This is a genomic window from Mesorhizobium sp. B2-3-4, from assembly GCF_006442315.1.
Taxonomy (GTDB): Bacteria; Pseudomonadota; Alphaproteobacteria; order Rhizobiales; family Rhizobiaceae; genus Mesorhizobium.
The window spans coordinates 112686-168641 of the sequence record NZ_VFVY01000009.1 but is presented as its reverse complement, the minus strand read 5'-3'; the positions used below and the strand labels follow the sequence as shown (position 1 = coordinate 168641).

Annotated in this window: 57 protein-coding genes (1 of these 57 cut by a window edge); 25 read left to right on the top strand and 32 right to left on the bottom strand. The window is 63.5% G+C overall.

Annotated features, from left to right (window positions below):
- The 4 genes in view from betA to betI are tightly spaced (each overlapping or abutting the next) and all read right to left on the bottom strand, a layout consistent with a single transcriptional unit that may run on beyond the window.
- Window positions 1-1167: the 5' portion of a choline dehydrogenase gene (gene betA, locus FJ967_RS15970; RefSeq protein WP_140732779.1), read on the bottom strand. It extends 486 nt beyond the left edge of the window; only the first 1167 of its 1653 coding nucleotides appear in the window; it begins with the start codon at window positions 1165-1167; the stop codon falls past the left edge of the window.
- Window positions 1160-2164, bottom strand: a complete 1005-nt coding sequence (locus FJ967_RS15965; RefSeq protein WP_181175898.1) for a threonine/serine dehydratase — start codon at window positions 2162-2164, stop codon at window positions 1160-1162. Before FJ967_RS15965 ends, betA begins: the two co-directional genes overlap by 8 nt.
- Window positions 2161-3690, bottom strand: a complete 1530-nt coding sequence (betC, locus tag FJ967_RS15960) for a choline-sulfatase (RefSeq protein ID WP_140732777.1) — start codon at window positions 3688-3690, stop codon at window positions 2161-2163. The genes FJ967_RS15965 and betC overlap by 4 nt, the downstream gene beginning before the upstream one ends.
- Window positions 3687-4277 carry a transcriptional regulator BetI gene (gene betI, locus FJ967_RS15955; RefSeq protein ID WP_140732776.1) on the bottom strand — a complete coding sequence of 197 codons (591 nt, stop codon included), beginning with the start codon at window positions 4275-4277 and terminating at the stop codon, window positions 3687-3689. Before betI ends, betC begins: the two co-directional genes overlap by 4 nt.
- Window positions 4278-4477: 200 nt before the next feature.
- On the opposite strand from betI, the gene FJ967_RS15950 reads away from it, so the two are divergent.
- Window positions 4478-5644, top strand: coding sequence for an acetyl-CoA acetyltransferase (locus FJ967_RS15950; RefSeq protein WP_140732775.1), 1167 nt, complete (start codon window positions 4478-4480; stop codon window positions 5642-5644).
- A gap of 27 nt (window positions 5645-5671) precedes the next feature.
- The gene (locus tag FJ967_RS15945) at window positions 5672-6676 is read left to right on the top strand and encodes an asparaginase (RefSeq protein WP_140732774.1); all 1005 of its coding nucleotides are present in this window, start codon (window positions 5672-5674) and stop codon (window positions 6674-6676) included.
- Window positions 6677-6685: 9 nt separating this feature from the next.
- Here the strand turns inward: FJ967_RS15945 and FJ967_RS15940 are convergent, their stop codons facing one another.
- Complete coding sequence (locus FJ967_RS15940) at window positions 6686-8062, bottom strand: TIGR03808 family TAT-translocated repetitive protein (RefSeq protein ID WP_140732773.1); 1377 nt, start codon at window positions 8060-8062, stop codon at window positions 6686-6688.
- A 109-nt stretch (window positions 8063-8171) separates the two neighbouring features.
- Here FJ967_RS15940 and greA point away from each other — a divergent pair, with 109 nt between their 5' ends.
- Window positions 8172-8648 (top strand): transcription elongation factor GreA, encoded by a 477-nt coding sequence (gene greA / locus FJ967_RS15935; RefSeq protein ID WP_140732772.1) that lies wholly within the window; start codon window positions 8172-8174, stop codon window positions 8646-8648.
- 5 nt (window positions 8649-8653) lie between these two features.
- Here greA and FJ967_RS15930 read toward each other — a convergent pair whose 3' ends face one another.
- The 4 genes from FJ967_RS15930 to FJ967_RS15915 all read right to left on the bottom strand — a co-directional run bounded on the left by FJ967_RS15930 (window position 8654) and on the right by FJ967_RS15915 (window position 12888).
- Window positions 8654-9040 carry a type II toxin-antitoxin system death-on-curing family toxin gene (locus tag FJ967_RS15930; RefSeq protein WP_140732771.1) on the bottom strand — a complete coding sequence of 129 codons (387 nt, stop codon included), beginning with the start codon at window positions 9038-9040 and terminating at the stop codon, window positions 8654-8656.
- Window positions 9037-9258 carry an AbrB/MazE/SpoVT family DNA-binding domain-containing protein gene (locus FJ967_RS15925; RefSeq protein WP_140732770.1) on the bottom strand — a complete coding sequence of 74 codons (222 nt, stop codon included), beginning with the start codon at window positions 9256-9258 and terminating at the stop codon, window positions 9037-9039. Before FJ967_RS15925 ends, FJ967_RS15930 begins: the two co-directional genes overlap by 4 nt.
- Before the next feature lie 70 nt (window positions 9259-9328).
- Entirely contained in the window at window positions 9329-11449 is a 2121-nt protein-coding gene (gene scpA / locus FJ967_RS15920) for a methylmalonyl-CoA mutase (RefSeq protein ID WP_140732769.1), read from the bottom strand.
- Window positions 11446-12888, bottom strand: coding sequence for a methylmalonyl-CoA mutase subunit beta (locus tag FJ967_RS15915; RefSeq protein ID WP_140732862.1), 1443 nt, complete (start codon window positions 12886-12888; stop codon window positions 11446-11448). Before FJ967_RS15915 ends, scpA begins: the two co-directional genes overlap by 4 nt.
- A gap of 380 nt (window positions 12889-13268) precedes the next feature.
- Here FJ967_RS15915 and FJ967_RS15910 point away from each other — a divergent pair, with 380 nt between their 5' ends.
- Window positions 13269-14810, top strand: coding sequence for a helicase HerA-like C-terminal domain-containing protein (locus FJ967_RS15910; RefSeq protein WP_140732768.1), 1542 nt, complete (start codon window positions 13269-13271; stop codon window positions 14808-14810).
- Window positions 14811-14888: 78 nt separating this feature from the next.
- Window positions 14889-15728 carry a transglutaminase domain-containing protein gene (locus FJ967_RS15905; RefSeq protein WP_140732767.1) on the top strand — a complete coding sequence of 280 codons (840 nt, stop codon included), beginning with the start codon at window positions 14889-14891 and terminating at the stop codon, window positions 15726-15728.
- 43 nt (window positions 15729-15771) lie between these two features.
- Here the strand turns inward: FJ967_RS15905 and FJ967_RS15900 are convergent, their stop codons facing one another.
- Both FJ967_RS15900 and FJ967_RS15895 read right to left on the bottom strand, forming a co-directional pair.
- Window positions 15772-16602, bottom strand: a complete 831-nt coding sequence (locus FJ967_RS15900) for a L,D-transpeptidase (protein WP_140732766.1) — start codon at window positions 16600-16602, stop codon at window positions 15772-15774.
- A 171-nt stretch (window positions 16603-16773) separates the two neighbouring features.
- Window positions 16774-17436, bottom strand: a complete 663-nt coding sequence (locus tag FJ967_RS15895; protein ID WP_140732765.1) for a haloacid dehalogenase type II — start codon at window positions 17434-17436, stop codon at window positions 16774-16776.
- 157 nt (window positions 17437-17593) lie between these two features.
- On the opposite strand from FJ967_RS15895, the gene FJ967_RS15890 reads away from it, so the two are divergent.
- The 4 genes from FJ967_RS15890 (at window position 17594) to FJ967_RS15875 (ending at window position 20804) form a co-directional block, all read left to right on the top strand.
- Window positions 17594-18472, top strand: coding sequence for a branched-chain amino acid aminotransferase (locus tag FJ967_RS15890; protein ID WP_140732764.1), 879 nt, complete (start codon window positions 17594-17596; stop codon window positions 18470-18472).
- A 176-nt stretch (window positions 18473-18648) separates the two neighbouring features.
- Window positions 18649-19251, top strand: coding sequence for a superoxide dismutase (locus FJ967_RS15885; protein ID WP_140732763.1), 603 nt, complete (start codon window positions 18649-18651; stop codon window positions 19249-19251).
- A gap of 155 nt (window positions 19252-19406) precedes the next feature.
- Window positions 19407-19844 (top strand): cytochrome c, encoded by a 438-nt coding sequence (locus FJ967_RS15880; RefSeq protein WP_140732762.1) that lies wholly within the window; start codon window positions 19407-19409, stop codon window positions 19842-19844.
- Window positions 19845-19853: 9 nt separating this feature from the next.
- Entirely contained in the window at window positions 19854-20804 is a 951-nt protein-coding gene (locus tag FJ967_RS15875) for a cytochrome c (protein ID WP_140732761.1), read from the top strand.
- 8 nt (window positions 20805-20812) lie between these two features.
- Here FJ967_RS15875 and FJ967_RS15870 read toward each other — a convergent pair whose 3' ends face one another.
- The 3 genes from FJ967_RS15870 to FJ967_RS15860 form a co-directional block, all read right to left on the bottom strand.
- Complete coding sequence (locus FJ967_RS15870; RefSeq protein ID WP_140732760.1) at window positions 20813-21202, bottom strand: SET domain-containing protein-lysine N-methyltransferase; 390 nt, start codon at window positions 21200-21202, stop codon at window positions 20813-20815.
- 149 nt (window positions 21203-21351) lie between these two features.
- Window positions 21352-21978: a LysE family translocator gene (locus tag FJ967_RS15865; RefSeq protein WP_140732759.1), complete on the bottom strand. Its 627-nt coding sequence runs from the start codon at window positions 21976-21978 to the stop codon at window positions 21352-21354.
- A gap of 21 nt (window positions 21979-21999) precedes the next feature.
- A complete protein-coding gene (locus FJ967_RS15860) occupies window positions 22000-24099 on the bottom strand; it encodes a S9 family peptidase (RefSeq protein WP_140732758.1) in 2100 nt (699 codons plus the stop codon).
- A 113-nt stretch (window positions 24100-24212) separates the two neighbouring features.
- Between FJ967_RS15860 and FJ967_RS15855 the strand changes: the two genes are divergently transcribed.
- Together FJ967_RS15855 and FJ967_RS15850 are read left to right on the top strand one after the other, a co-directional pair.
- On the top strand, window positions 24213-24581 hold the full coding sequence (locus tag FJ967_RS15855) for an SH3 domain-containing protein (protein ID WP_140732757.1): 369 nt from the start codon (window positions 24213-24215) through the stop codon (window positions 24579-24581).
- Window positions 24582-24970: 389 nt separating this feature from the next.
- On the top strand, window positions 24971-25396 hold the full coding sequence (locus tag FJ967_RS15850) for a MucR family transcriptional regulator (RefSeq protein WP_027143963.1): 426 nt from the start codon (window positions 24971-24973) through the stop codon (window positions 25394-25396).
- An 86-nt stretch (window positions 25397-25482) separates the two neighbouring features.
- On the opposite strand, the gene FJ967_RS15845 is transcribed toward FJ967_RS15850, so the two are convergent.
- Both FJ967_RS15845 and FJ967_RS15840 read right to left on the bottom strand, forming a co-directional pair.
- Complete coding sequence (locus FJ967_RS15845; RefSeq protein ID WP_140732861.1) at window positions 25483-25911, bottom strand: SufE family protein; 429 nt, start codon at window positions 25909-25911, stop codon at window positions 25483-25485.
- 102 nt (window positions 25912-26013) lie between these two features.
- Complete coding sequence (locus FJ967_RS15840; RefSeq protein ID WP_140732756.1) at window positions 26014-26361, bottom strand: DUF5330 domain-containing protein; 348 nt, start codon at window positions 26359-26361, stop codon at window positions 26014-26016.
- A 533-nt stretch (window positions 26362-26894) separates the two neighbouring features.
- Here FJ967_RS15840 and FJ967_RS15835 point away from each other — a divergent pair.
- The 3 genes from FJ967_RS15835 to FJ967_RS15825 all read left to right on the top strand — a co-directional run bounded on the left by FJ967_RS15835 (window position 26895) and on the right by FJ967_RS15825 (window position 29814).
- Entirely contained in the window at window positions 26895-28640 is a 1746-nt protein-coding gene (locus FJ967_RS15835) for an ATP-binding protein (RefSeq protein ID WP_140732755.1), read from the top strand.
- On the top strand, window positions 28615-29397 hold the full coding sequence (locus FJ967_RS15830) for a peptidoglycan-binding protein (RefSeq protein WP_140732754.1): 783 nt from the start codon (window positions 28615-28617) through the stop codon (window positions 29395-29397). Before FJ967_RS15835 ends, FJ967_RS15830 begins: the two co-directional genes overlap by 26 nt.
- A 69-nt stretch (window positions 29398-29466) precedes the next feature.
- Window positions 29467-29814 carry a DUF1491 family protein gene (locus FJ967_RS15825; protein ID WP_140732753.1) on the top strand — a complete coding sequence of 116 codons (348 nt, stop codon included), beginning with the start codon at window positions 29467-29469 and terminating at the stop codon, window positions 29812-29814.
- On the opposite strand, the gene FJ967_RS15820 is transcribed toward FJ967_RS15825, so the two are convergent.
- Window positions 29792-30844 carry a hypothetical protein gene (locus FJ967_RS15820; protein ID WP_140732752.1) on the bottom strand — a complete coding sequence of 351 codons (1053 nt, stop codon included), beginning with the start codon at window positions 30842-30844 and terminating at the stop codon, window positions 29792-29794. The genes FJ967_RS15825 and FJ967_RS15820 overlap by 23 nt on opposite strands.
- 211 nt (window positions 30845-31055) lie before the next feature.
- Between FJ967_RS15820 and FJ967_RS15815 the strand changes: the two genes are divergently transcribed.
- Window positions 31056-31241: a hypothetical protein gene (locus FJ967_RS15815; RefSeq protein WP_140732751.1), complete on the top strand. Its 186-nt coding sequence runs from the start codon at window positions 31056-31058 to the stop codon at window positions 31239-31241.
- Between the two features lie 44 nt (window positions 31242-31285).
- On the opposite strand, the gene FJ967_RS15810 is transcribed toward FJ967_RS15815, so the two are convergent.
- From FJ967_RS15810 to FJ967_RS15745, 14 genes are all read right to left on the bottom strand, one after another.
- Entirely contained in the window at window positions 31286-31855 is a 570-nt protein-coding gene (locus tag FJ967_RS15810; RefSeq protein WP_140732750.1) for a DUF1254 domain-containing protein, read from the bottom strand.
- Complete coding sequence (locus FJ967_RS15805; RefSeq protein WP_140732749.1) at window positions 31848-32432, bottom strand: DUF1214 domain-containing protein; 585 nt, start codon at window positions 32430-32432, stop codon at window positions 31848-31850. The genes FJ967_RS15810 and FJ967_RS15805 overlap by 8 nt, the downstream gene beginning before the upstream one ends.
- A 110-nt stretch (window positions 32433-32542) precedes the next feature.
- The gene (locus FJ967_RS15800; protein ID WP_140732748.1) at window positions 32543-34696 is read right to left on the bottom strand and encodes a penicillin-binding protein 1A; all 2154 of its coding nucleotides are present in this window, start codon (window positions 34694-34696) and stop codon (window positions 32543-32545) included.
- A 203-nt stretch (window positions 34697-34899) separates the two neighbouring features.
- Entirely contained in the window at window positions 34900-36153 is a 1254-nt protein-coding gene (locus FJ967_RS15795) for a Zn-dependent hydrolase (protein ID WP_140732747.1), read from the bottom strand.
- Complete coding sequence (locus FJ967_RS15790) at window positions 36150-36998, bottom strand: BtpA/SgcQ family protein (RefSeq protein ID WP_140732746.1); 849 nt, start codon at window positions 36996-36998, stop codon at window positions 36150-36152. Before FJ967_RS15790 ends, FJ967_RS15795 begins: the two co-directional genes overlap by 4 nt.
- The gene (locus FJ967_RS15785) at window positions 36995-37906 is read right to left on the bottom strand and encodes a ribokinase (RefSeq protein WP_140732745.1); all 912 of its coding nucleotides are present in this window, start codon (window positions 37904-37906) and stop codon (window positions 36995-36997) included. The genes FJ967_RS15790 and FJ967_RS15785 overlap by 4 nt, the downstream gene beginning before the upstream one ends.
- Window positions 37907-37909: 3 nt before the next feature.
- Window positions 37910-38680 (bottom strand): glutamine amidotransferase, encoded by a 771-nt coding sequence (locus tag FJ967_RS15780; RefSeq protein ID WP_140732744.1) that lies wholly within the window; start codon window positions 38678-38680, stop codon window positions 37910-37912.
- 29 nt (window positions 38681-38709) lie between these two features.
- Window positions 38710-39798 carry a phosphotriesterase gene (locus FJ967_RS15775; protein ID WP_140732743.1) on the bottom strand — a complete coding sequence of 363 codons (1089 nt, stop codon included), beginning with the start codon at window positions 39796-39798 and terminating at the stop codon, window positions 38710-38712.
- A gap of 1 nt (window position 39799) precedes the next feature.
- Complete coding sequence (locus tag FJ967_RS15770) at window positions 39800-40792, bottom strand: ABC transporter permease (RefSeq protein ID WP_140732860.1); 993 nt, start codon at window positions 40790-40792, stop codon at window positions 39800-39802.
- A gap of 23 nt (window positions 40793-40815) precedes the next feature.
- Window positions 40816-41613, bottom strand: a complete 798-nt coding sequence (locus tag FJ967_RS15765) for an ATP-binding cassette domain-containing protein (RefSeq protein WP_140732742.1) — start codon at window positions 41611-41613, stop codon at window positions 40816-40818.
- 95 nt (window positions 41614-41708) lie between these two features.
- Entirely contained in the window at window positions 41709-42650 is a 942-nt protein-coding gene (locus FJ967_RS15760) for a substrate-binding domain-containing protein (protein WP_140732741.1), read from the bottom strand.
- Window positions 42651-42781: 131 nt separating this feature from the next.
- Window positions 42782-43399, bottom strand: coding sequence for a cupin domain-containing protein (locus FJ967_RS15755; protein WP_140732740.1), 618 nt, complete (start codon window positions 43397-43399; stop codon window positions 42782-42784).
- A gap of 159 nt (window positions 43400-43558) precedes the next feature.
- Window positions 43559-44491 (bottom strand): dimethylarginine dimethylaminohydrolase family protein, encoded by a 933-nt coding sequence (locus FJ967_RS15750; RefSeq protein WP_140732739.1) that lies wholly within the window; start codon window positions 44489-44491, stop codon window positions 43559-43561.
- Window positions 44492-44514: 23 nt separating this feature from the next.
- Window positions 44515-46116, bottom strand: a complete 1602-nt coding sequence (locus tag FJ967_RS15745) for an amidohydrolase (protein WP_181175897.1) — start codon at window positions 46114-46116, stop codon at window positions 44515-44517.
- Between the two features lie 76 nt (window positions 46117-46192).
- Between FJ967_RS15745 and FJ967_RS15740 the strand changes: the two genes are divergently transcribed.
- From FJ967_RS15740 to FJ967_RS15720, 5 genes are all read left to right on the top strand, one after another.
- Window positions 46193-47080, top strand: coding sequence for a LysR substrate-binding domain-containing protein (locus FJ967_RS15740; RefSeq protein ID WP_140732737.1), 888 nt, complete (start codon window positions 46193-46195; stop codon window positions 47078-47080).
- Window positions 47081-47229: 149 nt separating this feature from the next.
- Complete coding sequence (locus FJ967_RS15735) at window positions 47230-48324, top strand: ABC transporter ATP-binding protein (protein WP_140732736.1); 1095 nt, start codon at window positions 47230-47232, stop codon at window positions 48322-48324.
- A gap of 68 nt (window positions 48325-48392) precedes the next feature.
- Complete coding sequence (locus FJ967_RS15730; protein ID WP_140732735.1) at window positions 48393-49505, top strand: ABC transporter substrate-binding protein; 1113 nt, start codon at window positions 48393-48395, stop codon at window positions 49503-49505.
- Window positions 49506-49527: 22 nt separating this feature from the next.
- A complete protein-coding gene (locus FJ967_RS15725) occupies window positions 49528-50361 on the top strand; it encodes an ABC transporter permease (RefSeq protein WP_140732734.1) in 834 nt (277 codons plus the stop codon).
- A 4-nt stretch (window positions 50362-50365) separates the two neighbouring features.
- Entirely contained in the window at window positions 50366-51181 is an 816-nt protein-coding gene (locus FJ967_RS15720; RefSeq protein ID WP_140732733.1) for an ABC transporter permease, read from the top strand.
- Here the strand turns inward: FJ967_RS15720 and FJ967_RS15715 are convergent.
- Complete coding sequence (locus FJ967_RS15715) at window positions 51178-51966, bottom strand: fumarylacetoacetate hydrolase family protein (protein ID WP_140732859.1); 789 nt, start codon at window positions 51964-51966, stop codon at window positions 51178-51180. The genes FJ967_RS15720 and FJ967_RS15715 overlap by 4 nt on opposite strands.
- Window positions 51967-52220: 254 nt before the next feature.
- Between FJ967_RS15715 and FJ967_RS15710 the strand changes: the two genes are divergently transcribed.
- The 5 genes from FJ967_RS15710 to FJ967_RS15690 all read left to right on the top strand — a co-directional run bounded on the left by FJ967_RS15710 (window position 52221) and on the right by FJ967_RS15690 (window position 55880).
- The gene (locus tag FJ967_RS15710) at window positions 52221-52628 is read left to right on the top strand and encodes a DUF3168 domain-containing protein (protein WP_140732732.1); all 408 of its coding nucleotides are present in this window, start codon (window positions 52221-52223) and stop codon (window positions 52626-52628) included.
- A gap of 170 nt (window positions 52629-52798) precedes the next feature.
- Window positions 52799-53098: a hypothetical protein gene (locus FJ967_RS15705; protein WP_140732731.1), complete on the top strand. Its 300-nt coding sequence runs from the start codon at window positions 52799-52801 to the stop codon at window positions 53096-53098.
- 80 nt (window positions 53099-53178) lie between these two features.
- Window positions 53179-53844, top strand: a complete 666-nt coding sequence (locus FJ967_RS15700; protein ID WP_023800820.1) for a response regulator transcription factor — start codon at window positions 53179-53181, stop codon at window positions 53842-53844.
- A complete protein-coding gene (locus tag FJ967_RS15695) occupies window positions 53828-55261 on the top strand; it encodes an ATP-binding protein (RefSeq protein ID WP_140732730.1) in 1434 nt (477 codons plus the stop codon). The genes FJ967_RS15700 and FJ967_RS15695 overlap by 17 nt, the downstream gene beginning before the upstream one ends.
- Before the next feature lie 178 nt (window positions 55262-55439).
- Window positions 55440-55880: a hypothetical protein gene (locus FJ967_RS15690; protein WP_140732729.1), complete on the top strand. Its 441-nt coding sequence runs from the start codon at window positions 55440-55442 to the stop codon at window positions 55878-55880.
- Window positions 55881-55956: the final 76 nt, after the last annotated feature.

The following is a 55956-nucleotide window of genomic DNA, read 5'->3' as shown; positions in this document are numbered from 1 at the left end:
CGAGCCGCGCGACTTCGAGCGCATCGGCCCGACATGCGCCTGGAAACCATGCGACTTGGCAGCCGCCTTGCCGTCATAGCGCACCGCCGCCGGGATGAAATGGTACTGGATATCGGGATAGTCGACGCCTGCTTGCGAGCGCACGAAGGCGGCCGCCTCGAAATGATTGGTGGCGCCGAGACCCGATTTGAAGAACAGCCATTGCGCTCCGATCATCGCCTTGGAGAACGGATTGAGCACCGAATTCAGCGTGATCGGCTTGGTCGATTCCTGCTGGATGTAGAGCTCCAGATGGTCCTGCAGGTTGCCGCCGACACCGGGGCGGTCGGCCACGACGGCAATGCCGTTTTCGCGCAGATGTCCGGCCGGGCCGATGCCGGACAGCATCAGGATCTTGGGCGAATTGATCGACGATGCCGCGACGATCACTTCACGTCGCGCCTTAACGACCTGAATCTGTTTGTGAGCTTCGATTTCGACGCCGATGGCGCGTTGATTCTCGATGATCACCCGGCGCGCAAAGCCTTTGACCAGACTGACGTTTTTGCGCCTGAGCGCCGGCTTCAGATAGGCATTCGCCGCCGACCAGCGGCGGCCGCCCAGAATGGTCTGCTCCATCGGGCCGAAGCCTTCCTGCTTGGCGCCATTGTAGTCGTCGGTCAGTTCGAACCCGGCCTGGCGGCCAGCTTCGACGAAGGCGCCGTAAAGCGGATTGCGCCGCGAACCGCGCTGCACATGCAGAGGCCCGCCATGTCCGCGCCAGCCGTCCTCGCCGCCGTCGGAATCCTCCATGCGCTTGAAGTAGGGCAGCACGTCGGCGAAGCCCCAGCCGGCCGCACCCTGTTCTGCCCAATGGTCGAAGTCGCGCGCGTGGCCGCGCACATAGACCATGCCGTTGATCGAGGATGAGCCGCCGATCACCTTGCCGCGTGGCGTCGCCAGCACGCGGCCGCCGAGATGCGGTTCAGGCTCGCTGGCGAAGCCCCAGTCGTAGAGGCTCATGTTGAGCGGGATCGACAGCGCCGACGGCATCTGGATCAGTGGTCCCATATCGGTCCCGCCGAACTCGATGACGATGACCGAATGCTTGCCGTCTTCCGACAGGCGATAGGCCATGGCCGAACCGGCCGAGCCGGAGCCGATGATGACGAAATCCGCTTCAAGCATTGTTCACATGCGCCATAAAATCGGCGAGCGAGACATTGCCGCCGGTTGCCACCACGAGGACGATTTTATCAGTCACATCCACCTTGCCGCCGAGCAGTGCCGCCAGCGATGCCGCACCGGAAGGCTCCAGCACCAGCTTCATACGCTCGAAGGCGATCTTCATCGCCCGCCGCACCGATTGATCGTCGACGGTGATGCCGCGCACGCCGGCGGTCTTGACCGCGGCAAACGGCGCATCGCCCGGGCGGCGCGACATCAGCCCGTCGCAGATCGAGCTCGGCGCGATCGGCATGGTCTCGATCGAGCCATGGTCCAGCGACGAGCCCATGCCGTTGAAGCCTTCGGGCTCGACGCCGATGATCTCGGTCGCCGGCGACAGATAGTGGAAGGCGAGCGAAACGCCGCCGATCAGCCCGCCGCCACCGACCGAGCAGAACAAAAGATCGGCGCTGGCGTCCTTGGCCGACAACTGGTCGAGCGCTTCGAGGCCGGCGCCCGCCTGACCGGCGACGATCTCGGGATCGTCGAACGGATGCAGCAAGGCCAGACCTTCGGTTGCCGCGATCTCGCGCGTCTTGGCGGCGGCGACCTCCTCACGCGCGCGATCGCCATGGTCGGTCAGCACGACGCGCGCGCCATATCCCGCGGTGGCGTCCCGCTTGGCGGCCGGCGCGTCGATCGGCATGACGATGGTGACCGGGATGCCGAGCGCCTGGCCGGCCGCCGCCAGCCCTTGCGCGAAATTGCCGGAGGAATAGGCGACAACGCCCTTCCTTGCCTCATCTGATGAAAGCCGCTTCAGCCGCCAATAGGCGCCGCGTATCTTGAAGGATCCGGCCCATTGCAGCGATTCCGGCTTGATGAAAACGCGGGCGGCGCCGGTTTGCCTGGCGAGCGCCGTCGATTCCAGCAGGGGCGTCACCTGCGTCGCCTTGGAGGTGACGGCATAGGCATGTCTCAGATGGTCGAGGGAGGGGACGAGTAGGTCTGCCATCATTCGCCTCGCGGATACCTTTTGCTCTCTTCGAGATTGTCGAGGTTCATGTGATTGCGCATGTACCGTTCCGATGCCTTCTGCAGCGGCTGGAAATCCCAGGGGTAATAGGCGCCGTTACGCAATGCCGGGTAGACGACCCAGCGGCGTGCCTGGCTTTCGCGCACGGCCGCGTCGAAACCAACCATGTTCCAGCGCGCCCGAACCTTGTCCATGAATGCCGCTACCAGCGCCGCATTGGCCGGATCGTCGGCCAGGTTGTTCCGCTCGAGGCGGTCGGCTTCGAGATCGAACAATTGCGGCGCATCGAGTTCGCAGTGGACGAATTTGTATCTGCCGTCACGGATGGCCACCAAGGGCGCATAGGACCCTTCGGCCGCGTATTCGATCAAGACCGGTGCCGTGCGCTGCCCGCCATTGGTGAGCGGCAGCAGCGACTGGCCGTCGGTCCATGGCGCGATCGCCCCGATGTCGATGCCGGCGAGGTCGCAAAGCGTTGGCGCGACGTCGAGATTGGAGACCGGCGCCTCGATCAGCCCGGCACGAATACCCTTGCCGGAAATCATCAACGGCACCCGCGCCGAACCTTCGAAGAAGCTCATTTTGAACCACAGGCCGCGCTCACCCAGCATGTCGCCGTGATCGGAGCAGAACAGGATGATCGTGTCGTCGAGCATGCGCGTTCGCGTGAGAACGTCGAGAAGCTCGCCGACCTTGTCGTCGACATAGGAGATGTTGGCGAAATAGCCGCGTCGCGAACGCCGGACCTGCTCCGGCGTGATCTCGAAAGAGGGATAATCACTGGCATGGTAGAGGCGCTGGGAATGCGTGTCCTGGTCGTCATGCGCGATGAACCCGATTTCCGGATCCAGCGCCTGGCAATGCTCATAGAGATCCCAATACTGCTTGCGCGCGACATAGGGATCGTGCGGGTGCGAAAGCGAGACCGTAAGACACCAGGGCCGACGGTCGGCATCGTCCTGTTCGCGCGAGAGCTGGTAGAGTTTCTGGGACGCGAGGAACGCGACCTCGTCGTCATACTCCATCTGGTTGCTGGTCTCTGCGACGCCGGCGCCGGTTACCGAGCCAAGATTGTGATACCACCACTCGATGCGCTCGCCGGGCTTGCGATAGTCCGGCGTCCAGCCGAAATCCGCCGGATAGATGTCGGTGGTCAGCCGTTCCTCGAAACCGTGCAACTGGTCTGGTCCGACGAAGTGCATCTTGCCGGACAGGCAGGTGTAGTAGCCGACGCCACGCAAATGGTGCGCAAAGGTCGGGATAGACGAGGTGAACTCCGCGGCGTTGTCGTAGACCCCGGTGCGCGACGGCAACTGGCCGCTCATGAAGGAGGCGCGGCCCGGCGCGCAGAGCGGCGAGGCTGTATAGTTGTTGGCAAAGCGTGCCGAGCGCGCGGCCAGAGCCCTCAGATGCGGCGTGTGCAGAAATTCCGCCGGCCCGTCCGGGAACAAGGTCCCGTTAAGCTGATCGACCATGATGATCAGGAAATTGGGTCGCTTCGTTGTCACTGTTTGGGCCGTCCGCCAAGTTTGGTTTCAAGATAGTCCTCGACCAGAGCGATCGCGGTCGCCGCATCGGGCACGCCGTCCTTTAGCGCGCGCCTGATGTAGAGCCCGTCGATCATTGCCGCCGTCGCTTCCGCCGCGCGGTCGGCTTCGGCTCTGGGAAGGATGCCGGCCAACCCGCTCATCAGGTTAGAATGCAGCCGTCGCGCGTAGATTCTGAGCAAGCGGCGCAACGAGGATGATTGCTGCGCCTCGACATAGAAGGCGAGCCATGCGGCGATGGTTTCGGCCTGGAACTGGACGTCGGAGAAGTTGACGGCAACCACCGCCGAGACGCGCTCGCGCGCGGATGTGGCGGATTGCAGGGCGCGGCGCATGTCGACGGTCAGTTCGGCCAGAATGTGCCGCATGGTCGCGAACAACAGTTCGTCCTTGGCGCCGAAATAGTGATGGGCAAGCGCTGAGGACACGCCGGCCCGTCCGGCGATCTCGGACATGGTCACGTCAAGCGAGCCACGCTCGCCGATCGCCGAGATCGTCGCGTCGATGAGCGCCTTGCGGCGCAATGGCTCCATTCCGACTTTTGGCACGCTGTTCCCGATTTTTGCCGGGAGGTTATTTTTTATTGACGCGTCAATCAATAAAAAATCGACCCTTGCGTCGGCTGCACCAAGCGATTGTTGCGTTGCGGCCCTTCACGGTCCGGGCAAGAATGTTTATATTTGAACAATAAAGGCGAGGCGCGCCACGAGCCATGGGCGAGGGGCTGGCGCCAAGGATGGAGACCGCCATGACCGCATGCATCGTCGGCTGGGCGCATTCGCGCTTCGGGAAACTCGAAGGCGAGACCCTCGAAAACCTCATCGTCAAGGTGGCGACCGACGCGCTCGATCATGCCGGCATCGGCCCCGACGAGGTCGACGAGATCGTGCTCGGCCATTTCAACGCCGGCTTTTCCGCGCAGGATTTCACGGCAAGTCTGGTTCTTCAGGCCGACGACCGGCTGCGCTTCAAACCGGCGACGCGGGTCGAGAATGCCTGTGCCACCGGTTCGGCGGCCGTCCGGCAAGGCATACGCGCCATCGACGCCAACGCCGCGCGCATCGTGCTGGTGGTCGGCGCCGAGCTGATGACGACCACGCCAGGTCCCGAGATCGGCAAGAACCTGCTCAAAGCCTCCTATTTGCCCGAGGACGGCGAGACGCCGGCGGGCTTTGCCGGCGTCTTCGGCAAGATCGCGCAAGCCTATTTCCAGCGCTATGGTGACCAGTCGGACGCGCTCGCCATGATCGCCGCCAAGAACCACAAGAACGGCGTCGACAATCCCTATGCGCAGATGCGCAAGGATTTCGGCTATGAATTCTGCCGGCAGGAGAGTGAAAGGAACCCCTTCGTCGCTGGCCCCTTGAAGCGCACCGATTGCTCGCTGGTCTCCGATGGCGCCGCGGCCCTTGTGCTTGCCGATACGGCGACCGCCTTGAAGATGCGCCGCGCCGTCGCCTTCCGCGCCAATGAACATGTGCAGGATTTCCTGCCGATGTCGAAGCGCGACATTCTTGCTTTCGAAGGCTGCGAGCAGGCCTGGAACCGGGCCTTGAAAAATGCAGGCGTGACGCTCGACGATCTCTCCTTTGTCGAGACGCATGACTGCTTCACCATCGCTGAACTGATCGAATACGAGGCGATGGGGTTGGCCAAGCCTGGTGAGGGCGCAAAGCTGGCACTGGACGGCACGACAGCCAGGGATGGCCGCCTGCCGGTCAACCCCTCCGGCGGGCTGAAGGCCAAGGGCCATCCGATCGGCGCCACCGGTGTCTCCATGCATGTCCTGACCGCCATGCAACTCGTTGGCGAAGCCGGCGGCATCCAGGTGCCGGGCGCGAAACTCGGCGGCATCTTCAACATGGGCGGCGCGGCGGTCGCCAATTACGTTTCCATTCTCGACCGGATCAGGTAAACCGCCCCGGCATTCGCGGGAGGTGACATGGCAAATCCGGTTCTGATCGAAGTCTTGCGTGGCGCCATTGTCGAGAGCGCCCACCGCGGCGCCGTCGCCGTCTTCGATGCCGACGGCAAGCCGGTGCTTGAGATCGGCGACACTTCCAGGCCCGTCTTTCCGCGTTCCGCCGTCAAGGCGATCCAGGCCCTGCCGCTGGTCGAAACCGGTGCCGCCGACGCCTATGGCTTCGGCAACCGCGAACTGGCGCTGGCCTGCGCCTCCCATTCCGGCGAACCGGCGCATGTCGAGTTGGCGCGGTCCATGCTGGCCAGGGCCGGGCTGGACGGCTCGGCGCTCGAATGCGGCACCCACTGGCCTTCGGACCATGACGCGGAAATTGCGCTTGCGCGCACCGGCGGCTCGCCAAACGCGCTGCACAACAATTGTTCCGGAAAGCATTCCGGCTTCCTCTGCACTTGCGTCCATTCGGGCATTGAGCATCGCGGCTACGTCAAGGCGGGGCACGCCTTGCAGGAAATGGTGCGCGACGCCATGCAGTCCGTCACCGGCGCTGTCCACGGTGCCGACGAACGCGCGACGGATGGCTGTTCGATCCCGACCTATGCGGTGCCTCTGAAGAGTTTTGCGCTCGGCTTTGCCCGCATGGTGACGACAAACGGCTTCGGCCCGGAGCGGGCGAAGGCGGCGAAGCGGCTGCTTTCGGCCTGCATGGCGGAACCATTCTTCGTTGCCGGCACTGGTCGCGCTGATCTGTTGCTGATGCAGGCGGCTCCCGGACGGATTTTTGCCAAGGGCGGGGCCGAGGGCGTTCACTGTGCCGCGATTCCCGAACTCGGCCTCGGCATCGCCGTCAAATGCGATGATGGCGCCGGGCGCGCCGGTGATGCAATCGCCGCCGCCGTGCTGGCCAAGCTGCTGCGGACCGATGACAGCCTGTCCGCGAAGCTGCTCGATCTGGCGAACGCCCCCATAGAAAGCCGGATCGGCGCCAAGGTCGGGGCACTGAGGCCGACGTCGGCGTTGAATTGAAGGTGGCAATCAGCTGACGCGGTTGCGCTCGACGGTCAGGTGCGCAAAGCCGCTGCTGCTGGTCTGGGTCAGATCCGCGGTGACCGGTTCGGCCCAACGCTGGCCGACGACCGCCCCGTTCGACGCGCCGTCGATGACATTGTCCGATATGACGGCCGTGCCGGCACCCTCGACCACACTGACGACGATGCCGGTGCCTGCCTTGCGGATGATGTTTGCGCTGGCCACGACATTGCGCAGATACGGCCCCCAGCCGAGCGACATGCCGTAGAGCGGCGCGTTCTCGATGACGTTGTTGGACGCGATCGTGTCTGCTTCGACGGCGATGCCGACGCCGAAGCCGGGCGGGTCCGCCGTGTAGGGGCCCGATGTCGACAGATTGCGCACGATGTTGCTCGAGCAGACACCCATGCGGCCGCCTTCGTTGAAGTTGACGACCGAGATGCCGTTAGCCGCGCCGTCGACGATGTTGTTGGAAATGACGGCGCCTTCGAACGAGAATTCGGAATAGACGGCCGTTTCGCCCGAGCGTGAACAGGTGTTGCCCGATATCTGCAGATTGCTGGAACTGTTGGCACGGATCGCCGAGAAGGCGCAATCGGACACCACGTTGCCCGAGATGACGACATTGCCGGCGCGGAAGGCATTGATGCCGTTGCCGTTCTGGCCGGTGCCGCCGCTGCGCGCGCCGATGCGTTCGACGCGGTTGCCGCTGACCATGGTGCCGTCTTCCGCCGCTTGCCAGCGGTGCACGAGGATGCCGCCATTGGCGCAGTCGGAGACGGTGTTGCCTGTTATCGCCAGCCCTGCGGCCTCGACGGAATAGATGCCGGCGTCCGCCGCACCGGATATGTCCGAGCGCTCGATGCGGCCCGAGGCATGTTCGAGCGCCAGTCCGTTCTTGTCGCTGCCTGTGATCTGGCAGTTGTCCACCACCAGATGTGCGACCCGGCGCAGGTCGAGCAGCCCTTGCGCATAGTCGCCCATCGAGCGGTTCGCGCCATCGAAGACGAGCCCGCTGAGTTCGATATGGTCGGCCTGTTCGGCCATGAACAGATGGCCGTCGCCGCCATAGACGATGCGGGTCGCGCCCGGCACGCCGGAAAGATGCACCCGGCCGGGCAGCGAGAGATTGGACACCACATAGGTGCCGGGCGGCAGGAAAACAGGCATGTCGCGGCCGTTCGCGTCGCGCAACAGCTTGGCGAAGGCCTTGCTCTGGTCGTCAAACGTACCGGGCTGCACGCCGAGTTCGGCGGCGTTGATCGAACCGCGCATCGAGGCTTTCTCGATCCCGGTCAGGCCGGCGGCCGCCGCCTTGCCGAGCGCGAGGCCCAGGACGGCAAAGCCGGCGGTCTGCGTCAGCAGCGTTCGTCTGTTCAACATCGGCACACAATCCCAGTGTTTGACGAGAGATCGCAGGAATCGTGCCAGCCGTGCCGTCTACTTCGGGCAATGGCTTGTCGATCAGGCCCGGTGTGCCTAAGTTCAGGTCATGAGCAGAGCTTTTACCCGCGAAGAAGACAGCGAGAATGCCATCGCCGGCGTTGGCGAGAGGCCGATCAGCACGCATCGCAATCTGGTGACGGAGCGCGGCCTGGCGCAGATCGAGGAAAACCTATCCGATCTGCGCGATGTCCTGGCGAAGGCCGAGAGGAAGGCCGACCGCGAGCGTATCGCTGTCGTTTCGCGTGACCTGCGCTACTGGACCGCGCGGCGCGAGAATGCCGAACTGTCCGTGCCGGAACCGGGCAGCGATGTCGTCCGCTTCGGCATGGGCGTCACGCTGGAAGGCGACGACGGCAAGAAGGTGCATTGGAAGATCGTCGGCGAGGACGAGGCCGATCCCACCAAGGGCACCATTTCCCATGTATCGCCCATGGCCGTTGCGCTGTTTGGCAAGAAGGTCGGTGACGTCGCCGCCGTCAACGGCAAGGAATGGGAAATCGTCAAGCTGAGCAATGGCGGGTAGGCCGCCTATGTTTCGATCTTGATGACATGGTCGCGGAAGAATGCGGCAGCGCCTGCTTCATCGATCTCGCCGGCGGCTACTGCCATGACAAATTCATACAAGGTGCCGTTGTCGGCGGTCAGCATGTGACCGTTGACGATTAGAAAGGCGCCGGCGGCTACGATCGCCGTGCGCTTGTTGCCGTCGACAAAGGCATGGTTTCTGGCGATGCCGAAGATGTAGGCCGCCGCCAGATCTTCAATCGACGGGTCGCCATAGTTGGCCTTTTCGGCGTGAGCCAATGCCGATTCGAGAGCATTTTCATCCCGCAGACCTCGGGCTCCGCCATTCCGGCGCAACTGCTCGGCATGCATCGCTTCGACCGCGCGACGGGTCAAGAACTCCCAACTCATTCCGCGAGCTTCTGAAGCGCGACCTTGTACTTGTCCATGACCTTGCGTGCGGCTTCCATCTGCCGCTCGAAACTGTCATCCACCGGCTCGAGGGCAATACCCTTATCCGTTTCCACAATCTGGAGCTGATCACCAGTCTTCATGTTCAGGCGGTCGAGAAGTTCCTTCGGCAGGATCACGCCTTCGGAATTCCCGATTTTACGAATGGTGGTGTTCATGATGAAACATCCTGTTGCAACGCCAATTATAACGGATATACATGACGTTGCAACGGATATTATAACAGAGTCATTCCACCAGCAGCCTATCCAACAAACGCTCCGCCGCTTCCGGGATCACTGTGCCCGGCGGGAAAATCTCGGCGGCGCCCGCTTGCAGAACCGCGTCGTAGTCCTGCGGTGGAATGACGCCGCCCGCTACGATCAGCATGTCGCCATGGCCGAGCTTCTTCAGCGTGTCGCGCAATTCGGGGATCAGCGTCAGGTGGCCCGCCGCCAGCGATGACGCGCCGATGATATGCACGTCATGCGCGATAGCCAGCCTGGCGATCTCCTCAGGCGTCTGGAACATGGCGCCGACGGTGACATCGAAGCCGAGATCGGCGAAAGCCGTGGCAACCACTTTCTGCCCGCGGTCGTGGCCGTCCTGTCCCATCTTGGCCACGAGAATACGCGGCTTACTGCCGTTTTTCTTCTCGAAGGCAGCGAGCTTGTCCTGCAGCCGGTCGACCACCGGATTGTCGCCAAGCGCCTTGCGGTAGACACCGGAGATGGTCTGCACCGTGGCCACATGGCGGCCATAGGCTCTTTCCAGAGCGAACGAAATTTCGCCAACCGTGGCATTGGCGCGCGCGGCGCGGATGGCGAACTCCAGCAGGTTCTCATCGCCTCTCGCGGCACGGGTCAGCGCGTCGAGCGCGCTTTCGACGGCGACGACGTCACGCGTGCCTTTCAGCCGCTGCAGCTTCGACAATTGCCTTGCCCTGACCTCGGCATTGTCGATCTTCAGCACGTCGACCGCGATATCGGTCTCGGGACGGTGCGCGTTGACCCCGACCAGCATCTGTTCGCCGGAATCGATGCGCGCCTGCGTGCGGGCCGCAGCTTCCTCGATGCGCAGCTTGGGTATGCCCTTTTCGATCGCGGCCGCCATGCCGCCGAGAGCCTCGACCTCCTCGATGTGGGCAAGTGCGCGCGCCGCCAGATCGTGGGTCAGCCGCTCGAGATAGGCTGAACCGCCCCACGGATCGATGATGCGCGTGGTGCCGGATTCCTTCTGCAGGATGAGCTGCGTGTTGCGGGCGATGCGCGCTGAATGGTCGGTTGGCAGCGCCATGGCTTCGTCGAAGGAGTTGGTGTGCAGCGACTGAGTGTGCCCCTGCGTCGCCGCCATCGCCTCGATCATGGTGCGGATGATGTTGTTGTAGGGATCCTGCGCTGTCAGCGACCAGCCCGAGGTCTGGCAATGGGTGCGCAGGGAAAGCGAGCGCTCGTCCTTCGGCGCGAAATTCTTCTTCATCAGGGCCGCCCACAACAGGCGCGCCGCCCTGAGCTTGGCCACTTCCATGAAGAAGTTCATGCCGATCGCCCAGAAGAAGGACAAGCGCGGCGCGAAGCGGTCGATGTCAAGCCCTGCCGCGACGCCGGCGCGGGCATAGTCGATGCCGTCGGCTATCGTATAGGCAAGCTCCAGGTCGGCTGTCGCACCGGCTTCCTGCATGTGATAGCCGGATATCGATATCGAATTGAACTTCGGCATGTTCTTCGACGTGTAGGAGAAGATGTCCGAGACGATCCGCATCGAGGGTTTGGGCGGATAGATGTAGGTGTTGCGGACCATGAACTCCTTCAGAATGTCGTTCTGAATGGTCCCGGCCAGATCCCTCTGCGCGACGCCTTGTTCTTCGGCCGCCACGATGTAGAGCGCCATGATAGGCAGCACCGCACCGTTCATCGTCATCGACACCGTCATGTCGCCGAGCGGAATGCCGTCGAACAGCTGGCGCATGTCGAGGATGGAATCGATGGCAACGCCCGCCATGCCGACATCGCCGGCGACGCGCGGATGGTCCGAGTCATAGCCGCGATGCGTGGCGAGATCGAAGGCGACCGAAAGCCCCTTCTGGCCGGCGGCCAGATTGCGCCGGTAGAATGCGTTGGATTCTTCGGCTGTCGAAAAGCCGGCATATTGCCGGATCGTCCAGGGCTGCTGGACATACATGGTCGGGTAGGGGCCGCGCACGAAGGGCGGCAGGCCTGGATAGGTATCGAGATGCGGCAGGCCTTTTAGGTCGCCCTGATTGTAGAGATGCTTGACGACGAGGCCTTCCGGTGTCGTGCGCTGTCCCTTGACCTCGACAGGCGTGCGGCGCGGCGGCGCCCAGCCGATCTGACTGAAATCCGGAATCAAGTAGCAACCCCGATGGATTGATCGATGCGGGCCGGAGACAGCGGCTCGCACAGCACGACGCCCTCGGCGAAGGCAGGTCGCCGCTCCGCATCCAGCGTTTCGACCGGACGCTCGCTCCCCAGGGGGTAAAGCGTGGCGCCGATAATGGCGCGTTCGCCCGACTTGAAGGCAAGACCGCGTTGGGTGGCGGCGGTGCGCACACGCTGCTGGATATGTCCGTCCCTAAGGCTGGACAGCACACCGCCTTCGGCCTCGATCGCCTGCAATTCCGCCCATGCCGCTTCGCAAAGGTCCGACGTCAGCGCTTCGACCGCGCCCGAGCCATAGGCAGGATCGGCGACATGATCGACATGGCTTTCATTGGCCATGATCAGTTGCGCGTTGCGCGCCACGCGGCGGGCGAAAGCCGCCGGCAGGCCGTGCGCGATCGTATGCGGCAGGATCGAGATCGAATCGGCCCCTCCGGCGGCCGCGGCGAAGCAACCGATCGTCGTGCGCAGGATGTTGGTTTCGGGATCCGAGGCCGTCATCATGCGAAATGACGTCTCGGCATGGATGTTGGCGGTGGAATTGGGGATCGAACAGGCTTCCTGGACCCTTGCCCAAAGCCGGCGCAAGGCCCTGACCTTGGCCATCGACAGGAACTGGTCCTGATCGACGCTGAGCGCGAAACCAATATGAGGCGCGGCGTAAACGAGCGGCTGCCGCGCCTTCTCGAACATTCTCAGATACGACACCGCTGAAGCCAGCATGATGCCGAGTTCCTGCGCCTCCGTCGCGCCGGCATTGTGGAAGACGCGGCCGTCGGCCTCCAGAAGCACGCCGGGGACTCCCATCGAGAAGAAATGCGCCAGCGATTGCGGCATCGATTCCTGCAGTGCCTCGATCGACATGCGCAGACGGCCGGTGCCGGCCAGAATCGCCGCCGGATCGATGCCGAAGGAGAGGTTGAGCTTTGCCGGATCGGATCGGCGCTTGCTCAGGAACGCCACCAGCCAGTCGGCCATGGGGCGGCTCCAGGGGTGGGTATCGATACGGATCTGCACCCGGTTGAGCGGCACCCCGTCCAGAACCGTCTCCAGGGCCTGCGCCGTCCTCGGCAGGCCGTAGCCGAATGCGTTAGGAGCACCCTCGAAAACAAGTGACAGTCCTGTCGCGCCCTGCGCTATGTCTTCCAGCGCCTGGCTCTTGGCGCGATCGACATCGGGATCGTCGACGCGCTGGCTGACGATCCAGGCCGATTGCGGATTGGCGCGCACGATCGGTTCGGTTCCGGTCGCGCGGTCATAGAGAGGCTCGACGCGGATGTCGTCGTCGGTGTGCGAGACCAGCTTTTCCTCGAAGGATGCGCCGGCCAACGCTTTTTCCGCCAAGGCCAGCCATCGCTGGCGCTCGGCATTGGTTGACTCAACATCCCTGGTCAAGGCTCCGGCGCCCATCCATCTTCCTCGTTCCATGTGGCCGCACCAGCCCGGGGCAATTCAGTCTACGGTCCCCGCTCGGTTATCGCAATGCACGTCCAGGGCCTGAATTCGATCGGCCTGATATTCGATGCACCTGATATAGGTCGGCTTGCGTCGACGGACCATGAACGATTGCCAAACACCAGCAAAATCCGCAAGTTCCAAAAATCCGATTTGGCCAATTAGCCCCGGTTTAGCTGATTGGTCCGGATTTGGGCGATTGGCCCGATTGGACGATTGGCCCCGATTGGACGATTGGCCGCGATTGAACGATTGGCATTGTCGCTGTGCAACAGCCTCACTATACCTTCGGGCAAAGGCTGGCTTTAGATACATCAGTTGCGGAGACCGGACATATGGCTGACGACACCAGTATTTTCATCGGCGCCAGCCGCAAGCCCGACGACAGCTATCAGCGGGCCGAACAACTGCTGCTGCAATACGGCAACCGCCATGGTCTGGTGACCGGCGCCACCGGCACCGGCAAGACCGTCACCTTGCAGATCCTGGCGGAGGGTTTTTCCAACGCCGGCGTGCCGGTGTTCTGCGCCGACATCAAGGGCGACCTTTCCGGCATCGCCATGATGGGCACCGCCCAGGATTTCCTGGTCAAGCGGGCCGAACAGGTCAAGCTCGACCCTTATGATTTCCAGGAATTTCCAGTCATTTTATGGGACCTGTTCGGTGAGCAGGGCCATCCGATCCGGGCCACCATTTCCGAAATGGGGCCGTTGCTTCTGTCGCGCCTGATGAACCTCACGGAGGCGCAGGAAGGCATCATGAACATCGCCTTCCGCATCGCCGACGAGGAAGGGCTGCTGCTGCTCGACATGAAGGACTTGCAGGCGCTGCTCGCCAACATCGCCGAACGCGCCGACGAGATCAGTGCCCGCTATGGCAACGTGACGAAACCGTCCGTCGGCGCCATCCAGCGCACGCTGCTGGTGCTGGAACAGCAGGGGGCGACGAATTTCTTCGGCGAACCGGCGCTGCGTATCGCCGACATCATGCGCACGACCCGCGACGGGCGCGGCGCCATCAGCGTGCTGGCCGCCGACAAGCTGATGATGAATCCGCGCCTTTACGCGACGTTCCTGCTCTGGCTGATGTCGGAACTGTTCGAGGAACTTCCCGAAGTCGGCGACCCCGACAAGCCGAAGCTGGTCTTCTTCTTCGACGAGGCGCACCTCCTGTTCGACGAGGCGCCGAAGGTGCTGATAGACCGGGTAGAGCAAGTGGTCCGCCTCATCCGCTCCAAGGGCGTCGGCGTCTATTTCGTCACGCAGAACCCGCTGGATATCCCCGAAAAGGTCCTGGCGCAGCTCGGCAACCGCGTCCAGCACGCGCTGCGCGCCTACACGCCGCGCGAACAGCAGGCGGTGAGGACGGCGGCCGAAACCTTCCGGCCCAATCCGGATTTCGACTGCGCCACCACCATCACCCAGCTCGCCACCGGCGAGGCGCTGGTCTCGACGCTGGAGGCCAAGGGCATTCCGTCGATGGTTCAGCGCACGCTGATCCGTCCGCCGTCATCGCGGCTTGGTCCGATTACTCCCGCCGAGCGGCAGAAGCTGATCCAGGAAAGCCCTGTCACCGGCCAGTACGACCAGGTCATCGATCGTGAATCGGCCTTCGAGATATTGCAGAAGAAGGCCAAGGACGCGCAGGACGCCGAGGCGCAGCAGGCCGATTCCGGACGCTCACGCTGGACCATTCCAGGCTTCGGCAATGACGATCCGGCGCCGCAATCGGGGGGCAGGCGGGCACCGGCGCCGCGCCCGTCCAACCGCCAGACGGTGGCCGAAGCCGCCATCAAGTCGGTGGTCCGTTCGGTCGGCTCGTCGGTTGGACGTGCGATCGTGCGCGGGATTCTGGGGAGTTTGTCGCGCGGGCGTTAAGCCGCCCGGCCAGCGGATATCGCTCCCGAGATCAAAGCAGCTTGATTGAGCGACACTGGTCTAGCAGGAGCGAACGGCATGGAAGGACCAGACCGTTGGGTCGCTCATGGCGAAATGTCCGACCCGGGCCGCCACGCCGCATCGATTGCGGTTCTTCCGGCCGATGTCGGAGCCCTCAATGAAATTATCCAGGGGGTGCTGGTGCACTCGGACTGGGCGAAAGAGTACGGGCTCGACGCCGCGACGCCGCGACGCCGCGACGCCGCGACGCCGGGCGCGCCGGCTCGTAGGACCATGCCTATCGCCGAGCGGCTGGACGATATTCTGAACCGGGATCCGCGGGCTTTTGAAGCCAGGCGGCCGCCAGACAAGCGATCCACCGGAACCTGTCGCGATTTTGCGCTCGCGCTCTGCTCGTTCCTGCGCTCCCGGCAGGTCACCGCCCGCTTACGGTGCGGTTTTGCCGCCTATTTCGACGCTGAATGGGAGGATCACTGGGTCTGTGAATACTGGGACGCGAAAGCCGGAACCTGGCGCCTGAGCGATGCCCAGATCGATCCCATGCTGCGGCGTAGAAACGGGATTGAATTTGATCCCGCCGACGTGCCGCGCCAGCTTTTCAAACCGGCGGGAGAGGCATGGCTGAGCTGTCGCCGTGCACAGGCCGATCCTGACGCGTTTGGCCATGGTGATGCAAAAGGCTGGTGGTTTTTGAAGGTCAATGTGGTGCGCGACCATTATGTGTTGAACGGTCGCGTGACATCGCTATGGGATCGCTGGCGCGAGGCCTCATCACGGCAGCGATCGGTTCGCGGAGCCGAAATGGAGTTGCTGGATAATTTGGCGACATCGCCAGAGCAGCTGTTGATTGAGCTCGCCGCGGACTGGTTGGAACGGCCCGAACCAGAAACGCGCTAGAACAAGGCGGCGGCTGAATCTGCCGCCTTGTACCTCGCCAGGATCAGAAGATCGCGTTCGTGACCGCCTTGACCGGGCCCAGCAGCACCGATCCATCCGGCACGCCGGCGTCGATCGCGATGGCCTTGTGGTTGGCCGTCGCTGCCGCAACCATCGGCTGGCGAGCATCGCTGGTCACGATGACCGGGGTTTTCGACGGCACGCGGTCGTAGAGATCGATGATGTCCTGGTTCATCAGGCGCACGCAGCCCGATGACACGGACTTGCCGATCGAGCGCCATTCCGGCGAGCCATGCAGGCGATAGAGCGTGTCGACATTGCCCTGGAAGAGGTAGAGCGCGCGGGCGCCGAGCGGGTTCTTCAAGCCGCCGGGCATGCCGCCATTGTCGGCACTGTACTGCTTCAATTCCGGCTGGCGGGCGATCATCTCATCCGGCGGCGTCCATTTCGGCCACTTCTGCTTCCACTGGACGACGGCGTCGCCCGACCATTCGAAGCCCGCGCGACCGAGACCGACGCCATAGCGGATGGCCTGGCCGCCCGGGCGAACCAGATAGAGGAAGTGACCGGTCGTATCGACGACGATGGTTCCCGGCTTCTGGCCCGTCGGATCCGGTACGATCTGGCGCAGGAACTGCGGGTCGATCCTGTCGACCGGGATGGCCGGCAGATCGAAACCGCCATCGTTGACCGCCGCGTACATCGACGCATAGTCGGCGAGCGGAGGCTCGACATATTGTGGCGGCGGAGGCTGGGCCGGCCCCGGTCCAGTGGTGGTGCAGGCGGAAACCGCGATCGAGGCAGCGCCCAAGGCTGCGGCATTGAGGAAGCCGCGACGGCTCAGGCGATAGAATTCGATTTCGGGTATGGACATGGCTGCCTTCTTTAGGACTCAAATCGCAACAAAGCGTGAATACGCCGACCGCTGTCGCGGGTGTCGAACAACACCTGGCGCGATAGGCGGTTCCGATTCTGGCCCGAACGTGGACAAACAAAGGCGAAGCTGTGACTGTGCTGCCACTGTGGCGCTGAGGCCACAGCCCTGCTAGGCGCCGGACACGAGGGCCTCCAGTGACGGCAGGATCAGGGCCGGCGGCAAGTCCCGGTATTCTTCCGGCTGGTTGGAGCGATTGATCCACACGGTGCGGAATCCGAATTTGGTGGCGCCGGCAATATCCCAGCGATTGGAAGACTGGAAGGATACCGCGCCGGGATAGAGCCGCCAGCCGGTGGTGACCATGTCGTAGACCGCGGGATCGGTCTTGAAGCGCCGCACCGTATCGACCGAATAGATGTCGTCCAGGACCTGGTCGAGTGCCGCGGACTTGACCGCCGCCTCCAGCATTTCGGGCGAACCGTTGGAGAGGATCGCCAGCCGGGCGCCGGAGGCCTTGAGCGCTTTCAGCACGGCGGGCACTTCAGGGTAGCAGTCCAGCCTCCAATAGGCTTCCAGCAGTTTCGCCTTGAGGCTCGGATCGGCCGAAGGAACCTTGCGCAGCGCGAAATCCAGCGACTGTTCCGTCAACTGCCAGAAATCGGCATAGACGCCCATCAGCGTGCGCACCCAGGAATATTCCAGTTGCTTGGCGCGCCAGATTTCGGACAGGAGCTGACCGTCCGGGCCGATCGCGTCGGCATGGCGGCGCACGGCCGCATGTACGTCGAACAGCGTGCCATAGGCGTCGAAAACATAGGCGGCGTATTGCATGGCGACAGTTTTGAGGCGCGGCGGGACAAGGTGCAAGCCTTGATTGCATGGCAGCCGTCGCTGGCCTCAACAAAACTCCCCGATGATGGTTGACGGCGCCTGTCAAAGCATCTTCCAATGGCTGTCACTCAAAGACGGATCGGAACAGGAAAACGCGATGACACTGGCGGCGACGGCGCAATCGGCGACATGGACTTTCGTCGACGGCGATTGGTACGAAGGCAATGTCGCCATTCTGGGGCCGCGCAGTCACGCCATGTGGCTCGGCACCAGCGTGTTCGACGGGGCGCGCTGGTTCGAGGGCGTGGCGCCCGACCTCGAACTTCATGCCGCTCGCGTCAATGCCTCGGCGGCCGCTCTTGGCCTGAAGCCGACCATGACCCCCGAACAGATCGTCGGACTGACCTGGGACGGACTGAAGAAGTTCGACGGCAAGACGGCGGTCTATATCAGGCCGATGTACTGGGCCGAGCATGGCGGCTATATGGGCGTGCCGGCGGATCCGGCCTCGACCCGCTTCTGCCTGTGCCTCTATGAATCGCCGATGATCTCGCCGACCGGCTTTTCGGTGACCGTGTCGCCGTTCCGGCGCCCGACCATCGAAACCATGCCGACCAACGCCAAGGCCGGCTGCCTCTATCCCAACAATGGCCGCGCCATCCTCGAAGCCAAGGCGCGCGGTTTCGACAATGCGCTCGTGCTCGACATGCTGGGCAATGTCGCCGAGACCGGAAGCTCGAACATCTTCCTGGTCAAGGACGGTCATGTGCTGACGCCGGCGCCCAACGGAACCTTCCTGTCCGGCATTACCCGCTCGCGCACCATGACACTGCTCGGCGACTACGGCTTCAGGACGACGGAAAAGACGCTGTCGGTGCGGGACTTCCTCGAGGCGGACGAAATCTTCTCGACTGGCAACCACTCCAAGGTGGTGCCGATCACCCGCATCGAGGACCGTGACCTGCAGCCCGGGCCGGTGGCCAAGAAGGCGCGCGAACTCTATTGGGATTGGGCGCATTCGACCTCCGCCGGCTAAGGCGTCTTTCCGGCCTTTTTGTCGCTGCGCGGCTTGCCGCAGGAAAAGCGTGTGACAGTTCTCCGGAACCCGCCTAGAAAGGGAACCGGCGCTTCACTTCCGGAGTTGTTCCAGCTCAATCCCGACCTATCTTACTCCGGTATCCACACCGGACTTTCCACGAGGGAGTACTACCCATGGCTTTCGAATTGCCCGCTCTGCCCTACGACTACGAGGCCTTGCAGCCCTATATGTCGAAAGAGACGCTGGAGTATCACCACGACAAGCACCACAAGGCCTATGTCGACAACGGCAACAAGCTCGCCGCCGAAGCCGGCCTTGGCGATCTTTCCGTCGAAGAGGTGGTCAAGCAGTCGTTCGGTAAGAATGCCGGCCTCTTCAACAATGCCGCCCAGCACTACAACCACATCCATTTCTGGAAATGGATGAAGAAAGGCGGCGGCGGCAACAAGCTCCCCGGCGCGCTGCAGAAGGCTTTCGACAGCGATCTCGGCGGTTACGACAAGTTCAAGGCCGACTTCATCGCGGCCGGCACGACGCAGTTCGGTTCGGGCTGGGCCTGGGTTTCGGTCAAGGACGGCAAGCTGGCCATCTCGAAGACGCCGAACGGCGAGAACCCGCTCGTTCACGGCGCCTCGCCGATCCTCGGCGTCGACGTCTGGGAACACTCCTACTACATCGACTATCGCAATGCCCGCCCGAAATATCTCGAGGCGTTCGTGGACAGCCTGATCAACTGGGATCACGTGCTCGAACTCTACGAAAAGGCCAAAGGCTGATTGATCTTGTGAGAAGCCCCGGTACCCCCGGGGCTTTTCTTTTGCTGCGCCGCGCCCCGGAGGCCGGGCAAAAATCCGCGAGACGAAGGGAATATTTCTCCGGCCATATCCGTTAACGTCCTGTCCTGAAACGTCTTCATCACGGAGCCAAATGAATGAGAAAGCTTGTCATCGCCATCTCAATGCTCGCACTCGCGGCGTCGGCGGCCTTTGCCGATCCGATCCTCGACCGGCAGGCTCTGATGAAGGAACGCGGAAAGCTCGTCGGCGGCCTGTCGAAAGTGGTCAAGGGCGAAGAGCCCTTTGATGCCGCCGCGGTGCTGACGCAACTGCAGGCGCTGCAGGCAAATGCCGAGAAATTCGATGTCGAGGCCCTGTTCCCGAAGGGCAGTGATACCGGCGACACCACCGCGGCGCCAAAGATCTGGGAAGACATGGCCGGCTTCAAGGCGGCCGAGGACAAGTATCTCGCCGACGTCAAGGCGGCGGTCGCGGCGGCCCCTGCCGATGTCGACGCGCTGAAGGCGCAGATCGGCACCATAGGCTCGGATTGCGGCACCTGCCACCAGGGCTACAGGGTCAAGAAGGGCTGATCGCCAGCCATGGCCTGGCTGAAGAAGTTCGTCGGCGCTGCCCTCGTTCTGGGCGTCGCCGGCGCGGCCGCCGGCTGGCTGCTGTCGGCACCGGTCAGGCTCGATGCGGCGGTCCTGGCGCAACTCGGGCCGGGCGATGCCGCCAAGGGCAAGCGCATTTTCTATGCCGGAGGCTGCACCTCCTGCCATGCCAAGCCCGGGTCTCAGGGCGATGCGCGGCTTCAACTCGTGGGCGGCCTCGAACTCAAGACGCCGTTCGGCACCTTCGTTCCACCCAACATTTCGCAAGACCCCAAGGACGGCATCGGCGCATGGTCGGTCGAGGACCTCGCCAACGCCATGCTGAAGGGTGTCTCGCCCTCGGGGCGTCATTTCTACCCGGCGTTTCCCTACGCGTCCTACGCGCGCATGAAACCGTCCGATATCGCCGACCTCTATGCCTTCCTGAAGACGCTGCCCGCCGTCGCCGGCAAGCCGCCGGCCAATTCGCTGGCGTTCCCGTTCAACATCCGGCGTGGCATAGGCCTGTGGAAGCGCCTCTATCTCAGTGATCAGCCCGTCATTGCCTTGGCCGACGGCACGCCCGACCTTGTAATGGCGGGACGCTATCTGGTCGAGGGGCCGGGCCATTGCGGCGAATGCCACACATCGAGGGATTTCGCGGGCGGGACCAAGAAGGGCGAATGGTTGGCCGGAGCGGTCGCGGCAGAGGGCTCCGGCGTGGTGCCGAACATCACTTCGGGCGAGGGGGGTATCGGCTCCTGGTCCGCCTCCGATATCGCCAACTACCTCGAGACAGGCTTCACGCCCGATTTCGATTCCGTCGGCGGCGCCATGGTCGACGTACAGCGCAATATGGCCGAGCTGACGGCGGATGACCGTGCGGCGATTGCCGCCTATCTCAAGGCGGTGCCGCCGCATCCCAATGGCTATCCGGCGCGCCAGAAAAGCACGAACTAACTGTCAGGTCAGAGGTGGCGGTCTCCTAGGAAATCGAAGCCTGTTTCGAAGAAGTGATTGTAGTTGCAGGTCATCTCTTCGCCCGGCGCGATGTCGCGCATGGCGTAGGTTTCCTCGGGCGACGACACATCGCAATTCGGCTCGTCGTCATGGTTCATGTAGCGCGCATCGTCGGCTTCGAAGACGATATAGGCAGGATCGCGCCGGTCGGGGTAGGAATAACGGTCGAGATAGTTCTTCACCGGCCCGGTCTCGCCCTCATAGGTCTCGACGTCGATGATCCTGTCGAAGCGGGGGTCGAGCTTCCAGACCAGCGTGCCCTTGGCAATATGGTTCTTGGCAAACACACCAATGCCCTGGATTGGCGATTTGTCGAGATAGACGTCGACGAGCAGCATGATGGACCCTTGTGCGCGTGTGGGCTTCGTTGCCCGGGAAAATCGGCTTTGGGTAGCGCGCGACCGCCGCAAATGCGAGCGGAAATCCGCAATGCACAATTCAAAAGGTCATGATCGTCGCGACGGCTGGCGCGCGGCCGCCGCCCGTATCAGCGTTGCTGAAGAGCCAGGCGGACACCCAGCGCGCAGTAGATGCCGCCGACGACCTTGCCCTGCCATTTCAACACTTTGGGATTTCGCCGCAGCAGGGCGCCGAGCCGACCTGCGCTCACCGCAAAGACAACCGTGCTGAACAGGCCCAGCAGGACGAAGATGATCCCCAATACGGCCAGCTGAACCATCGCCGATCCGCTTTCGGGCCGCACGAACTGAGGCAGGAAGGCGAGGAAGAAAAGCGCGGTCTTGGGGTTGAGCACCTCGGTCAGCACAGCCTGCCGGAACGCCTTGCCGGCGGAGATGGCAAGCGCGCCGGCGGTGGGATCGGTCGGCGCTTTCTCGATGATGGCGCGAATGCCGAGATAAAGGAGATAGGCCGCGCCGATATACTTCACGATGCTGAACAGCGTTGCCGACGTGGCGATGATCGCCGAGATGCCGATCATCGCCATCACGGTGTGGAACACGTCGCCGGCCGCAATCCCCGCGCCGGTGGCGATCCCGACCCTGGTTCCCGAACTCGTGGCGCGGGCAATCGTCAGCAGCGTGGCCGGGCCTGGAATGAAGACAAAGCCGAAGACGACAGCGATGTAGGCTATCAGTGTGGACGGATCGATCATCGCGGCTTTTCCTCCCCGTGCTTATGCCTTGCCCGTAACCTTGAGCGCGAAGGCATAGGTATAGGCGATCTCCTCCAGGCGTGAAAACCGTCCGGACGCGCCGGCATGGCCGGAATCCATATTGATCTTGAACAGCACCGGATTGTCGCCCCTCTTGCGGTCGCGCAGCCGCGCCACCCATTTGGCCGGCTCCCAATAGGTGACGCGCGGATCGGTGAGGCCGGCAAGCGCAAGGATCGGCGGATAGTCGAGCGCGGCGACATTGTCGTAGGGCGAATAGACAGCGATCGTCCGGTAGTCGTCGGCCGACGCGATCGGATTGCCCCATTCGGGCCATTCCGGCGGGGTCAGCGGCAGCGTCGCGTCGAGCATGGTGGTCAGCACATCGACGAACGGAACCTCGGCCACGATGCCGCCGAAACAATCCGGCGCCATATTGGCGATGGCCCCCATCAGCATGCCGCCGGCCGAGCCGCCCTGTGCGACGATCCGGTCATGCTCGGTATAGCGTTCGGCAACGAGGTGGCGCGCGCAGGCGATAAAATCGGTGAAGGTGTTCATCTTCTGCGCCCGCTTGCCGTCGTCATACCAGCCATAGCCCTTGTCCTTGCCGCCGCGGACATGGGCGATGGCAAAGACCAGGCCGCGGTCGACCAGCGAGAACCAGTTGGTGTTGAATGCGGCCGGCACCGTGATGCCGTAGGAACCATACCCGTAGAGCAGGCAAGGCGCCGATCCGTCCAGCGGCATGTCGCGGTGATGCAGAAGCGAGATCGGCACCAGTTCGCCATCGGCCGCGGGCGCCATCAGCCGCCTGGTGACGTAGTGATGAGGGTCATGGCCGGACGGCACTTCCTGCATCTTGAGCAGCACACGCTCGCGGCTGCGCATGTTGTAGTCGAACACTTGCGACGGCGTCGTCATCGACGAGTAGGAAAAGCGCATCATCTCGGTGTCGTATTCATACGACCCGGAGAGGCCGAGCGAAAACGCCTCCTCGTCGAAGGAAATCAGATGCTCTTCGCCGCTGGCGCGCTCGTGCACGACGATGCGCGGCAGGCCTTCCTTGCGCTCGAGCCGCACCATGTGGTCCTTGAAGCCGATCACCGACAGGATCAGCCGGCCCGGCTCATGCGCCACCAGTTCCCGCCAGTTGGCGCGGATCGGATCGCTGGCCGGGGCCGTCATGATCTTGAAGTCCTTGGCGCCGTCCGCATTGGTCAGGACGAAGAAGACGTCGCCGCCTTCCTCCAGTTCATATTGAAGGCCGGTTTCGCGCGCCGCCACCAGCTTCGGTTGGGCAAACGGATCGCTGGCGCTCAGCAACCGGTATTCCGAGGTCTCGTGATCGTTGATGCCGATCATGATCCATTGATTGTTGCGGGTGCCATCGACGTTCATGAAGAAGCCGGGGTCGGTCTCCTCATAGATCAGGCGGTCCTTCTCGGGGTCTTGCCCCAGTGCGTGGAATAAGACCTTCGAAGGCCGGTGGTTGGGGTCGAGACGCGTGTAGAAGAACCCGTCATTGCCCGCGTCCCACACGCCGGATCCGCCGGTGGCTCCTATTTGGTCCGCCAGGTCCTTGCCGTCGGCAAGGTCACGCACACGCAGCGTGTAGAACTCGGAACCCTTGTCGTCGAAGGCCCACAGGAGCTTGCCATGATCGGCCGAATGATCGACACCGCCGAGCCGGAAATAGGCCTTGCCTTCGGCCTCGGCGTCGCCGTCGAGCAGGATCTGCTGAGGCCCGCCATCGCGTGGCATGCGAAAGTAGCGCGGTTGCTCGCCGCCGAGCTTGAAGGAAGATCCATAGGCATAAGGCCCGTCTTTCATGGGCACGGAAGAATCGTCCTCCTTGATACGGCCCTTCATCTCCGCGAAAAGCTGCTTTCGCAGGTCCGTCGTGTCGGCCATTAACTTCGACTGGTAGGCATTCTCGGCTTCGAGTTCGGCACGGATCCCAGGATCGAGCAGGGACGGGTCCCGGAACATCTCCTGCCAATTGTCCGCCCGCAGCCAAGCGTACTCGTCGGTTCGCGTGATGCCGTGATGGGTGTCCGAGACCGGCCTTTTCTCGGGTGCGGGAGGGCTGACGGTTGGAAATCGGGAAGTCCTGGTCATTGCGTCTCGCTCTGAAATATCTTGAACGACGAATGAACACGCCGATCAGGGCGGGTTCAAGAGCTGGGGCGTAGAAGTGGTGTCGGCCTGTCAGATGGCCGGGAGGAGAGAAGATGACTATTCGGTCTCGTATTGCTGCGGCCTTCGCCGTTGCTTCACTAACTCTGGTCTTTGCCGGCCAGTCTCATGCGACCGTATTCGCGGCTTGGCAAGTGGCCAATGTGCCGTTCGGCGACACGCTCAATGTGCGCAAATATCCTTCGGGCACGTCCCAGAAGCAGGCCGCATACCCGAACGGGACCGTTCTGCAGATGACCGGACGATGCACGGATGGCGTAAATTTGCACGATATTGCCGGCCAACCGGCATGGAAACAGCGGCAGACGGTTCGTTACCGCTGGTGCGAAGTCTGGCATGACCCCGCCAAGAACGGCGTGTTCGTCACCGGATGGGCCTACGGCAGATACATCACGCCGCTCTGACCGCGACATAGGCCAGCAACCTGCGGTTTTGTCGGCAGGTGAAAACAACCAAGCTTGTCGGCGCGGTCACCAAGCAAACCGGAGCACTACAACTTATTTTGTGAGTTATCGCGAATGTAACGGTTGGCTGACCTAACGTCAGCTCGTGTCCGTTTGGGGAACGAAATATCGAAAAATTACATGGTGCACGAAAGATTGAAGCTGATCCCGGAATAGTTGATCAACATTCCCAAATATAATGCACAGAACGAATTGACTTACTTGACGTGTGGTCGCATTGATGTCCCGCGACACGAATCGCAGAAGCTCTATCTGCACAAAATTCGTGCAATGCCCTGCCAGTAAAAAAGGGCACAGACCGACGTAACTCTTGTTGGGGCCTGAACACCATGGATATTGTCGAAACACCTTCCAGAAACAATGATGCGCTGATCGAGCTCACCGCCGATGTGGTGGCTGCCTATGTCAGCAACAATCCCGTGCCGGTCGGCGAATTGCCGAACCTGATTTCCGACGTGCATGCCGCTCTCGGGCGGGTGGGCGGAACCGTCGAACAGCCGCCTGCCGACAAGCAGAAGCCGGCTGTCAATCCGAAGCGCTCGGTTCATGACGACTACATCGTCTGTCTCGAGGACGGCAAGAAGTTCAAGTCGCTCAAGCGGCACCTGATGACCCACTACGATCTGACGCCCGATCAGTATCGCGAAAAGTGGAATCTGGACCCGAGCTATCCGATGGTTGCCCCGAACTATGCGGCGGCCCGCTCGCAGCTTGCCAAGAAGATGGGTCTTGGCCGCAAGCGCAAGGCTCGCTAACCGCTCCTTGTCAGGAACTGAAATAGAAACGGCGCCTTCGGGCGCCGTTTGATTTTGCGGGGCAGGAAGACCGACGGCAGAACCCGTCAGGCGGTCTGCGCGAGCGCCATCTCGGCATCGCGCTTGATGCGCTTGACCATCGAGCGAAGGCCGTTGGCGCGCTGCGGTGACAGGTGCTCGTCGAGGCCAAGTGCCTTCAGCGTCGCCTCGGCGTCGGTTTTCTGGATTTCGCTCGCCGTCTTGCCGGAAAACAGCGCCAGCATGATCGCGACCAGTCCACGCACGATGTGGGCGTCCGAATCGCCCGTGAAGGTGATGACCGGGTCGGCGCCCGAGCCCCGCTCGGTGGTCAGCCAGACCTGGCTTACACAACCTGGCACCTTGTTGGCGGCGTTGCGCTCCGCATCGGGAAAGAGCGGCAGCGCTTCGCCGAGTTCGATGACGTAGCGATAGCGGTCCTCCCATTCCTCGAGGAATGAGAAGTCGTCGCGGATCGTCTGGATCGTGGTCGTCATGAACCCGGATATAGTCACGCGGCGGCGCCGCGTCACGGAAAAAACAAGGACACCGCGGGCGTCGAGAGGGCAGACAGCCCGCGGTGCGCCGTTTGAGACGGCTTAATTCTTTATCGGCAGGTTGACCGTTTCGGGCAGGACGACTTCCGGCACGCTGCCGGTCATTGTCGAGGTATCGGGACCCGCGGACTTGTCGTCCAGCATGGCGGCCGCGATCTTGGCGGTCTCCTTGGCGCGCGCGGTGATGGTGTGCATCGCCGACTTGCCCGTCTCGCAGACATCGGGCTTGCGCTCGCAGATCCCGGCGATGTCGCCGACGGCGTCGCGCGCCGCGAACAGGGCCTGGATCGGCCCGACGCTTTCCTGGCCCGTTTCATCGGACCCGACACCCAACGGCAGCGCCAGCAGCACCAGTGAAAACCAGAAAGCCATTCTTATCAGGAAGAACATGCCTTGCCTCTCGTCGTGACCGGATCATGCATCATATGGCATGACCTCTTTTATGGGCAGGATGTTGGCACACAGGCACGAAGGACGGCTTGCACGATCGGCGAGAATTTTCCTCAAATTTTAGGCAAATTCGAAACGAAGCGTTTTGCCGCGGATTTGTCTCAGATCGGGACGATTTTCCTTACCGTCCGGTAACCATCTATCCAATTGATTTCATTATATTTCAGGGGGAATCGGGTGACTTCGGCGATCTGGCCGGCCGCCCGGTGACAGGCCTCCCCGGATAACCCTCCGTTTACTATGGCGGCATTTGCCCGGGTTTTCGGCTGCCGCCATCCCGATATTTGCCGCACGGCCGGCTTTGGTCGGCTCAGCCTTATCCATTCCTTAAACGCTGGATGCGACTTTCAAAGCCAACCAAGACAATCTGCAAAAGCAGAGCTGTTCACGACGAGTGCGAGTGCGTTGAGTTGATGCCGATCGAGGCCAGATACGCTGAATTGCCTGGCGCAATGGCGGCCGGTTGTGAACGCATGGTTCATCCCAGCGTTCACGAGCGGAGCGACCGTGAGCGCCAGCGCCGCTTCATCGGCGTCATGCTGGCCGCCCCGTTCTTCGCGGCGGGTGCCGCAGTGACGCTGGTGACATCAGGCATGGGTGCCGCCGTGACGATGGCCGCGATTTTCGCGGCCTTCGGTCTGTGCTGGTTCGTCGCCTTGCTGGTGGCCGCCACCGGCAAGATGGCTGTCGCGGGACCGATCGCCCTGACGATGGCCGCGCTTGCCCTTGGCGGTCTCATCGGCGCCGCCGGCGGCTTGAGCTCTCCTGTCGCCATGCTGGCCTTGGCGCTGCCGTTCGAAGCCTGGTGGATCGGCGCCTCGCGGCGTGCGGCATTGTGGGGCGCTGCCTCGGCCATCATCGCCATTGCTCTTCAACCGCTGTCTGCCGCCTTCCTTCCCTTCGCGGACGCCCATATCGCCGCCTGGCATTGGCTGGTGCCGCTGGCCTGGGCGTTGACCCTCATCCCGCGCATATCGGCCTTTCGCGGCACCGTCGGCGCCGCCGATACGGTCGATGCGGGCGAGCGGTTGGAAGACATCATCGACGCGGTGATCTTGCGGGTCGCCCGCCATGGCGAAGTCATGGATGCGTCCGCCAAGGCGCGTACGCTTTTGAAATTGCCGCCCGAGTTGCTGTCGGGAACCGGCCTTTTCGACCGCGTCCACCTGTCGGATCGTGTCTCCTATCTTAGCGCCCTGGCCGACATGCGTGACGGCGCCCTGTCGCGCCATCTCGAACTGCGCATCAGGCTGCCCCAAAGCGGTGCCCAGAATGGACATGGCCTAGTGGCCGACAATTACCAGCCATTCGCGCTGGAACTGATGCGTGGCGAGGACCAGAGCGACGTCTTCACCCTCGTCCTGCGCCAGAACGACGAGACGGCGCGGCTGCGCGAAGAACTGGCGCAAGCCAATGAGACCGCGGCCGCGGCCGAAGTGGCCAAGGGCCGCTTCCTGGCTGTGGTAAGCCATGAACTGCGCACGCCGTTGAATGCCATCATCGGCTTCTCCGACATGCTGCTGCATGAGATGTTCGGTGCTTTCAAGGATCCGCGCCAGAAGGAATATGTCGGGCTCGTGCGGGATTCCGGCCAGCATCTGCTGGCGGTGGTCACATCGATACTCGACGTGTCGAGGATCGAATCGGGCGCCTACGCGACCGAGCCGGAGCCGTTCCGATTCATCGAAGCCGTGGACATGTGCCAGTCGATGATGCGGCTGCAGGCGCAGGCCAAGGACATCGACCTCCAGACGCAGATCGCGCCCGACGCCGGTGATATCAATGCCGATCGCCGTGCCGTGCAGCAGATGCTGATCAACCTCGTTTCCAACGCCATAAAGTTCACGCCGGACGGCGGCGATGTCGTCGTCGGCGCCAAGCGGATCGGCTCACGCCTGCATTTCTGGGTCAGGGACACCGGGATCGGCATTGCCGAGGAGGATTTCGCCAATCTCGGCAAACCCTTCATGCAGATCCAGAACGACTATACCCGCCGTTTCGAGGGGACGGGTCTTGGCCTTTCCCTGGTGAAGGGGCTGGTGGCCTTGCATGAAGGGACCATGTCGATCGAAAGCATGCCGGGCGAGGGCACCACGGTGACCATCAGCCTGCCGGTCAGCGGGCCGAAGGGACGTCCCGCCAACCCGACCGGAGTGCTGACGATGCCGGTGACGAGGGCGAAAGGGGACAGGAATGGCTCGCTCCGCAAAACAGCCTAAGGCGGTCAAACGCCGCAGCAATGCCTTCCAGGACGGCGTCATCGCCGTCGGCGGCATGATTTCGCGCAATCCCGTCCTGGTGGGCGGCTCGACCGCATTCCTGGTGACGCTGTTCTATGTCTCGGCGAATGCGCTGTGGTATCAGCCTTTCCCGCATGCCGGGGCGTTTTTCGCCACACGCAATTTCCAGGGCGTTCCACACGCCGCCGCCGACGAGCCGGAGACGACGATCAACATCGTGCGGCCCAATGCAGCGCCCGCCCCGATCAAGGGCGATCCGGTGGTCGAGCAGGTGCAAGGCATACTGAAGGATCTCGATTTCTATTCCGGCACGGTCGACGGCATTTCCGGCCCCAACACGCGCAAGGCCATACAGGCCTACCAGCAGAAGGTCGGGCTGAACGCCTCTGGCGAGATCGACGCGCTGCTGCTGGATCAACTGGGCGCGACACCGAAGACCGCTGCCGTACCCAAGCCGCAGCCCCGTCCCGCCATGCCGCCGGCCACCGTTCCGGTGTCCTTGCAGACCAATGACGCACAGGCGAATGCCACCTTGCAGGGACCTGATCCGCGCATCGTCAAGATCCAGGCCGGGCTCAAGGCCTTCGGCAATGACGACATGCAACTGGACGGCGTCGTCGGCGCGCGCACCAAGGCGGCGATCAAGGAGTTTCAGTCGCTGTTCGGGCTGCCGCAGACTGGGGAGCCCGATGAGATCGTCTACGTCAAGATGCGTGAGATCGGCCTGACCAATTGACGGCCGGCCGAGGCCTCGCGCCGCGCGGAAAGTTTCGGTAGAGAGCCCGCATGCCGTCGGGAGTCTTTCATGCGCGTTACCGCTGATCTGTGGGTGTCGGCCCTGTTGCGCCGGGTTTTCGGTGCCGGCGGATTTGCCGCCGTGGTCAAGCGCGGGGCGACGGAGGCCGGGGCTGTGTTCATCCTGGCGCGGGGCAGGCTGGGGGAAACCGCCCTCTACGGCCCGGCACCGCAGACAAGCTACGATTCGGCCAAGCCCGAGGACCGTTTTTTCAGCCTTCTCGCCGCTGGCGACGATACCGCCGTGCTGGACGCCAGACTCGAGCGCGAGAAAAAATTCGACCCCGACATCTGGGTGGTCGAGGTCGAGGCCGGGACAGTTCCCCTCGAAGAGCTTATTTCCGTGAAGACGCCCTGAGGCCCGGGACGTTCGCTTCATCGCTGTTGGAGGCCCTGCGGCTATCGCTGTTTGCCGGCGACGCGTTGCGAACCACCCTGGAGAGTGTTTCGGCCTTCCATCCCCGCACCTTGTCCAGGGCCACGTCGCGATGCAGGAGCCGGTAGCGGTCGAGATAGGTGCGGATGGCCTGCGGATGCGGGAACAGGCCGGGATAGACGGCAACCGTGATCAGGAATGCCCGGTCCTCGCTGAAGTCGAGCGAACGCAGCGCCGCGAGCAACGGGGCATAGTTCTGGTTGGCGGTCAGCGATTGCGCAACCGAGAAATCAATGTCGAGGGCGTCGGCAAGCGCGGTCTGGAAGAACGCGGCATTTCCGGTCAGTGCCGTCTCGCGCAATTTGACATAGGCATCCGCGCCCGGGAACGCATCGACCTTGGCCGCCAACGCTTCGTCGCCGGTGCGCATCATCGAGCGCAGCCTGCGCCGCGCATTCTCGGCCGCGACGCCGGGTGCCTGCTGGTCAAGCGTCTGCTGGCCGGGCGTCTGCGGGTTTGCCGCGCTGTCCGTCGTCGACGCGGCGGGGATCGGTGCCGGTGCGGTTTTGGCCTCCGGATCCCGCACCCGCACCAGGGTCGGCCTTTCGAGCGCCCTGATCAGGTCGGCAATGGTCGGGTTCAGATCCTTGCGCCGCGCTATGGCGCGCGCATGCGGCAGCCCATGCCGGCCAATCAGCGCGATCAGGTCGATATCGCTGACCGCGCGCGAGCGGATGAGCAACGGGGCGGCAATGTCGACCGGTTCTTCGCAAAGACGCCGCACCAGGGCTGCGGGCGCGTATTCGCACTCGGACAGGGCGGCTGCCACGTAACGTCGTGATTCGACCGATACATCGTCGAACAGCGGCAGCGTCAAATCTTCGAGCTGGCCGATCTCGCGGCGCGACGGTCGGGTCAGCGAGCAGAACGCCGACACGGCGGCGCGGAACAGCCTTTCGGCCTTTCCCGATTCCGTCCTTATCGCGATTTGCCTGAAGTCCGAAGATGACACGAAGGATACGCCTGACAACGGATACACGAACTTGAACATGCTCGACCGGGACTGCGCCGGTTTTGCGATTGCCCAGTCGAAACTTTCCGACCAGGGAACAAAGATCAAGTTAGCGCTGATCCGTTAGCGCTCCGTTAACCCTCTGGGTCGCTTAATCGAATTTGGAGGCGTTGCGTTGTGCTCCGGGGAAACCGAGAGGAATGCGCGAACCATGGGCATGGTACTGTCTTTCGTGCCGAGAACGGCACCGACCAATCGAGCCAAGCAAACCACCGAGATACCGGCGGCCGTGATCATATTTCCCGGCATCCGCTATGAGCGGTCCAACACCGTCGACGCGAGGCCCGCTGGTCCCGACAAGCCGGGTTCGCCACGCACGCCTGTGCCGCACCACTGAATAGAAACGCGCGGCCGGTTCGTCCGGCCTCCGTTGGCGGTCGCCTAGAAATCCTGCAGTTCGCAGGAGCTTTGATCGAGAAAGCGCGACACGACCGGCTTCCAGCTCTCGTCCGGCACGAAGCTGCGGATGACGAAGATGCCTTCGTCGATAGGCGCCTCGACGAAGATTGCCCCCTGAAGATCCTCGGGCAGGTCCTTGCGCACGTCGATCATCTGCGCCGGCGTCAGCACGACGGCATCCAGCTTCCCGCCCGTCGCCGTATGATCGTTGAAGGAATAGATATTGTGGCCGCTGCGGTCATAGACCGACACCGACCAGAACGGCACGTTTCCCGGCGCCTTGATCCGGACCATCCCTTCCTCGAGGTCGAAGCGGCAGGCCGTGGCGTAAAACAGCGGGTCGACCGATTTCACCACCGGCGCGCCGCCCGCTTCGGCATCGAGCCGGTTCATCCTGTAGAGGTCCGAGGCCATCGAGAGACGCGACCAGGCGTCACGTTCGGAGAATTCCGGCACCAGAAGCAGGACGACGATGTGGACAATGCCGGCGCCGACCAGGCCGAGCAGAACGGCATGAAGAAGCCTGCGCAACGCGGCCCGCAAACTACGCATCGCAGCCTGCCTTCACGATCCTGGGCAGCGAGACGTCCGACAGGCCGGTGCTGCTGGCGATGGGCGTGTCGTAGAAGGTCAGGACAAAATACATCCGGCCGGAGCCGTCCGTCAGCAGCCAGTTGCCCGGCATCGGGTGATGGCCGACGGAAATGACCACCGAATTGTCGGCCTGGCGCAGCACCTCGTAGGATTGAAGTGCCGCAAGCCGCGATTTGCCGGTCTCGACCACGCCCAGCGATTGATCGGCGGCATAGAGCGTCCAGAAACGCGCCGTCGGAAATCCGCCTTCGATCCTGTAGACGCATTCCCGCTTGAGCTGGTCGCCGGCGGCGTCATTTTCGGCGACGAATGACAGGCCTTCGGCGCGGCCGAGCGCCAGCACGCCCTCGCGCGCCACCCGCGCCTTGGAATAGGGGTCCGCGGCCGGCGTGCCGATGTCGGGGAAGGCGGTCCATTGGCCGATCCGGATCGCCCCGACGCCGTCCTGGATCTTCAGCGCATACCAGACGCTGGCGCCGCCTCCGCCGACGGCTATGGCAAGCGAAAGCAGCATCAGGAAGGCGTTCTTGAGCATGAAGGGCCGGGTGCACGCAGGATTGCCGTTCGGGGATATCGCGGCGCGGGGCCTTGTGGCAAGCCAGCGTGATGGATTTGCCTGTTCCGCCTTGTCCTACCGAATAGATATCACAGCGCCGAAAGCGTTTCGGGCGGGGCCGGTGCATCGAGCTTGGGTGCCGCCTGGAACAGCTTGGTCATGTCGCGCAGCGTCTGCGTGGTCCGGCTCGACAACACCGGCGGCCGTTCGGCGGCGGCGTCGGCTGCTGCCTGCTCCTCGCTCTTCTTCTGCGCCTCGGCTGCCTTGGCCGCGATCTCCTCGTCGACGAAGGGCTTGTCGATGCCGGGGATCGGCTTCAGGTCGATGTTCTGGTGCGCGTAGACCATCAGGCGCTGCCATACCATCGCCGGCAGCGAGCCGCCGGTCATGTTCTTGGTCGGCGTGAAATCATCATTGCCCAGCCACACGGCCGCCGTGTAGTTGCCGGTAAAGCCGACGAACCAGGCGTCGCGGTAGGATTGCGTCGTGCCGGTCTTGCCGGCGACGACGACGTTGGGGATTTGTGCCCGCCGCGCCGTGCCCATCACCGGCACGGCCGTCAGCATGGTGTTCATCGATTTCAGCGCCTGCTCGGACAGCACGCGGTGCGGCGGGGGGGCGTCCTTGGTCCAGTCATACACCACGTCGCCGGTGCGGGTGACGAGCTGGGTGATGCCGTGCCTGGAACCGACGAAGCCGTTCTGGGCAAACACGCTGTAGCCGGTCGCCTGGTCCATCACGGTCATGCCCGAGGTGCCGAGCACCATCGTCTTGTGCGCCTCGAGCGGCGATTCCACCCCGAAGGATTCCGCCATCGCCTTGATCGGGCCGATGCCGAGATGGTCCTTGGCCAGCCGCACCGGCACCGTGTTGATCGATTTGGCCATGGCCATGAGCAGCGTGATGTTGCCCGCCGACTCGCCGCCGTAATTGTGCGGCGACCAGTTGCCCCAGCTGATCGGCCCGCCCGAGATGATCGAATTCGGCGTGAAGCCGTGTTCCATCGCGGTCGCGTAGACATAGGGCTTGAACGACGAGCCGGTCTGCCGCAACGCCTTGGTGGCGCGGTTGAACTGGCTGGCGCCGTAGTCGCGGCCGCCGACGATGGCGCGCACCGCGCCGTTGGTCTCGATGACCACCACGGCGCCTTCGGTGACGTTGTATTCCTTGCCGAACTGGCGCAGGTGGAATTCGACCGATTCTTCCGCCGCCTTCTGGATGTTGGCGTCGAAGGTGGTGTGGGCAACCAGTGAATGCTGGCCTGGCTTGGCGATCTTCTTGACCTCGTCGAAGGCCCAGTCGAGGAAATAGTCGGGGCTCTTCTGTTCGCCGCGGTCGACGACGTCGGCGGGATGCAGCCTGGCCTGCAGCACCTGGCCTTCGGTCATGAAGCCGGAATCGACGAGATTGGACAGCACCACATTGGCGCGGGCGCGCGCCGCCGGCAGGTTGATGTGCGGCGCATATTTGGTGGGCGCCTTGAACAGGCCCGCCAGCATCGCCGCCTCGGCGAGGTTCAGATCCTTGACGCTCTTGCCGAAATAGAAGTCCGCCGCCGCCTCGATGCCGAACGTGCCGCCGCCCATATAGGCACGGTCGAGATAGAGCTGCAGGATTTCCTTCTTCGACAGATTGGCTTCCAGCCATAGTGACAGGAAGGCTTCCTTGATCTTGCGTTCGAAGGTGCGCTCATTGGTCAGGAACAGGTTCTTGGCCAACTGCTGGGTGATGCTGGAGCCGCCCTGGACGACCGAATTCGCCCGCACATTCTCGAAGATCGCGCGCGACAGGCCGAGCACGTCGATGCCGTAGTGATCGAAGAAGCGGCGGTCCTCGGTGGCCAGCACCGCCTTGATGACGTGGTCGGGCATCTCGTCGACCGGCACCGAGTCGCGTTGGATGATGCCACGCTGGCCGATTTCGTTGCCGTAACGGTCGAGGAAGGTGACGGCGAAATCGCCCTGGGCGCGCCAGTCGCCGGCTGTGTCCTGGAACGCCGGGATGGCCAGCGCCAGCATCACCACCATGCCGCCGGCGCCAAGCGTGAAACCTTCGCTCAAAAGTTCGATGAGGCCCCGGCGCCAGCCTTTCAGGCGGAAACGCCGCGAGAAGATCGTCGCGGCTTCCCAGAACTCGCGCGCCTTGAAACCGATTTCGTAGAGCGAGGAATCGAGCCAGGCGTCCAACGCCAGAAGGCGCGACGCGATGGGACCTCTTCTCTTGCGCGGTTCAGGGCTGACCATTCAAAAAACCCGGCTCGGCTCTGGCGCGACCTGAAAACCGCAAGCGGGCAATTTCAGGGCGGCACCTGTCCGACTATTCATCCATTTTGCCGACACCCACAAGGGCGGCGGGGACACAGGAGCAGTGATTGTTGGTGTTACTAGACCGGCAAGGCCACGGACACCTCCAGAACAGCCGGCTGGCCGGGTTCAGATCGGCGGGGTCATCCTGTCCGGGCTGGTAAGGCGGCTGCGATCGTAGCCCGCAACAAGACCCGCGCGCCGGTGATCGCGTCCGCGGGCTCCACATATTCCGCCTCATTGTGGCTCAACCCGTCACGGCACGGCACGAAGATCATCGCCGAAGGCGCCACACGGGCGATGAACAGCGCGTCGTGGAACGCGCCTGATATCATCTCTTTGTGGGGCAACCGCAGGGAATTGGCGGCATCCTCGATGATCTTGATCATGTCGGCGGAGAACGCTGCCCCCGGCATGTCGAACGACCGGCTGATTGTGGCCGAGCAATGCTGGCTCTCCACCTCCGCGGCGCAGACCGCGCGCACCTCTGCCTCGATGGCATCGAGCCGCTCCGGCCGTGGGTGCCTGAGATCCACCGTGAAAGTCACGGATTGCGGGATGGCGTTGATCGATCCCGGTTGAGCCGATATCCGCCCGACCGTCAGCCGGGCGCTGCCGTCGAGCGGCATGATCGTCGTCTGCAGCCTGTGTATCGCGGCGATCGCGGCGACCATCGGGTCCCGGCGATAGGCAAGGCCGGTCGTACCGGCATGGCCGGCACTGCCCTCTATACAGACCTCCAGCCAACGCGTGCCCTGGACGGCGGTGACGACGCCGATCGGCGTCAGTTCCTTTTCGAGCGACGGTCCTTGTTCGATATGCAGTTCGATATAGCCTGATATCGGCATGCCGGTCCGGCGAAGCTTCGCCTCCGGCAAGGCGGCGATCGTTGCCGCGAGCTCCGTTGCCAGGGAGGAGCCATCGGCGCCGATGATCGATTTCCAAGCGGCGGTATCCGCACCGGTGAACGCCATGGAGCCCATGACGCCCGGCGCGAAACGGCTGCCTTCTTCATTGGCCCAGGCAACCACCTCGATCGGCCTCCGGGTTTCAACGCTCGCGTCCTCCAGTGCTTCGAGCGCTTCGAAGGCGCAAAGCGTGCCGAGCGCGCCGTCGAAACGCCCGCCGGTCGGCTGGCTGTCGAGATGGCTGCCGATCATCAGCGGCGGCAGCACGGCATCCGAACCTTCGCGGCGGATGAAGAGGTTGGCGATGCCGTCCTGAAAGACAGTGAAGCCGCGCGCCAGCGCCAGTTCCGCAAGCAGGCGCCGGGCACTGCGGTCCTCGCTGCTGAACGCCTGCCGGTTGACGCCGCCGGCCGGTGTCGCGCCGATCCGGGCAAAGGCGTCGAGCCGTCCAAGCAGCCGCTCGCCGTTGATCTCGGGCACCAAAGTCACCGCTTGAGGCCGCCTATGAAGGCTCTCACCCTTTGCGGATCGACGTCGTTCCACCAGACGCCGTCATATTTCAGGGAACTGGCGACGATGACGCCGTCGACGATGCCGAGGATGTCGTTGGCATTGTCGGGCGTCACGCCGCTGCCGACCAGCGTCGGCAGTCCGGCGGCTTCCTTGATCATCCTGATATAGCTGAGATCGGCGGCGTGGCCGGTGCGCTGGCCGGTGGCGATCACCGCGTCGGCGTCGAAGAACACCAGGTCCTTGACCTGTTCCTCGACCGGCCGGTCGCCTACGATGGCATGGGCGCCGTGCTTGACATGGGCGTCGGCGAAGATGCGGATGCCGTTGGCCCGAAGCCTGGCGCGGAACCGCATGGCGCGTGCCGCTTCGCCCTCGATGAAACCCTCATTGGCGACATAGGCGTTGGCCCATTGATTGACGCGCACGAAGGATGAACCGGAGGCGCTGGCGATCGAAAGAGCCGGGATGGAGGCATTGGCGAGCACGTTGATGCCGACCGGCCGGCCCAATTCCCGACGGATGCGATCGGAGACGACGGACATGTAGGCGGAGGTTTCCGGCCCGATGTCGTCGGGCTTGGCAAACGGCACGTCGCCGTGATTTTCGACGATCACGCCATCGCAGCCGCCATCGAGATAGGCTTTCGCGTCGTCGAGGCCGCGCTGATAAATGGCCTCCACCGCCTCGCCGTCATAGCGCGGCGCGCCGGGCAGGGGGGCGAGGTGAACGACGCCGATCGCCACCTTGCTCCTGCCGAAGATCGACCGCAGCGCGTCGTCCGTCACCTGTTTGGAGCCGATGGCCTTGGGAGATTTTGTCATGCCGTTTCCGCTTCCGTCGTTTCCATGAGTGTTTTCATTTCCCGCCTGTCGGGGCAGGATTGGAGAGTGCCGGCGCGTCCGACCGAGATGGCCGCGGCGCGAACCGCGATCCGCGCCGCTTTGGCGAGCTCGATGCCGGCAGCGAGACATCCGGCGAGGCAGCCGCAAAACACATCGCCGGCGCCGCTGGTGTCGATCACCGCCACCTTGGGCGCGGCGATCCGTTCGACATGTCCTTCGCCATCGGCCACCAGGCAGCCCTGCGCACCAAGCGTCACGATTGCGGCGGCGGCCCCTTGGCGGATCAACGCGCGGGCCGCCTCGGAAGGCTCCGCCGCCGATGTCAAAAGCTCCGATTCGCCGGCATTGGCGACAACCAGGCTGACGTCGCGCAAATCCGGCACCGAGCCGGGCGCGAGCGGGCTGGGATTGAAGATGGCAACCGCTCCGGCGCCACGTGCCGCCCGCAGGCAAGCCGCTGTTACATCCGGATCGAGATTGCCCTGCAACACCACGATGTCGCCGCGTCCGATCGATGCCGCGAAACCGCCATCCGCCAGCGGATCGAAGGCCTCGGCGCAACTGGCGCCGGTGACGATGAGGTTCTCACCGCGCGCATCGACCATGATCGTCGACCGGTCGCTGGGCAGCGGCAGATCAGTCAGATGGCCGATATCGAGTTCCCGGCTGAGTTGTTCTTTTATCCAGGCTCCGGCGGCATCGCTGCCGACCGCCGCATGGAAGCGAACATCGGCGCCGGTGCGGGCGGCGGCCACCGCCTGGTTCGCGCCCTTGCCGCCAAGGCCGTCGGCATGGTGCGACGCGTTCAACGTTTCGCCCGGCTGCGGGAACCGGTCCAGCCGAAACGTCGTATCGACGCAGACATTGCCCACGACATGGACGCGCATGGCTCAATCCCTGGAGGTCGCCCAGCCCAGCATCTGTTCGAACAGCGTCTTGTAGCCGTTCCAGGCGATGAAGCCTGGCGGCAGCCAGTGCGGGCCGACATCCGAAGTCCAGGCCAGCGTGCGGCCCTTGCCGTACTTGCCGGTGACCAGCAGCGGCAGCGAGCGATAGTCGGAGGAAACGGTGGCCAGGACCTCGGCGCCGTCCTTGACGGTGACCTCGTTGAAGCCGAGCAGGATCGGCCAATCCTTGCCGAGGCCCTTGAGGATCGGATGGTCCTGCGAGCCGACAACGACAGGCGTGAATGCTTCGGGAACCTCGACGCGGTCGTCCACCGGCAGGCAGGCGACCGGCAGGACGTCCTCGACCGGCGTCTTGTGGTAGCGCGCGCCGCCGTTGATGCCCTGGAAACTGTAGTAGCCACCGAACATCAAAAGGCCGCCGCCATTGCCGACATAGTCGCGCAACAGGCGCAACCGGTTCGGCGTTGGCTTGGAGTGGACCCAGGTGTCGGGGTGCAGCAGCAGCGTGTTGGCGCCGATATCGGAGAGCACGACCGCGTCATATGCAGAAAGCGCCTCCATGGTCTGCGGAAAGTTCCGCTGCGCCTCATGCGCCGGCATGAAGGTAACCTCGAACGGACCGTCCTTCAGCGCGGTGAGCAATTCATCGGCGCCGGTGTGATAGGTCACGGTCGGGAACTGGTCAAAGCCCTTGATATGGGTCGCGGTCGAGACCCAGGACTCGCCTGCGAGAAGAACCTTCTTCCTGGACATGTATGCTCCTTGCTGCTTGGGGCCGCGGCTCAGAGGCCCGCGGCGAACACGGTCTTTGGGTTGTCGATGAGCATGCGGTCGATCGCCGCTTGCTCGACGCCATGGCGTTTGAGCCTCGGCACGAAATGCTTGAGGATGAAACCGTAGCCGAAGCCGCCGAAGCGGGTCAGCATGATTTTCAGGAAGACGTCCTGCGACAGCAGGATCCGATCGACCAGCCCCATGTCGATCAGCGAACGGATCGCCTGCGCGTTCTGCTCGTCGGACGGCGATTGCGCGTCCTGGTCGGCGTAGTAGAAATCCATGCCGATCATGTCGTATTCCAGGAAGGCGCCGCGCGCGGCCAGGCTTTTCTGGTAGCCGAGATCATTGTGGCTCGGGTTCATGTGGCAAAGCACGGTATGCCTGAGATCGGCGCCTTCGGCCTCGACCACATCGAGCACCTCATGCGCCAGCCGCTCCCAGCCGGGCAGATGGATGGTCAGCGGCACGCCGGTTATCCGGGCGGCGCGCGCCGAGGCCCGCAGCGACTTGCGCTCCTCGTCGGTGAAATCCTTGCTGACGCCGACCTCGCCGATGATGCCGGCCATGATCTCGGGCTGCGTCGCGCCGCCGCCGACATCGTTGACGAGGAATTCGGTGACGTCGTCGACATCCATCGCCTTCAGCCAGTCGGGGTGGGTGTGCTGCAGGTAGAAACCGGTGCCCATGACGATGCGCAGGCCGGAGGCGCGGCCGATACGCGCCAGCTTCACCGGGTCACGGCCGATGCCGATATTGGTGGCGTCGACCACGGTGTGGCCGCCAAGCGCACGGTATTTCGCCAGTTCCGAAAGCGCCAGGTCGCTGTCGTCGAGCGAGACGTTGTCGCGGTTCATATAGGGGTTCATCCGCAGCTCGCCGATGATCTCCATGCTGACCGGCTGCTCGGCGATCTTCTTCTCGTCGGGATGGCAGGGGCATTTCCAGGACGTCGCACCGTCGAGCAGGATATGCTCGTGCATCAGCGTCACGCCCATGTCGGCGATCGCCACCGGGCCGGTAACGGTCATCACCGTGCCGGAACGGACACCGATCGGCGCCCGTTCCCTCGGCTTGTCGTCGAACAGGTGATCCATATCAGCGGCTCCGCACCGCGCCCTTGAACAGGCGGAAATTCAGCCAGATGGCAATGAGGATGATCGTACCGGTGACGATCGGGGTGAGGAATGGCGACATATGCGCCAGGATCAGGCCGTTGCCGATGACCGCGACGGTGAGGGCGCCAAGCACGGTGCCGACGATCGTGCCGCGCCCGCCGAAAAGGCTGGTGCCGCCGAGCACCACGGCTGCGATGACGTCGAGCTCGAAGCCCTGGCCGGAGTTCGAGGAACCGGACCCAAGTCGCGCCGCCAGAATGATGCCGGCCGAGGCCGCCGCCATGCCAGACAGGATGTAGACGAACAGCGTCATGAAACGCGTATCGACACCGGCGCGGCGAACCGCCTCGGTATTGGCGCCGATGCCGGTGACATAGCGGCCGAACGGCGTCTGGTTGAAGGCGAGATAGGCGACGATCAGCACGGCAAGCGCCAACAGCGCCGGCACCGGCACGCCGAGGAACCAGGCCCGGCCGATGCTGACGAAGAAGCTCGTCGGCTCGACCGGGATCGAATAGCCGCCGGTGATCAGCAGCGCGACGCCGCGGATGACGGAAAGACCGGCCAGAGTGACGATGAAGGCCGGGATACGCTCATAGGCGATGAAGAAACCCTGGAGCGCGCCGATCGCGGCACCCAGAGCCAGCATGGCCAGCACGACCAGCGGCCATGGCAGGCCGGCCTGCAGCAGGACGGCCGACAGCGTCGCCGCGAGCGCCAGCACGGAGCCGACCGACAGATCGATGCCGCCGGTGGTGATGACGAAGGTCATGGCCGCCGCGACGATCAGCAGCGGCGCCGACTGGCGCACGATGTTGAGCAGGTTGGGTGTCGTCAGGAAGGAACCGGTGATCAGCGAGAAGACCACGCAGACGGCGATGAAGAACAGCGCGATGGAGACGACGCTGCCATTGGCGAGCGCCACGTCCTTCCAGCCGCTCTTGCGGACGCGGCTGGACGGCGAGGTTGCCATATCTGCGGACGGGGAGGTGGCGTTCATGGCTGGACCGCCTCATCACGGCTGGCGCGCGCCGAACGCGCGTTGAATTTCCGGCCGACGATCAGGTTGACGACCTCCTCGATGCTGGTCTCGCCGATCTTGCGTTCAGCGACGTTGCGGCCTTCATACATGACCTGGATGCGGTCGCAGACCAGGAACAGATCCTGCAGCCGGTGGGTGATCAGGATGACGCTGACGCCACGGGCGCTGACCGTGCGGATCAGTTCAAGCACCGCTTCGACTTCCGCCACGGCAAGCGCCGCCGTCGGCTCGTCCATGATCAGCACCGAGGGATCGAAGGAGGCGGCGCGGCCAATGGCGATCGACTGGCGCTGCCCGCCGGAGAGGTTCTCGACCTTGAGCCTGGTGTCGGCGATGACGATGCCGAGCCTGTCGAGCATGGTGCGCGTCTCGTCATGCATACGCCTGTTGTCGAGAAAGGGGACGCCCAGAACGCGCCGTCGCGGTTCACGGCCGAGAAAGAGATTGCCCGCGACATCCACCGTGTCGCAGAGCGAAAGGTCCTGGTAGACCATCTCCACCCGCGCGGCGCGGGCATCGGCCGGCGACGAGAAGGAGACGGCCTTGCCGTCGATCTCGATGCTACCGGAATCCGGAATGACCGCTCCGGACAGGACCTTGCTCAGGGTCGATTTGCCGGCGCCGTTGTCGCCGACCAGACCGAGCACCTCGCCGGGCTTTAGATGCAGTGAAACATCGTCCAGGGTCTGGATGGGGCCGTATCGTTTGGAAATACCGGTCATCCTGACGCGGTAGGTCTCGCCATCGCTCATCATGGTTCCAGTTCTCAACGCGGCATGTTCAATTGGTCGCCGAGCCGCGCAACGACCTTCCAGTCGATGCGAGGCCCGGCGGTCTGGAGAGGATCTTACTTGAACATGTCCTTGAACTGGCCGACATTTTCCTTGGTCACGATGGTGACCGGAACATTGATGATCGGATCGATCTTCTCGCCCTTCTTGAGCTTGCCGAAGGCTTCGATGGCGGCCTTGCCCTCACCAGCCGGATCCTGCTGGACGACCGCGATGACCCAGCCCTCTTCGAGGCCCTGTACCGCCGACTTGGTCAGGTCCCAGCCGAACACCTTGACGTCGCCGGTGCGGCCCTGGCTGGTAACTGCGGAAACCGCGCCGAGCAGGGCGGGCTCGCCGGTGGCATAGAGCGTCGTCATGTCGGCATTGGCCGTCATCAGGTTCTCGGAGGCCGAGAGCGCCACGTCCTGCACGTTCTGGCCATCGACCGTGTCGAGGAAGGTGACTTTCTGGCCGCTGTCGGTGACGGCCTTCTTGAAGCCGTCGAGGCGCTGGTTCTGGATGAACGAATTAAGCGCGCCGACGACGCCGATCTTGGCTGTCCCGTTGAGCTTGGTCTTGACGTAGTCGGCATAGAATTTGCCGATGTCCTCGCCGGCCTTGGTGTTGTCGACGCCGACGAAGGCGACGTTGTCACCGTCTGGAATCTGCGCGTCAATGGCGATGACGGGAATGCCGGCGGCCTTCGCCGCCGTGACCGCAGGCTTCACACCGTTGACATCGATGGCGACGAGAATGATGCCGTCGACCTTCTGGGTGATGTAGTTCTCGATCGCGTCGTTCTGCGCGCTCGGCACGTTGTTGGCGTTGAAGATGACGAGGTCGACGCCGGCGGCCTTCGCGGCGGCCGTCGCGCCGTCATTGATCTGGTTGAAGAACAGGGCCTGCTGGTTGATGGTGACGAGCGCATAGGTCTCTGCCATGGCGGAAGCAGTGCCGAGGGCGAGGGTCATGGCGATGGCTGCCGCGCAGCCTGAAAGGATCTTGGTAAGACGCATTCCGGTTCCCCTTGGTTTTGCGAAAAAGGCCCTTGATCGGGCTCACATGGCGCTGAGCGCACAGGCATAATTCAAGATACTTGATTTCTTGTCAAGTCACTTGAATTAGCGCCAGCGAAGGGAAAGCAGGATCAGAATGTCGCCGGCGTATTCACCCAGAAAATGCTGGCGCGTTGATCGCCGACATTGCGGTACCAGTGCGGCAGTTCGGAGTTGAAAACGAAGGAATCGCCGGCCGTCAGGCGAAACGTCTTGTCGCCGACCATCAGCTCGATGGCGCCTTCCAGGAGATAGCCGACTTCCTCGCCGGCATGCTGGATCGGGCCGGCGCTTTCACCGCCCGCCTCGATATGATGAATGTTGCATTGAAGGAGATGGCCCGGCGAATAGGGAATGACCCGCTCCAGCGAAATGCCTTCCCCGCGCCGCAGCGGATCAAGCGCGATCAGCGGCCGCGCGCCGGCCCGAAAGACGATGCCTTCCTCGCCGTCGGCCTCCTCGAACATCCAGCCGATATTGGTGCCGAGCACCTCGACCAGCCGGTGGAGCATGGGCAGCGAGGGCGATACCTTGCCGTTCTCGACCTTGGAAAGCAGGCTCTCGGAGCAGTTGGCGGCGGCGGCCAGCGCCTTCAGGGTCAGGCCGCGCGTCTGCCGGGAGAGTTTCAGCCGCGTGCCGAGCCGCAGGAGGCTGGTGGCGCTCGAGCGCTCGTCGCTGCCCTTGCTGTTGTGAGTATCGATCTTGTTCATTGGGGGGACGCGAACATCTCCGCTGGTTGGGCCGACTCGTAAAACCGATCCCGGGCGTTGTCCATCCTTGTGAAAAGCGGACAACGCGTCGGAGCGGAATCACGGATTCATCCAGCAGGCGTCGCGCCCGCTTTCTTTAAACCGCGAGAACGGCGGTGCTTAGGCCGGTTCGCGCTTCAGCGCCTGCGCCATGCAGTGAATGCCGCCGCCGGTCTTGGAGATTTCGCTCATGTCGACGGCGGCGACCTCGAAGCCGCGCGCCTTGAGTTTTTCGATCAGCGTCTTCGAGGACGTCGGCGCGATCACCCGGTCCTTGCCGAGCGACATGAAGTTGCAGCCGAGCGCCATCGTGTCCTGGAAGGGAACGTCGATGATCTCGTGGCCCTTGCCTTTCAGCCAGTCGACGATACCGGGTTCGGTGCAGGCGAGGCAGACGGCGGTCAGCTTCTCGGCGATCGGCACCACCATCAGGTCGATATGGACGTAATATTCGTCGATGAAGGCGATACGGGTTTCCCAGCCTTCCTTCTCGAACCAGGACTGCACCTGGCGTGCGCCTTCCTCCTGCGTGCGGGCGCCGCCGCAGCCGATCAGCACCACGCCGTCCTCGATGACGTTGAAGTCGCCGCCCTCGAACGTGCCTGCCGTCACCATGTCGTAGATCGGGATGCCGAGTTTTTCATAGGTGCGGATGGCGGCATAGTTCTCGCCGCGCCGCCACCAGTTGGCCATGGCGGTGATGAAAGCGCCGTAGGGCGTCATCACGCTGGAATCGCGGGAGTAGACCTGCATCGGCAGTTCCGGCGTCGGCTCATGCCAGTGGATGTTGACGCCGAAATGCTCGTAGGCGGCGACCAGGTCCTTGTGCTGTGCCTGCGCGATCTGGACGTTGCAGGGTGCCTCACGCAGGTGTTTGCGCGACAGCGAACTGGTCGACAGATGACGCAGGAAATTGGGCGAGCCGAGCAGCACGTCGGTCAGCACATCGGTCTCGTTGGCGAAACCCCACGATGTCAGCGGCTTGGTGCCGCCGTTGGGATTGCGGCGCTGCAGCGAAAACGGCTCGGCGACGATGCGGTCATGAACGGTCATGCGGTTCTCCTCGTGGCTTGTTCTCAAGAATTGGTCGGTCGCGCATTGCTTGGTATCCACCAGTCGCGTCCGCGCGGCGTGGTGACATATTCGGGCCAGCGGAAGTTGACCGGCGGCTCGTAGTCGCAAAGCGGCGCGATCCAGTTGGAACCGCCGATGCCGCCTCCGGTACGGGTGGCGAACTCGCTCATCGCCTCCTCGCGGGCGGTTTTGTCTTCGAGCAGGCGCAACGCCGTCAGCGCAACCGTCCTGGCCGCGCAGATGACCATCGGATCGATCGTCGCCGGAATGCCGCCCAGCGCATTCATCACCCAGGCCGGATAGGCGTGGCCGCTTGCCGAGCGTAGCGCAGGGCGCGCGACATAGAAGCGCGCGGTCGGCGCGTGCCAGCTCATGTCGGTGTAGTCGTCGGAGGTTGAATTCACCTGCGAAGGCGGCAGGTCGCGGCGCAGGATCGCCTCGGCCTCCTGCGGCGCTATCAACCGCTCCAATTCGTCGATGAACGGATTCTCGGTCGCTGTTCCGCCGGCGTTGACCTGGATTTCGCGCGCGATCGCTCTTGCCGCCTCGTCCCAACGCGGCGGCCCGACCGTCGACAGGGCTTGATAGGCGATCCCGGCCATGGCGTGGTTCGCCAGTCCCGGCCGCGACTTCGACACCCAGTGCCGTTCGTAGCGGCAGCCGCTGATAGCGGCCGCGGCGGCGGCGTTGCGGTCGAGCACCGCGGTGACCTGCTCGGCCATGCCAATGGTAGGCACGCGGATCATGTACTGGATTTCGGCAAGGCCCGCCGGCAGATTGTCGGCCGTGGCCTGACCAGCCGTCAGGATCGCCTCGCTGATCGACCAGCCGCCCTGGTGCGGCAGCATGGAATCGCGCAACGCCTTGGAGGCCATGTACATGGTCATCAGCGCGTCGTTGGCGCCCGGTGCCCTGACCGCCGAATGCGCCTGCGGGATCGGTGCGCCGTCGCCTGCCCGAACCCAGTTTTCGGGTTCGTCGCAGACGAAGCGGTAGATCATCGCGTAGGCGGCGCCGCAATGCGTGTCCCAGCGCGCCGTGTTGCAGAGCGGCAGCATGTAGAAGGGGTGGAATGAGATCATGCCGGCAAGGCCGTCATAATAACCCTTGGCGGCATGGATCGGCTTCGAACCGCGCACCTTTTCGGCCGGCTCGCCGGTAAAACGCAGCGTGCCTTGGATGTCGTGGCGCTGCATCGCGGCCTTGGTGGCAAGCAGTCCGCCGAGACTTGCCATGCCGAGCCCCGAATGCGGATCGGTGTGGCCGCCGGCTTCGACGCCGAGCCCAGGCCTCGGCTGCCTGACCGTCACCGCGTCCTGGCAGTTGCCGGGCACGGCGTCGTATTCGGCATACATGCCGACCGTCGGTCCCGCGCCATTCGTCCAGTGGGCGCAAAAGGCTGTCGGCATGCCGCCCGAGCCTTCCTCGACCGAAAATCCCTCGCGTTTCAGCCGATCGATGTACCAGGCCGCCGATTGATATTCGCGCCAGGCGGTCTCGCCGAAATCGAAGATGGTGCGTGTCCAAGCCGACAGCAGGGGCTGGATGCCGTCGAGGCAGGCAAGCGCGGTCTCTTGCGCCGATGTCGTCACCGGTTTGTCCATGCTTTAGAAGAAAGCAGTGAAGCGGCTCGCCAAAAAGTGATATGTTTTCCCGTTTCGTGCAAATTCGGTTCACCTCTTGAGAATTCCTTCGACACAGGCGCTGCGCGCACTCGACAGTTTCGCCAGGCATGGCAGCGTCTGGCGCGCCGCCGATGAACTGCATTTGACCCGCAGCGCCGTCTCGCACCAGCTTCGGCTGCTCGAGCGCGACCTTGGCTTCGATCTTCTGCAACGCATCGGCAAGGGCGTGGCGCTCACGCCGCGCGGCCAGCGCTACGCGGCCGATGTCAGGAAGGCGCTCACCGTGCTCGGTGATGCGGGGACGCAAAACAGCGGTGCCGGCGTCGGTGGTTCGTTCGCGATTTCCTGTCCTCCGGGTTTCGCCTCGATGTTCCTGTGCTCCCATATCGGCGAGTTCCAGCAAATGTATCGGGACGTGGCGCTCTCGATCCTGACGCCTCGCCGCCTCGATGACGTCAGCAATCCGGAGGCCGATGCCTTCATCGCCTTTGGCGTCGGCAACTGGCCGAACCGGGCGGTGGAACTGCTCTGCGAAGTCCACTTCACGCCGCTGTGCAGCCCGACGCTGCTCAACAAGGTCGGCGGATTTTCCAAGCCCGCCGACGTGCTGCGCGCCAATTTGCTGCATCTGGGCGACACAGAGGACTGGGCACGCTGGCTGGCGCTGTCCAAGGTGGAAAATCCCGATACGGAAGGCGGCATCTTCTTTTCCGACATGAACCTCGTCTTTTCGGCCGCGGTCGCGGGGCAGGGGATTGCCATGGGCGACGAACTGACCGGCCGAAGGGCGCTGAGCGAAGGCCGTCTGGTCAAGCCGTTCGAGGCCTCGGTCCCCTCGCCACGCTCGTATTTCCTGGTCTTCGAGCACGCCAAGGCGGGACATCCGGTGCTCAATGCCTTCAGCGACTGGCTGCGGGCGAAGCTGTCGGAGAACAGGCTATGATAGTCCCGTCGACGGACCTCGGAGGGAAATAGACAACGCCTCCCGTCTCGCAGACGTGAATCAAATTTGCCGATCAGGCGAAAACTATTCGGTTGCGGTGAGCCGCCAGCCTGCCTACGATTTCTGCCGGGGACTGAGGAAGAGGCAGGATGCAGCAACCCGGCCGGGCCGCAGAGATCAAGGCAATCGGAATCGGCAAGAGCTTCGGCTCGTTCCGTGCGCTGGACAATCTGTCACTCAACATCGGCCGCGGCGAGTTCCTGACGTTGCTTGGCCCCTCCGGCTCGGGCAAGACGACTTTCCTGATGATCCTGGCCGGCTTCGTGCAGCCGACAGAGGGCAAGCTCCTCAGCGACGGCACCGACATCACCGACCGCCCGGCCGAACAGCGCGCCGCCGGCATGGTTTTCCAAGGCTATGCGCTGTTCCCGCATATGAGCGTCGAGGCCAACATCGCTTTCCCGCTCAAGGTGCGCAAGAAATCGGCCACCGAAATCAAGAAGCGCGTCGGCGAGATGATCGAGCGCGTCGGTTTGGTCGGCCACGAGAAGAAGTTGCCGTCGCAGCTTTCCGGTGGCCAGCAGCAGCGTGTGGCGCTGGCCCGCGCGCTGGTGTTCGAACCGGGCGTGCTTTTGCTCGACGAGCCGTTTTCGGCGCTGGACAAGAGCCTGCGCGGGCAGATGCAGGCGGAAATGAAGCGTCTGCACCAGGAGACCGGCACCACCTTCGTCTTCGTCACCCACGACCAGAGCGAGGCGCTGGCGCTGTCGTCGCGCGTCGCCATATTCAATCACGGCAAATTGCTGCAGGTCGGCGCCCCGGACGAGGTCTATGACCGGCCCGACAACCGCTTCGTGGCCGAGTTCCTCGGTGAGATCAACATGCTGCCGCTGAAGGGGGTCAAGCCCGCCGACAACGGCTCGACCGGCCTCTGTGAGGATCGCGCCGTCAGCATGCATTGCAAGGCCGAGAAAGTCCGCGGCGACGCCATCCTGGCGATCAGGCCCGAACATATGTCGATCGCGCGCGAGGCCGCCGCCGGAGAGAACGGCATCGCCGCGACGGCAATCGCCTCGACCTATCTTGGAGCGGCGACCAAGCTCGACCTGACGACGCGCCAGGGGGCAAAGGTGACCGTCTCGGTGCCTAACGAAGTCGCCGCGGCGGCGTTGAGCAAAGGCAATTCCGTCTGGCTGACCTGGCCGGCGGAGAAGGGTTTCCTCCTCCCTGAAGGAGGACAATGAGCACCGGCGCGGCCTGAGCCGCCGCACCGGCTTCCGGACTGAAATCAACGACAAAAAGGGGAACTGACATGAACGATACCAAGAAAAATGCCATTGAAAGCCTGTCCGCCAGGGCAGGGCGCGGCGAGATTTCACGCCGCCAGTTCGCGCAGCTCGCAGGCCTCGTGCTTGCCGGCACGCCGATGCTGCTGCGCTCGACCGGCGCTCTCGCCCAGGCCAAGGAACTGGTTTTGGTGAACTGGGGCGGCGACGCCATCACGGCCTACGATGCCGCCTATGGCCAGGCCTTCACCAAGGACACCGGCATCACCGTCAAGATGGACGGATCGGGACCGACCGAAGGCGCGATCGCCGCGCAGTCCAAAAGCGGCGCCCCGACCTGGGACCTCGTCGACGTTGACCCGTTCTCGGCCATCACGCTCGGCGCGCAAGGCATGCTCGAGCCGATCGACTACAATATCGTCGACAAGAAGAAGATGCGGCCGGGCTTTGGCTGGGACTATGCCGCCTCGACCTATTTCTTCTCCTATGTCATCGCCTACGATTCGCAGAAATACGGCAAGGATGCACCGACCGGCATGGCCGACTTCTTCGACGTGAAGAAGTTTCCCGGCAAGCGGTCCCTTTACAAATGGGGCGTGTCGAGCTGGGAAGCGGCCCTGCTGGCCGACGGCATCGCACCGGCCTCGCTCTATCCGCTCGATCTGAAGCGCGCCCATGACAAGATCGCGGCGTTCAAGGAGAACGTCGTCGCCTATTGGGGCGGCGGCGCCGAAAGCCAGAGCGTGCTGCTCAATGGTGAGGCCTCGATGGCGATCGTCTGGTCGACCCGCGCTTCGCTGATCGAGCAGGACTCCGGCGGCCAGATCAAGTTCATCTGGGACCAGGGCCTGATCTCGCCCGGCGCGCTCGCCGTGTTGAAGAACAACCCCGGCGGCAAGGACGCGGCGATGAAGTTCATCGCCAGCGCGCAGGATCCGGAAAAGCAGCTCGTCATGTTCGACAAGCTCGGCCAGGGCCCGGCCAATCCGGCCGCCGACGCTCTGGTTCCCGCCGACAAGAAGCGCATCAATCCGGTCGATCCCGACAACATGAAGAAGCAGATCCCGCTCGACATGGATTGGTACGCCAAGAATTACGGCGCCGCGCTCGACGAATACACCAAGATCATCTCCGCCTGAGCCGGCGGGATGCTGATCTGAGATGAGAGGCACTCTCTCCGACAGGATGGGCGCGGCGCTGTTGATGGCGCCGCTGCTCCTGTTTCTCGTCCTTGCCTATGCCTGGCCCTTCCTTGGTGTCGTGAAGTGGAGCTTCACGCTGCCGACACCGGGGCTTGGCCAGTATCAGGCCTTGATCACCGACGATCTGGTCCAGTCGGTGTTCATCCGCACGCTGCGCATCGCGGCGATCGTCACCGTGGTCTCCGTCGCCGCCGCCTATGCGATCACGGTTGTCTGGGTGCGCGGCACACCAGCCCAGCGCCTCATCGCTGAATTCTGCATCCTGGTGCCGTTCTGGATCTCCGTGCTGACACGCGCCTTCGGCTGGGTGGCCTTGCTGTCGAACCGCGGCCTGATCAACACCTGGTTGCAGTCGATCGGCTTCATTTCCGAACCGCTGACCCTGGTGCGCAACGAGTTCGGCGTCGTCGTCGGCATGACGCATTTTCTCATTCCTTTCGCCGTCTTCCCGCTGGCGTCGGCCATGCGCAGCCTGGACGAGCGGGTGCTGCTTGCCGCGCGCGGGCTGGGCTCCAGCCGCATGCGCACCTTCTGGACGGTGTTCGTGCCGATGACGCGCTCCGGCATCATCGGCTCGGCGATGATCGTCTTCGTCTTCTCGCTGGGTTTCTTCGTCACGCCGGCGATCCTCGGCGGCGGCCGCAGCGTCATGATCGCCGAACTGATCTATCTCAGGATTTTCCAAAGCCCGGACTGGGGGCTGGGCGCGGCAATCAGCGTCGTGCTGGTGGTGTTCGTGGGTGCCCTGATGGCGCTCTTGTTCCGCTACGTCAAACCCAAGCAACTGGTGTAGCGCGATGCCGACCTATCGCCCCGGACCAGTCTCGCTGATCCTCGCCGTGCTGGTGGCGCTGTTCCTGCTTCTGCCCTTGCTCGCCGTCATCCCGGTGTCGCTGACGCCGAGCCGCATGCTGGCGATGCCGACGGGTGAACTGTCGCTGCGCCACTATCGCTCGCTGATCGAGGATCCGCGCTGGATCCAGTCGATCCTGCTCTCGATCCGCATCGGCATCGTCTCCAGCGCCATCTCCACCGTGCTTGCGCTCTGCTTCAGCCTCGGCGTCTGGATGTTCCAGCCGCGCTTCACCGCGACGCTCGTCGGCTTCGTGCTGTTGCCGATGGTGGTGCCTCCGGTGGTCTCCGCGGTGACGCTCTACTTCCTGCTCACCTCGATCTCGGGCGTCAGCTCCTTCTTCGGCTATGACACCTGGCTCGGCGTTGCCATGGCGCATTCGGTGATGACGGTGCCTTTCGCGACGGTGCTGATCCTGGTTTCGCTCAGCCAGCTCGACCGGCGCATCGATCTTGCCGCGCGGGGCCTCGGCGCCAGTGTGTGGGAACGCGCCACCCGTGTCATCATGCCCAATATCAAGTTCGGCATCGTCACCGCTGCGCTGCTTTCTTTCGTGCTGTCCTGGGAAGAGATCGGCGTCACCCTGTTCATCACCTCGGTCAACGCCATCACGCTGCCGCGCCTGATGTGGATGGGCCTGCGCGACAACATCGATCCGGCCATCGCGGCGCTCTCGGTGATCCTGATCATCATCACCGTGCTGGTTCTGGCGGTGCGGAGCTTCGTGGTCAGGGTGCGCCGCGGGAGCGAGCCGCTCTAGACGAACCGCACCGAGACGTGGCCGAACATGCCGAGATCGCCGATGACTTCGTCACCGGCCTCGACAGCGATCGGCGTCACGCAGGTGCCGGTGATGACGATCTGTCCCGGCTGGGCGGTTATGCCCAGGCCCGATAGCTCATTGACGAGCCATGTCAGCGCGATACGCGGGTCGCCCAGCACCGCCGCGCCCGTACCGTTGTGCCGCGATTTGCCTGAAACGACGCCGGTGACGGAGTGCTCCGCGAGGTTCACTTCGCGCCATTCGGCTCGCGTGGGCTCGCCGATGACGAACAGATTGGCGCAGGCATTGTCCGCGATGAGCTGTGCCGCGCCGACGGCGCAGAAGTCGTTGTAACGCGAGTCCGGTATCTCGATTGCCGGGTGCAGGGTCGCGACGGCGTCCATAACCTCGGCGATTTCAAAGGGTGTTGGGCGCGGCGGCAGCGCGCGGCCGAACCGGAAAGCGAATTCGATCTCGGCGACGCGCATCTTGCTCGTCGCGAGCGAGACGCTTCCTCCAACCTCGACCGCTTTTTCGGCGAGCAGGCGCCCTGCCATCGGGCCCTCGACATTGATATGCTTTTGCCCGGCCAGGCTGGTTGCCGCGATCTTCCAGCCGAAAAGCGCCGCCGCAGAGCGATCCATGACATGGGCCTGGATGGCGTAACCGTCAGTCCGCGTCTTCGGCCGCACCGGCTCGGGTATGGCATCGAGATGGGTGCCATCATCCCAATGGCCTACCAGCAAACGCGACGCGGCCTGGGCCTTTTCCCGATCGAGCATGATCAATTCCCGAAATCTGGCCCGCTGTCGGGCGTTGATGATGCTTGCGGTGCGCAACCGGTATCCGCTATGGCGCATTCGCCGACGAGATTGTCGGCAAGTCGTATTTTCGAGATCATCGGCATTCATCATCGAGACGACGAATCGACAAAACGTGTCCGTGCGGCAAATGGCTATATATGGCAAAGCGTCTAGAACGCGGAAGAGCTTCTGGCAAGCAAGGGTCGGCGGCGCAACAGGCGAGGGGAAGAACGATGACCGCGCCCGGTGATCTGCAGCAGGCCCTGTTCCTCAGGCTGAAAAGCGACGCAGCGCTGTCGGCGCTGCTGGGCGGCGCGGGACTGCTCGAACGGGCAACCGACAACGCCGCCTTTCCCTATGTGACTTCAGGCCAGACTTCGGCCTTTGACTGGGACACCGGCGCCGAGAACAACGACGACCAGTTGATCACTTTCCATGTCTGGTCGAAGGCGCATGGCGAAACCGAGACGTTGGCGATCATCGATGCCATCAAGGCGCGGCTTGCCGGGGCGGTGCTGGTCGTGGGTCCGCGCGGCCAGACGCGGCTGTCGCTGGAATTCACCGAGGCCCGATATGATGAGGAGCTGCTTGTCCATCACGGCCTGCTGCGATTCCGTGCGCTGACGCAGGAAAACGCCTGACGCGCTTTCAATATCACCAAAACGGAGTCTAGACTGGGCTTTCGCGGGTTTCGCCGGCGGGACGGTGAAATTCAGGTGTCTGTCTCGCGTTGCAGGGGTGTGGCGAGCATGGTTTCAGGGTCGTTCACTGTTCATTTCACGTTCAGCACAGATGCGTTACAACGCCGACCATGAAAACGCTTCGCTCCCATTTCCGAACCGCGACCCTGGCGCTTAGCGCCGCCGGGCTGTTTGCGTCACAGGCGATGGCGATGCCCGTCATTGCTCCCGACCAGCCCAGCCCTATCGTCCTGGCCGCGTCCGATTGCTACGCGATCGGTCAGCAGGTGGCCGAGCAGAATGGCGGGACGCTCGCCAAGGCCTCGCAATCGACGCGTGGCGGCCAGCCGGTCTGCGTCATTGTCGTGCTCGTGCCCGGCAAGGACGGGCAGCGTCCGCGCCGCTCCGAAATCGTGGTTCCGCAGAACTGACGCGGTCTTCGCCTCCGTTTCCCAGGCCGGCGGAATCGGCCTATATCTGAAACCATCGGTCAACAGGCAGTGGTCCCCGCATGCGCGTACTCGTCGTCGAGGATGACAAGGATCTCAACCGGCAGATTTCGGATGCGCTGGTCGATGCCGGCTATGTCGTCGACCGTGCCTTCGACGGCGAGGAGGGCCATTTCCTCGGCGATACCGAGCCATACGATGCCGTTGTGCTCGATATCGGCCTGCCGCAGATGGACGGCATCAGCGTGGTCGAGCGCTGGCGTCGCGGCGGCCGCAAGATGCCGGTGCTGATCCTGACCGCGCGCGACCGCTGGAGCGACAAGGTGTCCGGCATCGATGCCGGCGCCGACGATTACGTCACCAAGCCGTTCCACATCGAGGAGGTGCTGGCCAGGGTCCGGGCCTTGATCCGCCGTGCCGCCGGCCATGCCTCGTCGGAACTGACCTGCGGGCCGCTGCGTCTCGACACCAAGGCTTCGAAGGCCGATGTCGACGGCGTGCCGCTGAAATTGACCTCGCATGAATTCCGGCTGCTTGCCTATCTGATGCATCACATGGGCGAGGTCGTTTCGCGCACCGAACTGGTCGAGCATCTCTACGATCAGGATTTCGACCGCGATTCCAACACGATCGAGGTCTTTGTCGGGCGGCTGCGCAAGAAGATGGGCATCGACATGATCGAAACCGTGCGCGGCATGGGCTACCGCATGCGTGAGCCGGAGGCGTAAGGCGGAACCGCTCCCTACCAACCCGACCGTGGGCAGACGGCTGTCGCTGCGCGTATGGCCGCGCTCGCTGACGTTTCGCGTCATCGCCTTCTCCACCGTATGGGCGATCCTGACCCTGGTCGTCATCTTCACCTTGATCACGACGCTCTACCGGCAAGCCAGCGAGCGGGGTTTCGACAGCCTGCTGTCGGCGCATCTGTTCAACCTGATCGGCTCCATCGGCATTTCCGACAGCGGCGCGCTGACCGGCTCTCCCGATCTTGGCGACCTGCGATTCTCGGAGCCGAATTCGGGCTGGTACTGGTCCGTCGAGCCGGCTTCGGAAGGTGTGCATGGCGATCTTCACTCGTCGTCGATGACCCGGACCATCCCGTCGCCGGATGTGGTGGATGTGCCCTTCAACGCCAATTTCCAGCGCAGCTATACCGCGCAGGGCATCGACGGCGAGGAACTGGTCGTGTTCGAGAGCGAATTCGTTCTCGACGCCAAGAACCGAGCCGCGCGCTTCCGCGTCATGGGCAACAAGAGCGAATTGGAGCAGGAAATAGCCACCTTCCAGCGCCGCTTGCTGACCTATCTCAGCCTGTTCGGCATCGGCATGATCGCTATCAACGCCGTCGCCATCCTGCTCGGGCTGCAGCCGCTACGCCGCGTCAGGAACGCACTTGCCATGGTGCGCGAGGGCACCGCGCAGAAGCTGGACGGGCGCTTCCCGGCTGAGATCGAACCCTTAGCCAACGAAACCAACGCATTGATTGAAAACAACAAACGCATCGTCGAGCGTTCGCGCACCCAGGTCGGCAATCTGGCCCATTCGCTGAAGACACCGCTCGCCGTTCTGCTCAACGAAGGCCGGGCGCTGGGCGGCCCCAAGGGGCAATTGATCGCCGAACAGGCCGCCTCGATGCAGAAGCAGGTCGAGCACTATCTGCAGCGCGCCCGCGTCGCGGCGCAGCGCGACAGCGTCGTCTACCGCACGCCGGTGGCACCACTGGTTCAGCGCATGGTGCGCGTTCTGCAGAAACTCAACCCGCAGACCAGCCTGTCGCTTTCGCTGCCGGCCACCGAGATCGTCTTTGCCGGCGAACGCGAGGATCTCGAGGAACTGCTTGGCAACCTTCTCGAGAATGCGATGAAATGGGCAAGGAGCGCCGTGTCGGTCACGGTTGCACCCTTGGCCGGCGGCACTGACAATCTGTTCGAGATCAGCATCGACGATGATGGTCCGGGCATTCCCGAGGACAAGGCGCGCGAAGCCATGAAGCGCGGACGCCGCCTGGATGAGACAAAACCGGGAACGGGCCTGGGCCTTGCAATTGTTGCCGACCTCGTCAACGAGTATGGCGGCGGCCTGGCGCTGGAACGGTCCGGCATGGGCGGGTTGAAGGCGGTGGTGCGACTGCGGAGCCTTCAGTGATGCCTTGTCGGGACAATCGACACCAGGGGGCGGCGCATGCTATGGCGGCATATCGACTGACCTCGGACTGCTGGCAGCGGCCAAATTTCCGACAAATATCAATACTATGGCCACGCGGGATGACGCGGCCCCCGGCGCATCCATGGCAGGTTCCAATTCAAGAATACCGGTTGTTGGCATGAAGATTCGCGTTGCGCTCGTTTCCGCATTGCTGGCCGTGTCGGGCTGCACCACCTTGGGCGGCAAGGGACCGACGGTGGCGGTGACCCCGGCCTCGACGCCGCCTGCGGGCGGCAAGGTCGTCACCAAGTCGATCATTTCCGCCATGGGCGGCGGCCTTATCGGCGGGTCGATCGGCAACGGCCTGAGCGATACGGAGAAGCGCAATGCGCTCGAGGCTGAATACAAGGCGCTCGAATACAATACCAGCGGTCAGAAGGTGGGCTGGAAGGGCGATCAGGCCTCCCGCTACGGCGAGGTCGTTCCGGCCCAGCCTTACCGCGTCGGTTCGCAGGACTGCCGTCAGTACACGCAGACCGTATTCAATGGCGGCGCCAGCGTCACGGCGCATGGCACGGCCTGCCGCAATGCCGACGGCAGTTGGACGCCGTTGACCTGAGTTTTCGGCTGACGGCGCCAGTAGCCGGTACCGGTCAGGGATATCAGGCGGCCTGCCGTCAAAGCGTCGCAGGACG

Coding starts and splice junctions, on each gene's coding strand:
- FJ967_RS15965 (WP_181175898.1), bottom strand. CDS start 2,164: ATGATGGCAGACCTACTCGTCCCCTCCCTCGACCATCTGAGACATGCC.
- FJ967_RS15950 (WP_140732775.1), top strand. CDS start 4,478: ATGACCGCATGCATCGTCGGCTGGGCGCATTCGCGCTTCGGGAAACTC.
- FJ967_RS15945 (WP_140732774.1), top strand. CDS start 5,672: ATGGCAAATCCGGTTCTGATCGAAGTCTTGCGTGGCGCCATTGTCGAG.
- FJ967_RS15940 (WP_140732773.1), bottom strand. CDS start 8,062: ATGTTGAACAGACGAACGCTGCTGACGCAGACCGCCGGCTTTGCCGTC.
- greA (WP_140732772.1), top strand. CDS start 8,172: ATGAGCAGAGCTTTTACCCGCGAAGAAGACAGCGAGAATGCCATCGCC.
- FJ967_RS15930 (WP_140732771.1), bottom strand. CDS start 9,040: ATGAGTTGGGAGTTCTTGACCCGTCGCGCGGTCGAAGCGATGCATGCC.
- FJ967_RS15925 (WP_140732770.1), bottom strand. CDS start 9,258: ATGAACACCACCATTCGTAAAATCGGGAATTCCGAAGGCGTGATCCTG.
- FJ967_RS15915 (WP_140732862.1), bottom strand. CDS start 12,888: ATGGGCGCCGGAGCCTTGACCAGGGATGTTGAGTCAACCAATGCCGAG.
- FJ967_RS15910 (WP_140732768.1), top strand. CDS start 13,269: ATGGCTGACGACACCAGTATTTTCATCGGCGCCAGCCGCAAGCCCGAC.
- FJ967_RS15905 (WP_140732767.1), top strand. CDS start 14,889: ATGGAAGGACCAGACCGTTGGGTCGCTCATGGCGAAATGTCCGACCCG.
- FJ967_RS15900 (WP_140732766.1), bottom strand. CDS start 16,602: ATGTCCATACCCGAAATCGAATTCTATCGCCTGAGCCGTCGCGGCTTC.
- FJ967_RS15895 (WP_140732765.1), bottom strand. CDS start 17,436: ATGCAATACGCCGCCTATGTTTTCGACGCCTATGGCACGCTGTTCGAC.
- FJ967_RS15890 (WP_140732764.1), top strand. CDS start 17,594: ATGACACTGGCGGCGACGGCGCAATCGGCGACATGGACTTTCGTCGAC.
- FJ967_RS15885 (WP_140732763.1), top strand. CDS start 18,649: ATGGCTTTCGAATTGCCCGCTCTGCCCTACGACTACGAGGCCTTGCAG.
- FJ967_RS15880 (WP_140732762.1), top strand. CDS start 19,407: ATGAGAAAGCTTGTCATCGCCATCTCAATGCTCGCACTCGCGGCGTCG.
- FJ967_RS15875 (WP_140732761.1), top strand. CDS start 19,854: ATGGCCTGGCTGAAGAAGTTCGTCGGCGCTGCCCTCGTTCTGGGCGTC.
- FJ967_RS15870 (WP_140732760.1), bottom strand. CDS start 21,202: ATGCTGCTCGTCGACGTCTATCTCGACAAATCGCCAATCCAGGGCATT.
- FJ967_RS15865 (WP_140732759.1), bottom strand. CDS start 21,978: ATGATCGATCCGTCCACACTGATAGCCTACATCGCTGTCGTCTTCGGC.
- FJ967_RS15860 (WP_140732758.1), bottom strand. CDS start 24,099: ATGACCAGGACTTCCCGATTTCCAACCGTCAGCCCTCCCGCACCCGAG.
- FJ967_RS15855 (WP_140732757.1), top strand. CDS start 24,213: ATGACTATTCGGTCTCGTATTGCTGCGGCCTTCGCCGTTGCTTCACTA.
- FJ967_RS15850 (WP_027143963.1), top strand. CDS start 24,971: ATGGATATTGTCGAAACACCTTCCAGAAACAATGATGCGCTGATCGAG.
- FJ967_RS15845 (WP_140732861.1), bottom strand. CDS start 25,911: ATGACGACCACGATCCAGACGATCCGCGACGACTTCTCATTCCTCGAG.
- FJ967_RS15840 (WP_140732756.1), bottom strand. CDS start 26,361: ATGTTCTTCCTGATAAGAATGGCTTTCTGGTTTTCACTGGTGCTGCTG.
- FJ967_RS15835 (WP_140732755.1), top strand. CDS start 26,895: ATGGTTCATCCCAGCGTTCACGAGCGGAGCGACCGTGAGCGCCAGCGC.
- FJ967_RS15830 (WP_140732754.1), top strand. CDS start 28,615: ATGGCTCGCTCCGCAAAACAGCCTAAGGCGGTCAAACGCCGCAGCAAT.
- FJ967_RS15825 (WP_140732753.1), top strand. CDS start 29,467: ATGCGCGTTACCGCTGATCTGTGGGTGTCGGCCCTGTTGCGCCGGGTT.
- FJ967_RS15815 (WP_140732751.1), top strand. CDS start 31,056: ATGGGCATGGTACTGTCTTTCGTGCCGAGAACGGCACCGACCAATCGA.
- FJ967_RS15810 (WP_140732750.1), bottom strand. CDS start 31,855: ATGCGTAGTTTGCGGGCCGCGTTGCGCAGGCTTCTTCATGCCGTTCTG.
- FJ967_RS15805 (WP_140732749.1), bottom strand. CDS start 32,432: ATGCTCAAGAACGCCTTCCTGATGCTGCTTTCGCTTGCCATAGCCGTC.
- FJ967_RS15800 (WP_140732748.1), bottom strand. CDS start 34,696: ATGGTCAGCCCTGAACCGCGCAAGAGAAGAGGTCCCATCGCGTCGCGC.
- FJ967_RS15790 (WP_140732746.1), bottom strand. CDS start 36,998: ATGACAAAATCTCCCAAGGCCATCGGCTCCAAACAGGTGACGGACGAC.
- FJ967_RS15785 (WP_140732745.1), bottom strand. CDS start 37,906: ATGCGCGTCCATGTCGTGGGCAATGTCTGCGTCGATACGACGTTTCGG.
- FJ967_RS15780 (WP_140732744.1), bottom strand. CDS start 38,680: ATGTCCAGGAAGAAGGTTCTTCTCGCAGGCGAGTCCTGGGTCTCGACC.
- FJ967_RS15775 (WP_140732743.1), bottom strand. CDS start 39,798: ATGGATCACCTGTTCGACGACAAGCCGAGGGAACGGGCGCCGATCGGT.
- FJ967_RS15770 (WP_140732860.1), bottom strand. CDS start 40,792: ATGGCAACCTCGCCGTCCAGCCGCGTCCGCAAGAGCGGCTGGAAGGAC.
- FJ967_RS15765 (WP_140732742.1), bottom strand. CDS start 41,613: ATGAGCGATGGCGAGACCTACCGCGTCAGGATGACCGGTATTTCCAAA.
- FJ967_RS15760 (WP_140732741.1), bottom strand. CDS start 42,650: ATGCGTCTTACCAAGATCCTTTCAGGCTGCGCGGCAGCCATCGCCATG.
- FJ967_RS15755 (WP_140732740.1), bottom strand. CDS start 43,399: ATGAACAAGATCGATACTCACAACAGCAAGGGCAGCGACGAGCGCTCG.
- FJ967_RS15750 (WP_140732739.1), bottom strand. CDS start 44,491: ATGACCGTTCATGACCGCATCGTCGCCGAGCCGTTTTCGCTGCAGCGC.
- FJ967_RS15745 (WP_181175897.1), bottom strand. CDS start 46,116: ATGGACAAACCGGTGACGACATCGGCGCAAGAGACCGCGCTTGCCTGC.
- FJ967_RS15735 (WP_140732736.1), top strand. CDS start 47,230: ATGCAGCAACCCGGCCGGGCCGCAGAGATCAAGGCAATCGGAATCGGC.
- FJ967_RS15730 (WP_140732735.1), top strand. CDS start 48,393: ATGAACGATACCAAGAAAAATGCCATTGAAAGCCTGTCCGCCAGGGCA.
- FJ967_RS15725 (WP_140732734.1), top strand. CDS start 49,528: ATGAGAGGCACTCTCTCCGACAGGATGGGCGCGGCGCTGTTGATGGCG.
- FJ967_RS15720 (WP_140732733.1), top strand. CDS start 50,366: ATGCCGACCTATCGCCCCGGACCAGTCTCGCTGATCCTCGCCGTGCTG.
- FJ967_RS15715 (WP_140732859.1), bottom strand. CDS start 51,966: ATGCTCGATCGGGAAAAGGCCCAGGCCGCGTCGCGTTTGCTGGTAGGC.
- FJ967_RS15710 (WP_140732732.1), top strand. CDS start 52,221: ATGACCGCGCCCGGTGATCTGCAGCAGGCCCTGTTCCTCAGGCTGAAA.
- FJ967_RS15705 (WP_140732731.1), top strand. CDS start 52,799: ATGAAAACGCTTCGCTCCCATTTCCGAACCGCGACCCTGGCGCTTAGC.
- FJ967_RS15700 (WP_023800820.1), top strand. CDS start 53,179: ATGCGCGTACTCGTCGTCGAGGATGACAAGGATCTCAACCGGCAGATT.
- FJ967_RS15690 (WP_140732729.1), top strand. CDS start 55,440: ATGAAGATTCGCGTTGCGCTCGTTTCCGCATTGCTGGCCGTGTCGGGC.